General features: G+C 68.6%; 50 protein-coding genes (2 of these 50 running past the window's edge). 40 read left to right on the top strand and 10 right to left on the bottom strand.

The window, feature by feature from the left end; genetic code table 11:
* On the bottom strand, window positions 1-1,827 hold the 5' portion of the coding sequence (locus tag VPA02S_RS08920) for an acyltransferase family protein (RefSeq protein ID WP_081247507.1). 225 nt of this gene lie to the left of the window's left edge; the window shows 1,827 of its 2,052 coding nt (coding positions 1-1,827); it begins with the start codon at window positions 1,825-1,827; the stop codon falls past the left edge of the window.
* 86 nt (window positions 1,828-1,913) lie between these two features.
* Window positions 1,914-2,672 carry a glycosyltransferase family 2 protein gene (locus VPA02S_RS08915; protein WP_018903744.1) on the bottom strand — a complete coding sequence of 253 codons (759 nt, stop codon included), beginning with the start codon at window positions 2,670-2,672 and terminating at the stop codon, window positions 1,914-1,916.
* Window positions 2,673-2,717: 45 nt separating this feature from the next.
* Here VPA02S_RS08915 and VPA02S_RS08910 point away from each other — a divergent pair, with 45 nt between their 5' ends.
* Window positions 2,718-3,815, top strand: coding sequence for a glycosyltransferase family 4 protein (locus VPA02S_RS08910; protein WP_012745925.1), 1,098 nt, complete (start codon window positions 2,718-2,720; stop codon window positions 3,813-3,815).
* Window positions 3,816-3,879: 64 nt separating this feature from the next.
* Window positions 3,880-4,773, top strand: a complete 894-nt coding sequence (gene argB, locus VPA02S_RS08905) for an acetylglutamate kinase (RefSeq protein WP_012745926.1) — start codon at window positions 3,880-3,882, stop codon at window positions 4,771-4,773.
* A gap of 13 nt (window positions 4,774-4,786) precedes the next feature.
* Here argB and VPA02S_RS08900 read toward each other — a convergent pair whose 3' ends face one another.
* The 3 genes from VPA02S_RS08900 to galE all read right to left on the bottom strand — a co-directional run bounded on the left by VPA02S_RS08900 (window position 4,787) and on the right by galE (window position 12,326).
* Window positions 4,787-9,217: a class I SAM-dependent methyltransferase gene (locus tag VPA02S_RS08900; RefSeq protein ID WP_062363385.1), complete on the bottom strand. Its 4,431-nt coding sequence runs from the start codon at window positions 9,215-9,217 to the stop codon at window positions 4,787-4,789.
* Window positions 9,218-9,281: 64 nt separating this feature from the next.
* Complete coding sequence (locus tag VPA02S_RS08895) at window positions 9,282-10,916, bottom strand: glycosyltransferase family 2 protein (RefSeq protein ID WP_062363382.1); 1,635 nt, start codon at window positions 10,914-10,916, stop codon at window positions 9,282-9,284.
* Window positions 10,917-11,288: 372 nt separating this feature from the next.
* Window positions 11,289-12,326, bottom strand: coding sequence for a UDP-glucose 4-epimerase GalE (gene galE / locus VPA02S_RS08890; protein WP_062363379.1), 1,038 nt, complete (start codon window positions 12,324-12,326; stop codon window positions 11,289-11,291).
* Window positions 12,327-12,446: 120 nt separating this feature from the next.
* On the opposite strand from galE, the gene slmA reads away from it, so the two are divergent.
* The 5 genes from slmA (at window position 12,447) to VPA02S_RS08865 (ending at window position 17,188) form a co-directional block, all read left to right on the top strand.
* A complete protein-coding gene (slmA, locus tag VPA02S_RS08885) occupies window positions 12,447-13,100 on the top strand; it encodes a nucleoid occlusion factor SlmA (protein WP_012745930.1) in 654 nt (217 codons plus the stop codon).
* A gap of 117 nt (window positions 13,101-13,217) precedes the next feature.
* A complete protein-coding gene (locus VPA02S_RS08880) occupies window positions 13,218-14,741 on the top strand; it encodes a catalase (protein ID WP_012745931.1) in 1,524 nt (507 codons plus the stop codon).
* A gap of 152 nt (window positions 14,742-14,893) precedes the next feature.
* Window positions 14,894-15,496, top strand: coding sequence for a DUF1326 domain-containing protein (locus tag VPA02S_RS08875; protein ID WP_018903738.1), 603 nt, complete (start codon window positions 14,894-14,896; stop codon window positions 15,494-15,496).
* Window positions 15,493-16,308 carry a DUF2182 domain-containing protein gene (locus tag VPA02S_RS08870; RefSeq protein WP_062363375.1) on the top strand — a complete coding sequence of 272 codons (816 nt, stop codon included), beginning with the start codon at window positions 15,493-15,495 and terminating at the stop codon, window positions 16,306-16,308. The genes VPA02S_RS08875 and VPA02S_RS08870 overlap by 4 nt, the downstream gene beginning before the upstream one ends.
* A complete protein-coding gene (locus VPA02S_RS08865; protein ID WP_062363372.1) occupies window positions 16,301-17,188 on the top strand; it encodes a DMT family transporter in 888 nt (295 codons plus the stop codon). The genes VPA02S_RS08870 and VPA02S_RS08865 overlap by 8 nt, the downstream gene beginning before the upstream one ends.
* 15 nt (window positions 17,189-17,203) lie before the next feature.
* Here the strand turns inward: VPA02S_RS08865 and VPA02S_RS08860 are convergent, their stop codons facing one another.
* The 3 genes from VPA02S_RS08860 to VPA02S_RS08850 are packed head-to-tail and all read right to left on the bottom strand — an operon-like array spanning window position 17,204 to window position 20,545.
* Window positions 17,204-18,268 carry a malate/lactate/ureidoglycolate dehydrogenase gene (locus VPA02S_RS08860; protein WP_062363369.1) on the bottom strand — a complete coding sequence of 355 codons (1,065 nt, stop codon included), beginning with the start codon at window positions 18,266-18,268 and terminating at the stop codon, window positions 17,204-17,206.
* 7 nt (window positions 18,269-18,275) lie between these two features.
* Window positions 18,276-19,802 carry a UxaA family hydrolase gene (locus VPA02S_RS08855; RefSeq protein ID WP_062363366.1) on the bottom strand — a complete coding sequence of 509 codons (1,527 nt, stop codon included), beginning with the start codon at window positions 19,800-19,802 and terminating at the stop codon, window positions 18,276-18,278.
* Window positions 19,799-20,545, bottom strand: a complete 747-nt coding sequence (locus VPA02S_RS08850; protein WP_062363363.1) for a FadR/GntR family transcriptional regulator — start codon at window positions 20,543-20,545, stop codon at window positions 19,799-19,801. Before VPA02S_RS08850 ends, VPA02S_RS08855 begins: the two co-directional genes overlap by 4 nt.
* A gap of 136 nt (window positions 20,546-20,681) precedes the next feature.
* On the opposite strand from VPA02S_RS08850, the gene VPA02S_RS08845 reads away from it, so the two are divergent.
* The 19 genes from VPA02S_RS08845 (at window position 20,682) to VPA02S_RS08755 (ending at window position 40,580) form a co-directional block, all read left to right on the top strand.
* Window positions 20,682-21,416, top strand: coding sequence for an SDR family oxidoreductase (locus tag VPA02S_RS08845; RefSeq protein ID WP_062363360.1), 735 nt, complete (start codon window positions 20,682-20,684; stop codon window positions 21,414-21,416).
* Complete coding sequence (locus VPA02S_RS08840; protein ID WP_062363358.1) at window positions 21,413-22,159, top strand: SDR family NAD(P)-dependent oxidoreductase; 747 nt, start codon at window positions 21,413-21,415, stop codon at window positions 22,157-22,159. The genes VPA02S_RS08845 and VPA02S_RS08840 overlap by 4 nt, the downstream gene beginning before the upstream one ends.
* A gap of 29 nt (window positions 22,160-22,188) precedes the next feature.
* Entirely contained in the window at window positions 22,189-23,037 is an 849-nt protein-coding gene (locus tag VPA02S_RS08835; protein WP_012745943.1) for a fumarylacetoacetate hydrolase family protein, read from the top strand.
* Between the two features lie 137 nt (window positions 23,038-23,174).
* The gene (locus VPA02S_RS08830) at window positions 23,175-23,960 is read left to right on the top strand and encodes a GntR family transcriptional regulator (protein ID WP_062364442.1); all 786 of its coding nucleotides are present in this window, start codon (window positions 23,175-23,177) and stop codon (window positions 23,958-23,960) included.
* 21 nt (window positions 23,961-23,981) lie between these two features.
* On the top strand, window positions 23,982-25,184 hold the full coding sequence (locus VPA02S_RS08825; RefSeq protein ID WP_062363355.1) for an ABC transporter substrate-binding protein: 1,203 nt from the start codon (window positions 23,982-23,984) through the stop codon (window positions 25,182-25,184).
* Window positions 25,185-25,521: 337 nt separating this feature from the next.
* On the top strand, window positions 25,522-26,394 hold the full coding sequence (locus VPA02S_RS08820; protein ID WP_012745946.1) for a branched-chain amino acid ABC transporter permease: 873 nt from the start codon (window positions 25,522-25,524) through the stop codon (window positions 26,392-26,394).
* Window positions 26,391-27,374 carry a branched-chain amino acid ABC transporter permease gene (locus VPA02S_RS08815; protein ID WP_062363352.1) on the top strand — a complete coding sequence of 328 codons (984 nt, stop codon included), beginning with the start codon at window positions 26,391-26,393 and terminating at the stop codon, window positions 27,372-27,374. Before VPA02S_RS08820 ends, VPA02S_RS08815 begins: the two co-directional genes overlap by 4 nt.
* Window positions 27,367-28,128, top strand: coding sequence for an ABC transporter ATP-binding protein (locus tag VPA02S_RS08810; RefSeq protein WP_062363350.1), 762 nt, complete (start codon window positions 27,367-27,369; stop codon window positions 28,126-28,128). Before VPA02S_RS08815 ends, VPA02S_RS08810 begins: the two co-directional genes overlap by 8 nt.
* Window positions 28,125-28,835, top strand: coding sequence for an ABC transporter ATP-binding protein (locus VPA02S_RS08805; RefSeq protein WP_062363347.1), 711 nt, complete (start codon window positions 28,125-28,127; stop codon window positions 28,833-28,835). Before VPA02S_RS08810 ends, VPA02S_RS08805 begins: the two co-directional genes overlap by 4 nt.
* Before the next feature lie 50 nt (window positions 28,836-28,885).
* Window positions 28,886-29,842, top strand: a complete 957-nt coding sequence (locus VPA02S_RS08800) for a tripartite tricarboxylate transporter substrate binding protein (protein ID WP_062363345.1) — start codon at window positions 28,886-28,888, stop codon at window positions 29,840-29,842.
* A complete protein-coding gene (locus VPA02S_RS08795; protein ID WP_062363342.1) occupies window positions 29,839-31,128 on the top strand; it encodes a 3-isopropylmalate dehydratase large subunit in 1,290 nt (429 codons plus the stop codon). The genes VPA02S_RS08800 and VPA02S_RS08795 overlap by 4 nt, the downstream gene beginning before the upstream one ends.
* Complete coding sequence (locus VPA02S_RS08790) at window positions 31,125-31,640, top strand: LeuD/DmdB family oxidoreductase small subunit (protein ID WP_062363338.1); 516 nt, start codon at window positions 31,125-31,127, stop codon at window positions 31,638-31,640. The genes VPA02S_RS08795 and VPA02S_RS08790 overlap by 4 nt, the downstream gene beginning before the upstream one ends.
* Entirely contained in the window at window positions 31,627-32,961 is a 1,335-nt protein-coding gene (locus VPA02S_RS08785) for an MmgE/PrpD family protein (protein WP_062363336.1), read from the top strand. The genes VPA02S_RS08790 and VPA02S_RS08785 overlap by 14 nt, the downstream gene beginning before the upstream one ends.
* 28 nt (window positions 32,962-32,989) lie before the next feature.
* Window positions 32,990-33,961, top strand: a complete 972-nt coding sequence (locus VPA02S_RS08780) for a tripartite tricarboxylate transporter substrate binding protein (protein ID WP_062363333.1) — start codon at window positions 32,990-32,992, stop codon at window positions 33,959-33,961.
* 2 nt (window positions 33,962-33,963) lie between these two features.
* A complete protein-coding gene (locus VPA02S_RS08775; RefSeq protein ID WP_062363330.1) occupies window positions 33,964-35,646 on the top strand; it encodes a hydantoinase B/oxoprolinase family protein in 1,683 nt (560 codons plus the stop codon).
* Complete coding sequence (locus VPA02S_RS08770; RefSeq protein ID WP_062363327.1) at window positions 35,643-37,697, top strand: hydantoinase/oxoprolinase family protein; 2,055 nt, start codon at window positions 35,643-35,645, stop codon at window positions 37,695-37,697. The genes VPA02S_RS08775 and VPA02S_RS08770 overlap by 4 nt, the downstream gene beginning before the upstream one ends.
* Window positions 37,694-38,308: a cysteine hydrolase family protein gene (locus VPA02S_RS08765; protein WP_062363325.1), complete on the top strand. Its 615-nt coding sequence runs from the start codon at window positions 37,694-37,696 to the stop codon at window positions 38,306-38,308. The genes VPA02S_RS08770 and VPA02S_RS08765 overlap by 4 nt, the downstream gene beginning before the upstream one ends.
* Window positions 38,305-39,720, top strand: a complete 1,416-nt coding sequence (locus tag VPA02S_RS08760) for an FAD-dependent oxidoreductase (protein ID WP_062363322.1) — start codon at window positions 38,305-38,307, stop codon at window positions 39,718-39,720. The genes VPA02S_RS08765 and VPA02S_RS08760 overlap by 4 nt, the downstream gene beginning before the upstream one ends.
* Window positions 39,717-40,580 carry an isocitrate lyase/PEP mutase family protein gene (locus VPA02S_RS08755; protein WP_062363319.1) on the top strand — a complete coding sequence of 288 codons (864 nt, stop codon included), beginning with the start codon at window positions 39,717-39,719 and terminating at the stop codon, window positions 40,578-40,580. Before VPA02S_RS08760 ends, VPA02S_RS08755 begins: the two co-directional genes overlap by 4 nt.
* 12 nt (window positions 40,581-40,592) lie before the next feature.
* On the opposite strand, the gene VPA02S_RS08750 is transcribed toward VPA02S_RS08755, so the two are convergent.
* The gene (locus VPA02S_RS08750; RefSeq protein WP_062363317.1) at window positions 40,593-41,477 is read right to left on the bottom strand and encodes a LysR family transcriptional regulator; all 885 of its coding nucleotides are present in this window, start codon (window positions 41,475-41,477) and stop codon (window positions 40,593-40,595) included.
* A 130-nt stretch (window positions 41,478-41,607) separates the two neighbouring features.
* Between VPA02S_RS08750 and VPA02S_RS08745 the strand changes: the two genes are divergently transcribed.
* The 13 genes from VPA02S_RS08745 to VPA02S_RS08685 all read left to right on the top strand — a co-directional run bounded on the left by VPA02S_RS08745 (window position 41,608) and on the right by VPA02S_RS08685 (window position 55,513).
* The gene (locus VPA02S_RS08745) at window positions 41,608-42,366 is read left to right on the top strand and encodes an SDR family oxidoreductase (protein WP_062363314.1); all 759 of its coding nucleotides are present in this window, start codon (window positions 41,608-41,610) and stop codon (window positions 42,364-42,366) included.
* Between the two features lie 132 nt (window positions 42,367-42,498).
* On the top strand, window positions 42,499-43,200 hold the full coding sequence (locus tag VPA02S_RS08740; protein ID WP_062363311.1) for a TetR/AcrR family transcriptional regulator: 702 nt from the start codon (window positions 42,499-42,501) through the stop codon (window positions 43,198-43,200).
* Window positions 43,201-43,260: 60 nt separating this feature from the next.
* Window positions 43,261-45,057: an acyl-CoA dehydrogenase C-terminal domain-containing protein gene (locus VPA02S_RS08735; RefSeq protein WP_062363308.1), complete on the top strand. Its 1,797-nt coding sequence runs from the start codon at window positions 43,261-43,263 to the stop codon at window positions 45,055-45,057.
* Window positions 45,058-45,099: 42 nt separating this feature from the next.
* A complete protein-coding gene (locus VPA02S_RS08730; protein ID WP_062363305.1) occupies window positions 45,100-45,534 on the top strand; it encodes a DUF2147 domain-containing protein in 435 nt (144 codons plus the stop codon).
* Window positions 45,535-45,570: 36 nt separating this feature from the next.
* Window positions 45,571-47,994, top strand: a complete 2,424-nt coding sequence (locus VPA02S_RS08725) for a 3-hydroxyacyl-CoA dehydrogenase/enoyl-CoA hydratase family protein (RefSeq protein ID WP_062363301.1) — start codon at window positions 45,571-45,573, stop codon at window positions 47,992-47,994.
* Window positions 47,995-48,057: 63 nt separating this feature from the next.
* Complete coding sequence (locus tag VPA02S_RS08720) at window positions 48,058-48,477, top strand: endonuclease domain-containing protein (protein WP_062363298.1); 420 nt, start codon at window positions 48,058-48,060, stop codon at window positions 48,475-48,477.
* Window positions 48,474-49,676 (top strand): acetyl-CoA C-acyltransferase, encoded by a 1,203-nt coding sequence (locus tag VPA02S_RS08715; protein ID WP_062363295.1) that lies wholly within the window; start codon window positions 48,474-48,476, stop codon window positions 49,674-49,676. Before VPA02S_RS08720 ends, VPA02S_RS08715 begins: the two co-directional genes overlap by 4 nt.
* Before the next feature lie 167 nt (window positions 49,677-49,843).
* Window positions 49,844-50,740 carry an alpha/beta hydrolase family protein gene (locus VPA02S_RS08710; RefSeq protein ID WP_062363292.1) on the top strand — a complete coding sequence of 299 codons (897 nt, stop codon included), beginning with the start codon at window positions 49,844-49,846 and terminating at the stop codon, window positions 50,738-50,740.
* Between the two features lie 32 nt (window positions 50,741-50,772).
* On the top strand, window positions 50,773-51,606 hold the full coding sequence (locus tag VPA02S_RS08705; RefSeq protein ID WP_062363289.1) for an acyl-CoA thioesterase: 834 nt from the start codon (window positions 50,773-50,775) through the stop codon (window positions 51,604-51,606).
* 91 nt (window positions 51,607-51,697) lie between these two features.
* Window positions 51,698-52,444: an SDR family oxidoreductase gene (locus VPA02S_RS08700; RefSeq protein WP_174545055.1), complete on the top strand. Its 747-nt coding sequence runs from the start codon at window positions 51,698-51,700 to the stop codon at window positions 52,442-52,444.
* A 352-nt stretch (window positions 52,445-52,796) separates the two neighbouring features.
* The gene (locus tag VPA02S_RS08695; protein ID WP_062363286.1) at window positions 52,797-53,390 is read left to right on the top strand and encodes a 2-hydroxychromene-2-carboxylate isomerase; all 594 of its coding nucleotides are present in this window, start codon (window positions 52,797-52,799) and stop codon (window positions 53,388-53,390) included.
* 56 nt (window positions 53,391-53,446) lie between these two features.
* The gene (locus tag VPA02S_RS08690) at window positions 53,447-54,211 is read left to right on the top strand and encodes an enoyl-CoA hydratase (protein WP_012745973.1); all 765 of its coding nucleotides are present in this window, start codon (window positions 53,447-53,449) and stop codon (window positions 54,209-54,211) included.
* A 195-nt stretch (window positions 54,212-54,406) separates the two neighbouring features.
* Window positions 54,407-55,513, top strand: a complete 1,107-nt coding sequence (locus VPA02S_RS08685) for an ABC transporter substrate-binding protein (protein WP_062363283.1) — start codon at window positions 54,407-54,409, stop codon at window positions 55,511-55,513.
* 6 nt (window positions 55,514-55,519) lie between these two features.
* Here VPA02S_RS08685 and VPA02S_RS08680 read toward each other — a convergent pair whose 3' ends face one another.
* A complete protein-coding gene (locus tag VPA02S_RS08680; RefSeq protein WP_012745975.1) occupies window positions 55,520-55,945 on the bottom strand; it encodes an acyl-CoA thioesterase in 426 nt (141 codons plus the stop codon).
* 41 nt (window positions 55,946-55,986) lie between these two features.
* Between VPA02S_RS08680 and VPA02S_RS08675 the strand changes: the two genes are divergently transcribed.
* A protein-coding gene (locus VPA02S_RS08675) for an ABCB family ABC transporter ATP-binding protein/permease (RefSeq protein ID WP_062363281.1) crosses the window boundary here: on the top strand, window positions 55,987-56,010 show its 5' end (the start). The gene runs 1,854 nt beyond the window's last position; 24 of the gene's 1,878 nt are visible here — the first part of the coding sequence; the start codon lies at window positions 55,987-55,989; its stop codon lies off the right edge, out of view.

Here is a 56,010-nt window from a genome sequence, read left to right as displayed (position 1 = left end):
CATGCGCTCGTGGAGGGCCCTTTGCGCTGAAACCCATTCCGTCGTGGGCGACATCGGCGCCACGCTCATGTTGCCGAGCCGCCCTCCCTTCACGAACTCCTCGGGCCCATACCCCTCCCCCACCGGGTTGTCCAGCACCAGATAAACCTGCTTGTGTTTCGCAAGATTCGTCATCACCGCCTCCAGCATGTTGAGCGCCAGGTCCACGCCGCCGCCGCCCATGAAGCGGTGCTTGGTCTTGCCGTCGGAGTAGTAGTAGCGGTCGGCCTCGGCGTTGGCGGCGTTGGGCTTGCCGGTTTCCGAGAAGTAGCAGTTCCAGCAGCCGCCGAACACCACTGCGTCGAACTTGTCGCTGATGGCCAGGCGCATGGCGCCGTCGCGGCGTTCGCCGCAGAGGTTGTTCTTTTCGTCGACCACGTTGGGAATGGGCGGGCAGGCGCCCCAGGTGGCGAAGGAGAGCGAATCGAGGGTGTCGGGCGCGATCTTGTTCAGCTCCACGGCGCGCGGGCCGTATTGCTCGATGTGGCTGTCGCCGAACAGCAGCACGCGGCGCTTGCCGTGGCCGATCTGCTGGAGCACCTCGCCATCGACCTTGATCGGGCTGAGCCCGTCCGGGTAGCCCCAGTCCTTGGCAGCCGCGGCCGTCTTGTTGAAGTAGGGGTCGCTGTGCCGCCCGACGTAGTAGCGCGTGGCCGCCAGCGTGCCCAGCACCACGAAGCCCACCATCAGCGCCACCAGCACGGAGATCACGGTGTTGCTCTCGCTGCGGCGCGTGCCGCGCTCGACAAAGCGGTAGGTCAGCCAGGCCAGCACGACGGCCGCCAGCAGCATCAGCGCGCGCAGGCCGTTGGAGGGCAGTTCGCCCTCGACGATGCGCGCGTAGACCAGCAGCGGCCAGTGCCACAGGTACAGCGGATAGCTGATGAGGCCGACCCACACCATCGGCCTGGAGGCGAGCACGTAGCGGTTGAGCACGCCGGTCGGGCCGGCCGCAATGCAATAGAAGGCGCCCAGCGTGGGCAGGATGGCCCAGAACCCCGGAAACGCCTTGCCGCCGCGGATGAATGCAAGGCCCAGGCCGATCAGCACCAGACCGGCAATCGACTGCGCATGGCGGCCCCAGCCCGGCTTGGGCAGCGGACGGTGCAGCCGCATGTACGCCAGCATGCCGCCGATCATCAGCTCCCAGAAGCGCGACAACGGCGAATAGAACGCGGCCTCCCGGTGGCTGTGGATGGTCGCGACGTTGAGCAGGAACGACAGGGCCGCCACCGCGCCCACCACCGTGAGCACGCGCCACTTGCGCTTCCATGCCAGGCCCAGCAGCACGGGCCAGAAGATGTAGAACTGCTCCTCGATGGCCAGCGACCACAGATGCAGCAGCGGCTTGGTCTCGGCCGCGTTGTCGAAGTAGCCGGCCTCGCTCCAGAAGGCGAAGTTCGAGACGAAGCCGGCGCCCGCCGCCACGTGCTTGCCGAGCTGCTCCCACTCGTGCGGCAGCAGCGCCCACCAGCCGAAGGCGAAGGTCGCGGCCAGCACCAGCACCAGCGCCGGAAAGATGCGCTTCACGCGGCGCGCGTAGAACTCGCGGTAGCTGAACCCGTCGCCCTCGAAGCTGCCCAGGATGATCGTGGTGATCAGGAAGCCCGAGATGACGAAGAAGATGTCGACCCCGATGAAGCCGCCCTTGATCCACTGCGGGAACGCGTGGTAGCCGAGCACCGAAAGCACGGCGACGGCGCGCAGGCCGTCGATGTCGGGTCGGTACTTGGGATGAAGCAGGTGGGCGTGTTCCTGCGGGGCTGTCGGGCTGCTCGTGGTCGTCATCGTCGTGGTTGGGAGGGGACGGCGCCTGCGGTCTCTGCTGGCTTCCCGGCCCCGGATTGTCTGCGCAAACGCGGGAGCGGCTTTTTTCAGGTCCCGCGGGAGCGGGTCCGCAGGTAGCGCCAGAACGCGCCCGAGGTCCACACCTTGAGCAGGCTGGTCACGTGCCAGTAAAGGTGCTTCCTGCTGCTGCGGCTGGCGCGCTGGGCCTCGTGGCGCGCGAGCAGGTCTTCGCCCACCTGCAGCTTCCAGCCCGCCAGCTGGGTCCGGGCGCAGATGTCGAAGTCTTCGCCGTACATGAAGAAGCGCTCGTCGAAGCCCCCGATCTGGCGGTAGGCCTGGCTGCGGAACAGCATGAACAGGCCCGGAATCCAGTCCGGCACCGCCGGGCGCACATACCCCGGCTTGCGCCGCGTGAGGATCTCGAGCGGCGTGATGACGGCGCGGTGCTGCTCGGGCGCGCTGTGGCCGGGCTCGAGGATGCGCGGCGTCAGCAGGCCGGCGTCGGGCGCGGCCTGCGCGACCAGCGGCGCCAGCACGTCGCCGTCCAGGCGGATGTCGGGGTTGAGGACCAGGAACCAGGGCGTGCCGCAGTGCCCGAAGGCCTGGTTGTGGTTGGCGCCAAAGCCCTTGGGGCTCGTGTTTTCGATCCGCTCGACCGCAAAACCCCATTCCAGGCCGGCCAGCACGTCGGGTTCGGGGATGTTCAGCGTGAGCACCACCTTGGCGGTCGAGCTGCGGCAGAAACGGTCCAGCTGCTCGAGCAGCGGGCGCACCAGCGCGAGCTGGCCGTGGCTGACGATCGAAATGGTGATCGGGGGGGAAGAAGGGGAAGGGGGCGCTGGCATGGTCTAATTTCGCTCGGGAATTCTAGGGTTCCCCAACACCCACACATGATTGCTCTGATCGTCATCAGTTTCTTCGTCTCGGCCTTCGGGGTCCAGGTGTTCATGCGCCGCGCGCGCAGGCACGCCCGGCTCTATGGCGCCGACATGCCCCAGCGCTTCCACAAGGGCCACGTGCCGCGGCTCGGGGGAGCGGGCATCCTGCTGGGCATGGGCGCGGCCTGGCTGGCCTCCGGCATCACCGGCACCGACCCGTTCAACGTGTCCTGGCCGCTCAAGACCTCGATGCTTACGCTGCTGTGCATTGCGCCGGCAGTCCTCGGCGGCATCGTCGAAGACGTGACGCAGAACGTCAAGGTGCGCTACAGGCTCGCGCTCACCATCGGCTCCGCGCTGCTCGCGTGCTGGGTGCTGGGCCTGGGCCTGTCGCGCACCGGCATCGAGGCGGTCGACGGCTGGCTGGCCCTGGTGCCGTACGGCGCCGTGCTGTTCGCGGCCCTGGCCATCGGCGGGCTGCCGCATGCCTTCAACATCATCGACGGCTACAACGGGCTGGCCGGCACGGTGGCAGTGCTGGTGTGCCTGGCCGTTTCGCACGTGGCGCTGCAGGTGGGCGACCGCCAGCTCGCGGCCATGATGGTTTGCCTGGTCGGTGCCACCATCGGCTTCCTGATCTGGAACTATCCGCGCGGCAAGATCTTTGCCGGCGACGGCGGCGCCTACGTCTGGGGCATGGTGATTGCCCTGGCCTGCGTGACGCTGGTGCAGCGGCACCGCGTCGTCTCGCCGTGGTTTCCGATGCTGCTGCTGATCTACCCGGTGTGGGAGACGCTGTTCTCCATCTATCGCAAGCTCGCGCGCGGGCAGTCGCCCGGCACCGCCGATGCGCTGCACTTCCACCAGCTGATCTTCCGGCGCATCGTGCGCGTGGCCTTCGCGGACGACGAGGCGCGCCAACTGCTCGCCCGCAACAACCGGACCTCGCCCTACCTCTGGATGTTCGCCGCGCTGTCGGTGGTGCCGGCGGTGCTGTTCTGGAACAACACCATCGTGCTGATGCTGTTCTGCCTGCTGTTCGTCACGACCTACGTGGGCGCCTACCTGATGATCGTGCGATTCAAGGTGCCGCGCTGGCTGCGTCCGTGACGGCTTCCCTGCTGCAAGAATTCATTCTTTCCATCGTCCCCACCGTTTTGGAGCCTGCCCGCCCATGACCGATCCCGTCCTCAACATTCCCCCGCGCGACAAGGCCGAGATCCTGGCCCAGGCGCTGCCGTACATCCGCAAGTTCCACGGCAAGACCATCGTCATCAAGTACGGCGGCAATGCCATGACCGATCCGGCCCTGCAGGCCGACTTCGCGGAAGACGTGGTGCTGCTCAAGCTGGTCGGCATGAACCCGGTGGTGGTGCATGGCGGCGGCCCGCAGATCGAGGCGGCGCTCAACCGCCTGGGCAAGAAGGGCAGCTTCATCCAGGGCATGCGCGTGACCGACGCCGAGACCATGGAGGTGGTCGAATGGGTGCTGGCCGGCGAGGTGCAGCAGGACATCGTGGGCCTGATCAACCAGGCCGGCGGCAAGGCCGTGGGCCTGACCGGGCGCGACGGCGGGATGATCCGCGCGCAGAAGCTCAAGATGGCGGACCGCGCCGACCCCAACCTGCACCACGACGTGGGCCAGGTGGGCGACATCGTCTCCATCGACCCCAGCGTGGTCAAGGCGCTGCAGGACGACGCCTTCATTCCCGTGGTCAGCCCGATCGGCTTCGGCGAGGAGAACGAGAGCTACAACATCAACGCCGATGTAGTGGCCGGCAAGCTCGCCACCGTGCTCAAGGCCGAGAAGCTCATGCTCCTGACCAACACGCCCGGCGTGCTCGACAAGGACGGCAATCTGCTCACCAACCTGAGCGCGCGCGAGATCGACGACCTGTTTGCCGACGGCACCATCTCGGGCGGCATGCTGCCCAAGATCGAGGGCGCGCTCGATGCGGCCAAGAGCGGCGTGAACGCGGTGCACATCATCGACGGCCGCGTGCCGCACGCCATGCTGCTCGAGATCCTGACCGACCAGGCCTACGGCACGATGATCCGCGCACGCTGAGGCCCCAGCCGCCTCAGCAGCCGTTCGCGCTGACCCTGGCCCCCGCGGGTTTCCGGCCCAGGAACTCGAAGCCCGCGGCGCCAACCTCCTGCACCGACTGCGGCAGCTTCTCGAAATCGGTCCACAGCGGCGTGTCGCGCAGCGAGGGGTCGCGCCACAGGTCCACCAGATCGCCCGTGGAGGACTCCCGGAAGCGCTCCGCGGCTTCGTCGGACACGTTGGCGCGCAGCGCCTGCTCGCACTCCGACGCCAGCCAGCTGACGGAGTGGTTCGGCGCGAAATTCTCCGACACCCGCACGCGCTCGGCCTCGAACTCGCGGAACCACTGCTCCAGCCCGTAGCGGGTGCAGTTGAAGAAATGCCAGGGCCGCTCGTGCAGCGGCTGCATGAAGGCGGTGCGCACCAGGATGCGGCCACCGGGCTTGAGCACCCGCAGGAGCTCCGCCGCCACCTTCTGCGGTTCGCGGTAGTGCTCGAAGGCGTTCATGACGATCACGGCGTCGAAGACCGCATCGTCGAACGGCAGCACGTGGGCGTCGGCGACCACGTCGGTGTGCCTGAACAGACAGTATTCGACCTCGACCACGTTCTCGATCTTTTCCTGCGAGCCTCCGCCGCTGAGATTCAGCACCCAGCCCTTGGTGCTCTTGGCGAGCTTCAGGGCCTCGGGCGGCAGCGGGTTGCTGACGTGCTCGGCGGGCTTGACCTCGGGCTCGCCGATGTCCTCGCAAAGAACCGGCCGGCCCTGGACGACGGGCCAGCGCCGCCAGCCGTCCACGGTCGCCAGTGCGCCGCTTGCCGCGTCGGCCGTCAGCTTGAGCCCGGTCTTCGGGCAGCGAAGAATCGGCAGCAGTGCCTGGAGCCGCGACTTCGCGCCGCCGTCGCTCAGCGCCACCTGCAGCGCCGGCGGCTTGCGCGCGAGCCGCTCGTCAATGAGCGACACCCAGGGATGCTGAGCCTTGAAGTTCTCGATCAGCCGCTGGTAATTCTGCGGGACCGTGGTCTCGGCCCTGAGCATCGAGCTCGCATGCACGCGGTAGTCCGCGAGCGTTTGCGGCTCCCGCACGCCGCGCTGGCCCTGCTCCGCGAGCCGGCACCAGAAGTCGAAGTCCTCCCAGCCGTGGCGAACGTGGTTGTAGCCGCCGACGATCGCCCACGCCTCCTTCGAGACCAGCGCCATCGCGTCGATGTAGTTGCCGGCCACGAAGCGCTGCGGCTCGTAGGAGGCATCGCCGAGCAGCGCGCTGGAGGCGCCGAAGTGCTGGATGGTCGGGTAGGCGAAGGCCACGCGCTCGGCGCGGATGGCGCGGCGCAGCTCTTCGCAGCATTTCGGGCGCAGCCGGTTGTCGGCATCCAGCGGCAGCACGTAGGGACTGTCCGCGAGGTGGAAGCCCGCATTGCGCGTGAGGCCCAGGCCGCTGTTGGCCTCATGCCGCGCGACCACCACGCGGTTGAAGCGCCTGGCGTGCTGCCGGGCCCATGCCAGCACGGCGTCCAGCGAGCCGTCGGTCGAACAGTCGTCCACCACCACCAGGTCCAGCACCGCCAGCGTCTGGGCGCGCACGGATTCCAGCGCCTCGACGATGAACTGCTCGTAGTTGTAGAGCGGAATGGCGACCGTGACGTCCGCAAGCTCGGCCTCGTCGGCCCGGTGCTCGAACAGCACTTCCAGCGGCATCAGCTGGGGCCGCGGAATCGGCGCCGCGCGCACGCGCGCATCGAGCGCAAAGGCCCGCGCGGCCAGCGCATCGCCTTGCAGCTGGTCGAGCACGCGGCCGAACTGCGTGGCCCGCTGCAGCGGCCCGTACGAGGCCATCGCGCGCAGGAACGCGGCCGAGCCGACGCTGGCCCTCAGCGCCGGATCCGACGCCAGGGTCGACAGATGGTGGTACCAGTCGTCGGCGCTCGCGGCCAGGAAGCCCGACACGCCGTGCTCGATGGCCCGCGTGAACGGGCCGGTCGGCGATGCGATGGTCGGCACGTCGACCAGCGCGGCCTCGAAGAACTTCAGTTCGCTCTTGGCCTCGCAGAAGGGGTTGCCGAATTCCAGCGGCGCGATGTTGATGTCGAAGCGCGCAATTTCGCGCGGCAGCGTCTCCAGGGTCTGGAAGGGCCGCCATTCGATGCGGTGCGCCAGGCCGGCCATCACCGGGTATTCCTCCACGTCGACCAGGCGCATGCCCGATTCGGTCTGGAAGAGCACCAGCCGGCACAGCTCGTTCTCGCGCAGCACGCGCGCAATCGCCTCGATGGCCAGGCCCAGGTCGCGCTGGTGCGTCCGCGATCCGCCGGCATAGCCGATGCGCACCAGCTTGTCGGTCCGCGCGCTGCGCCACTGCCGGGCGCTGCGCCTGGAGAGCTCGAAGGTCTGGTCGTCGAAGCCGTTGAACAGCACATGGGTGGACTTGCCCGCCCAGCGCATGTGGTAGGCCAGCTCCTGGGTGCTGGCAATGCAGACGTCGGCCGCGAGCATGGCGCGGCGCACGCTCGCGAAGAGCTCGCGCACCGCGGCTTCCGGATGGGCGTTGGAGCGGATGCCGTCGATCACCTTGGTGTCGGCCAGGTCGGGTTCGATCATCAGGTCGTCGATGTCGAACACCACCTTCTTGCCTTGCGCATGCATCAGCCCGATGGCTTTTTCGAGCACCGGGCTCCACTGGGTGCGCCAGAGAATCATCACGTCGTGCCGTGAGGTCAGCTCGAGCCGCGCCTCCAGCTCTTCCTGCCGGACCCATTCCGCCGGCACGCCGTTCATCCGCGCCGCCTCGATATAGCGCGCGACACGGTACAGGTGGCCGGGCGTGTCCGCCTCGCCCGAAACGTAGAAGATCGAGAACACCCGGCTGGGCAAGGGAGGAATGGGGGGCGGCTCGGTGTCGTCGCTGCCGAGCAGGCCGGCGCGCCGGCCTTCTCGCGCACCCACCAGCGTGTAGTGAATCAGCGGATTGAAGCCCGCCGCGTCCCCGTAGCGCGCCGCGTATTCGGTGCCCGAGAACCATGGGCCGGGTTGGCGCCCTTCGGCCGCGCCGTGGGTGACGTAGTGCTCCGCGGGGTCCGTGCCGGCCGATGCCACGTCGGGGTAGGTCTTCAGGTACCACTCGCGATCGAAGTAGGGCGAGAACCGGACGATCTCCACCGCCCCCAGGTCCACCGGCTTGCCGGCAAGGCGCCGGGCAAGCAGCCGCAGGCGCCTGCGCAGCTTGGCCTTGACGCTCAGGGACGGATCGACCCGCAGGCGCGTGAAGCGCTCCATCAGCGATTCGACCCGGTCTTCCTTGCGGTCGGCAAGGTTCTTCCAGGCCAGCGCGGTGCGCTGCTGCAGGCTCTTGGCTTCGCTGGTCTCGTTCAGGTCGTCGCGGGTCTTGTTCAGGTCGGTGGCCAACTGCGCCACGACATTCCGCAGCTCCGCCACACGCCGGTTCGCCTGCTCGTGGGCGAAGCCGGTTGCGCGCGCGGCGGCTTCGGCCTGGGCGGCCTTCGCCTGCGCATCGCCGGCCTGCCTGTTCAGGTCTTCCAGCTGGGCGGCCTTCTCGGCCACCTCGTGGGACAGGGCGTCCAGCTGGCCTTCGGCGCGGGCGCGGGCCTCGGCCTCGGCCGCGCGGGCGGCCGCCACCTGGGCCAGCTCTGCTTCCACCGGCGCGCGCAGGGCATTGGCCTCGTGGATGCGCTGATGCAGTTCGGCCGAGCCGAGCTGTTCGCGCGTGGTCACGAACCAGCGCGTTCCCAGGTGCGCGAAGCGCGCCCTGGCGGCATCGGCGCGCTCGGGTTCGAGGTTGCACAGCGCCATGGCGGCGGCGGGCGCGCGGTCGCCCACGGCCAGCACGCCAAGCCCGTGGCCGTGCAGGAACTCGAACGAGGGATAGTGGCGCGCCTGCTCGGCAAAGAACCGGAAGACGCCGAAATTGCCGCTGCGCACGTTGGTGTCGTGGAACAGCACCACGGCCTTGTCCGACAGCTTGGGAAGCCAGGTCTCGAAGTCGTGCTTGACCGCCTCGTAGGTGTGGAAGCCGTCGATGTGCAGCAGGTCGATGGAGCCGTCGGCAAAGTACGGCAGCGCGTCGTCGAAGGTCGACTTGAGGAGCTCGGAGAAGGCGCTGAAGTGCTTGTCGTGGAAGTCGCGAAGCTCGTGGTAGACCTGCGCGTCGAAATGCCCCGCATGCTCGTCTCCGGCCCAGGTGTCCACCGCGTAGCAGCGCGTGGCCGACTTGAGCCGCGCCACGGCCTCGCAGAACGCCGCGTACGACACGCCGTTGTGCGTGCCCAGTTCCACCAGCAGGCCCGGTTTGCAGGCCGCCACGATCCAGAACGCGAACGGTGTGTGGGTCCACCAGGCGCTGGCCTTGCCGAGCAGGTGCGGCGTCCAGAACAGCGGGTCCAGCACCGGGTGCGTCAGCACGTCGAGCGACCTGTCGACCGTCGGAAGAATGAGGGTGGGTTCTTTCATTTGTATTCCTGCCCGGACGAGTCCGGGCCTCCGCTAGAAAGTCGATGAAACCGCCGCGCCCGCCTCAGCGCGCGAGCTGCCATTGCTGGCCGGCGCTGGGGGCCAGGTGCGCGCCGGTGAGCCAGTCCCACTGGACATTCGGGTTGTGATAGGGGTCGTGCTCGAAGCGATCGATCCACTTGGTGCTGGCGTGCGCCTGCTCGCGCGCTGCCCGCTGCTGCTTCTCTTCGGAAACATGGTCGTGCCCGCGCGAGGCGCTCTCCAGGTGCAGCAGCGAGGCGAACGGCGTGCAGACGTTGCGGTAGCCCGCATCGTTCACCTTCAGGCACAGGTCGATGTCGTTGTAGGCCACCGGCAGGTGCTCGCCGTCGAAGCCGCCCACCTGTTCGAACACCTGGCGCCGAACCGCCAGGCAGGCGCCCGTGACCGCCAGGTAGTCGCGCGTGCCCGCCAGCCGCCCGTCCAGGCCGGTGTCGGTGGCGCCGTCGGTGCGGCAGACATGCATCGCCAGCGGGCCGCTTTGCAGCATGACGCCGGCATGCTGGACCGTGCCGTCGCCGTACAGCAGCTTGGCGCCCACGCAGCCGATGTCCGGCCGCATGGCTTCGCCGACCATCTCCCTGAGCCATCCGCCATCGAGGATCTCGATGTCGTTGTTCAGGAAGAGCAGCACCTCGCCGGTCGAGGCCTGCACGCCGGCGTTGTTGATGGCCGAAAAATTGAAGGGCCCCGGCACCCGCAGCACGCTGACGCGAGGGTCCGCGGCCAACTCGGCGAAGAGGGACAGCGTGGCCGGTTCGACGCTGTCGTTGTCGAGGATGAGGACTTCGAAGTCCGGATAGTCGGTCTTGCGCAGCAGGCCGTCCAGGCAGGTCCTCACCAGGTTGGCGCGGTCGCGCGTCGGCACGAGCACGCTGACCCGTGGCGCGGGGCTGGGCAGTGGGCGGCGGACATGGTTGACGAACTCGGCGATCGGCGAGGGCAGCACCTCGGCCGCCACGCCCGCCTGCCGGAACGCCGCCTCGGCCGCCACCCGCCGGGCCGCCGCCGCATAGGCCTGGACGGCCTGCCGCGTGTCGCCCGCATCGATGATGGGCGGAACCTGCCGGTGGTACAGCACCGAGGGAACATGGCGCACCTGGCTGCAGGGCAGCGGGATTGCCACCCTGCAGTGCAGGTCGTAGCCGGCGGCCGGTTCGAATTCGGCGCGAAAGCCTCCGGCCGCCAGGACGTTGGCGCGCCTCATCACGCACAGGCCGTCCAGCAGGTCGAAGCCGAGCTGCGCCTCCGGATCCCATGCCGACTTGAAGCGCGGCTTGCATCGCAGCTGGCCCTCTGCGATCCAGTCCTCGTCCGCATAGACGACGGCCGCATCGGGCCATTTGGCGAGCGTGAGCTGGATTGACGAAACGGCCTGCGCAGCGAGCCGGTCGCCCGCGAGGATCACGCCGAACCAGGGCTCGGCCGTGTGCTCGAGCGCGAGCTGCTGCAGTTCGAGCCGGCTGGCCGGCGCACTCGCGGGCACCAGCCGCACATTGATCGAATCGCGAACGAACAGGAGCGCATGGCCGACCGCTTCGGCGCGCGAAGGGTCGCAGGCCACCACCACGTCGAAGCGATGGCACAGCTGTGCCGAGAGCGAAGCCAGCGTGCTGTGCAATGCCTCGTCGCTGCCGCTGTCGGCAATGGCGAAGGTCAAGCCCTCGCGGTACGGAAGATTCTCCAGCTCAGAGCGAAGCGCCGGCTGTTCTGCCTTGTGGCGGGACGCTTCGTCGCGTGTCCACGCGCTGTAGGCGGTGTCGGTGAAGGCAGAGAACCGGCACGCCGCGGCCCATTGGGCGTATCGCGCTTGATCGATAGGCAAATCTTTCCCCCTACTCTGCAAAGAGATGGCACAACCCCTGGGGCTTGCCGGCATGCAGAGCCCCCCATCAATTCAGAATAGCGACGCGAAAGATCGGTTGGGTAACAACCCACTTAACATTTGTTGCGGCCGGGTTCCGCGGTGAGCATTCGTTACATGCCCGGAAACCCTTGCGGGGCTTGTTTCCGGGGAGGCCGGCCGTCCCGGTCAGCAAGCGGTCAGTGACCTTTCGTAGCCGTTCGGATTGCCCTGCTGCCAGCGCCAGCTGTCGGCGCACATCTGGTCGAGCCCGCGGCGCGCGCGCCAGCCCAGCGTGGCTTCCGCCAGCGAGGGATCGCCCCAGTACGCGGGCACGTCGCCGGGCCGGCGGGGGCCAATCTCATAAGGCAGCGGCCGTCCGCTCGCGCGCTCGAAGGCCTGCACCACCTCCAGCACGGAGGCGCCGCGGCCGGTGCCGAGATTCAGCGTGACCAGCCCGGCATGGCCTTGCGCATGCCGAAGCGCCGCCACATGCCCTTCGGCGAGGTCCATCACATGCACGTAGTCGCGCACGCCGGTGCCGTCGGGCGTGGGGTAGTCGTTGCCGTGGATCAGCAGCTTGTCGCGCTGCCCCACGGCCACCTGGCAGACGAAAGGCATCAGGTTGTTCGGCTTGCCCTGCGGATGCTCGCCGATGAGCCCGCTTTTATGCGCGCCGACGGGGTTGAAGTAGCGCAGCAGCGCAATGCGCCAGCCGGGTTGTGCGCGGTGCAGGTCGGCCAGCGCCTCTTCCACCATGCGCTTGGAGCGCCCGTAGGGATTGGCCGGCCTGCAGGGCGCGTCTTCCGGAATGGGCGAGTGGTCGGGTTCGCCGTACACCGTGGCCGACGACGAGAAGATCAGCGTCCGCACGCCCGCCTGCTGCATGGCCGAGGCGAGCACGAGGCTGCCGTGCACGTTGTTGTCGTAGTAGGTGAGCGGGTCGGCCACCGAGTCGCCCACGGCCTTCAGGCCCGCGAAGTGGATCACGGCCGCAAAGCTTTCTTCGCCCAGCACGCGGTCGAGCAGCGCCCGGTCGCGCACATCGCCCTCGATCAGCCGCGGCGCGCTGCCGGTGATCTGCCGCAACCGCTCCAATACCCGGATGTCGCTGTTGCCCAGATTGTCGAGAATGACCGGCGTGTATCCGGCGGCGGCCAGCGCAACGCAGGTGTGGCTGCCAATGAAACCTGCACCACCTGTCACCAGAACGCTTTTTGGGGCCATGAGAACTTTTGCTTGGTTGAATGGGCCGATTCTGTACGAGCTTTCCCGGGGCCGGTTTGCGCGCGCTCACTGCGCGGCCCTGTGCGAGAATCAATTGATTACATCTTTGCACGCGCTTCCATGCAGAACGAAGAGACAAGCTATCCCGGCATAGAAACCCAGACCGAAACGCTGACGCCCGTCGCGCCGGTCCGAAAACGCCCCAAGCCCGGGGAGCGGCGCGTGCAGATCCTGCAGGCGCTGGCCGCCATGCTCGAGCAGCCCGGCGCCGAGCGCGTGACCACCGCGGCGCTGGCTGCGCGGCTCGACGTCAGCGAGGCCGCGCTCTACCGCCACTTTGCGAGCAAGGCCCAGATGTTCGAGGGCCTCATCGACTTCATCGAGCAGAGCGTCTTCACGCTGGTGAACCAGATCCTCGAGCGCGAAGGCGCAACGGGCGCCCAGCAGGCCGCAAAAATCCTCACGCTGCTCGTGCAGTTTGCCGAGCGCAACCCCGGCATGACGCGCGTCATGGTGGGCGATGCGCTGGTGTTCGAGAACGAGCGCCTCCAGCAGCGCATGAACCAGTTCTTCGACAAGATCGAGGCCACGCTGCGCCAGGTGCTGCGCGGGGCGGCCGCCGCGGACGGCTCGGCCACCCCGAGCGTGGACGCGCAGGTGCGCGCCGCCGCGCTCACGGCCTTCGTGGTCGGACAGCTGCAGCGCTTCACGCGCTCGGGCTTCCGCCGGGCGCCGTCGGAGCACCTCGAAGCCACGATCGCGCTGATCGTCTGAAACCTCGGGCGGCCTTCGGCGGGCCGCCTATCGAGGCGATAGCTCAATGTGATGCAGCAAGGCTGTATTCATTGACAAAATGCATGGGCCCCTACAACTCCAGAGGAAAGCCCACCCATGACCGACTCCCGCAAGCTCACCACCGAAAACGGCGCGCCCGTCGAGAATAACCAGCAGTCGCAGACCGCCGGCCCCGGCGGCCCCGTGCTGATGCAGGACCACCACCTGATCGAGAAGCTTGCGCGCTTCGACCGCGAGCGCATTCCGGAGCGCGTGGTGCATGCGCGCGGCTCGGGCGCCTTCGGCACCTTCGAGGTGACGGCCGACGTGTCCAAATGGACCAAGGCCAGGTTTTTGAGCCAGGTCGGCAGGAAGACCGAGGTGCTCGCACGCTTCTCGACCGTGGCGCTCGAACTCGGTTCGGCCGACACCGTGCGCGACCCGCGCGGCTTCGCGCTCAAGTTCTATACCGAAGACGGCAACTACGACCTCGTCGGCAACAACACGCCGGTCTTCTTCATCCGCGATCCGCTCAAATTTCCCGACTTCATCCACTCGCAGAAGCGCGACCCCTACAGCCACGTGCAGGAGCCCAACAACGCCTGGGACTTCTTCTCGCATTCGCCCGAAGCGACGCACCAGTTCACCTGGCTGTTCGGCGACCGCGGCATTCCGAAGAGCTACCGCCACATGGACGGCTTCGGCTCGCACACCTTCCAGTGGGTGAACGCCAAGGGCGAGGCCTTCTGGGTCAAGTACCACTTCAAGACCCACCAGGGCATCGAGACCTTCGTGGCCGAAGAGGCGCAGCGCGTGGGCGGCGAAAACCCGAACCACCACCACCTGGACCTGCTGCATTCCATCGAGCGCGGCGAATTCCCGAGCTGGAAGGTGCAGGTGCAGATCATGCCGGTGGCCGAGGCGCAGACCTACCGCTTCAACCCCTTCGACCTGACCAAGGTCTGGTCGCACAAGGACTATCCGAAGATCGACATCGGCATCCTCACGCTCAACCGCAATCCCGACAACTACTTTGCCGAGATCGAGCAGGCCGCGTTCAACCCGGCCAACTTCGTGCCCGGCATCGGCCCTTCGCCCGACAAGATGCTGCAGGGCCGCCTGTTCAGCTACGGCGACACGCAGCGCTACCGCCTGGGCATCAACCACACGCAGCTGCCGGTGAACCGCCCGCATGCCACCACGGCGCAGAACTACGGCCGCGACGGCGCGATGCGCGGCGACGGCAACGGCGGCCGCGGCCCCAACTACGAGCCCAACAGCTTCAGCGATGCGCCCAAGCAGAGCAACGAGCCGGTCTACGCGCCGCTCGAGATTCATGGCTGGACCGGCAGCCACCAGTGGCAGCAGCACCCCGAGGACAACGACTTCGTGCAGGCCGGCGACCTCTACCGGCTGATGGACGAAGCCGCCAAGGAGCGCCTGGTGAACAACATCGCGGGCGGCCTGGGTGCGGTGACGCGGCAGGAGATCATCGACCGTTCGGTGAGCTACTTCCGCCAGGCCGATGCCGACTACGGCGCGCGGCTCGACAAGGCCATCAAGGCCGTGCAGGCCAGGCTCAAGGGCGAGGAGGTGAGCGTGCAGGTCGGCAAGCCGGCGCACGACGCAAGCCGCAGCTGATCCACTGGCGGCAATGGGGTACCCAGGGTAGTGCGCGCGGCCGGGCATCGTGCTCGACTTGCCCGGTTGCGAAGCGTAGGATCAACGCCCCCCTTGCCGCTGAGTCGCGGCGACAAGTTCCGTGTTCGTGTGGCTTCTGAACGGAGGTTCGTATGAGCTATCACCTGGAAGGTCGCCTGCTCGAGGTATGCAACTGCAACGTCCTGTGTCCCTGCTGGATCGGCGAGGACCCTGACAACGGCACCTGCGACACCATCGTCGCGTGGCGCATCGACAAGGGAACCATCGACGGCGTCGACGTCGGCGGCAACACCATCGCGGCCGTGGCGCATGTGCCCGGGAACATCCTCGAAGGCAACTGGACGGCGGCGATCTTCGTCGACGACAAAGCCTCCAAGGAACAGGAAGAGGCGCTGCTCAAGGTCTACACCGGCAAGGCCGGCGGCCCGATCGCCGACCTGGCCGCCCTCATCGGCCAGGTGGTGTCGGTCGAGCGGGCGCCCATTCGCTTCACGGTGAACGAAGGCAAGGGCGAGCTGGAGATCGGCAAGGACTACTACGCGGAGCTCGAACCCTACCGCGGCGCGACCGGCGGGCAGACCACGCTGTCGGACACTGTGTTCTCCACGGTGCCGGGCGCGCCGGTGTTCGTCGGCAAGGCGCCCACCTACCGCTCGAAGAACCCCGCCCTCGGCATCGACCTCGACATCAAGAACCACAACGCCCTGCAGAGCACCTTCGTCTTTGATTCATGAACCCCGCGGCCGGCTTGCCGCCGCGCAACGTCATCCGCCACCGCCGCGTGTTCCTGCCGGTTCTCGCTGCGCTGGCCGCGCTTGCGTGGATGGCGTTGTGGGCCTGGGCGCGCAGCCCCTACGGGCGCTATCTCGAACACGGCGACTGGACCGCCTCGGGGCCGGCCGCGTTCCTGTGCCAGGCCATTCCTGCCGGCGGCGTGGTCGTGCCCGCAGTGCTCTATGCGGTGGCGTGGATCCTCATGACCATGGCCATGATGCTGCCGACCACGCTGCCGCTGTTCAACGCCTTCGACCGCCTGACCGCGGGGCGTGCGGACCATGCGCGCCTGCTCGTGCTGCTGGGGCTCGGCTACATCGCCGTGTGGGGTGCCTTCGGGCTGCTGGCGCACGGGCTCCACAGCGCGGTGCTGGCGCTGCTCGCGAGCGCGCCCACGCTGGCCTGGCACGGCTGGGTGATCGGCGCCGCGACCATCGCGCTGGCCGGCGCCTTCCAGTTCAGCCGCCTCAAGCACAAGTGCCTCGAGAAGTGCCGCACGCCGCTCAGCTTTGTCATCGAGCACTGGCGCGGCCACGCGCAGGCGCGCCAGGCGTTTGCGCTGGGCACGCACCATGGCCTCTTCTGCGTCGGCTGCTGCTGGGCGCTGATGCTGCTGATGTTCGCACTCGGCACCGGCAGCCTCGGCTGGATGCTGCTGCTGGCCGCCGTCATGGCGCTGGAAAAGAACGTTCCCTGGGGCCATCGCCTGAGCGCGCCGCTCGGGTTTGCGCTCTTGGGCTGGGCCGTCTTCATGGTGGGGGCGCATGTCTGAAGCCATCTCCGAGGTGCGCCGCGCGCCGTCCACCCTGCAGACCGTCGCGCTGACCGCGGTGGCCATGCTCGCATTCGCGGCCAACTCGCTGCTGTGCCGGCTCGCGTTGCAGCAGCGGGGCATCGATCCGGCCAGCTTCGGCAGCATCCGGCTGGTTTCCGGTGCGCTCACGCTCGCGCTGGTCGTGCAGTTCCGCGCCCGGCCTGCCGTGCCCGGCCGTGCCGACTGGCTCGCGGCCGCCATGCTGTTCGCCTACGTCGCGTTCTTTTCCTTCGCCTACCTGAGCCTCTCCGCGGGCACGGGCGCGCTGATCCTGTTCGGTGCGGTGCAGCTCACGATGCTGGGCGCGGGCCTGGGCTCGGGCGAGCGCTTCGGGCCCGCGGCATGGATCGGCTTCGTGCTGGCGGCCGGCGGGCTGGTCTACCTGGTGCTGCCGGGCGTTGCGGCGCCGCCGCTGCTCGGCGCCGTGCTGATGGCCATCGCCGGGGTGGCGTGGGGCGTGTATTCGCTGCGCGGCCGCGGCGTGCCCGATCCGCTGGCCGCCACGGGCCGCAACTTCTTGCGGGCCGTACCGCTGGCCCTGGCGCTGAGCCTTGCCTTCATGATGCGCGCCCATGCGGATGCCACCGGCATCGCGCTGGCCGTGGCTTCCGGCGCCTTGACCTCGGGGCTCGGCTATGTCGTCTGGTATGCGGCGCTCGCGCGCCTGTCGGCCATGCAAGCGGCCACCGTGCAGCTGTCGGTGCCGCTCCTGGCTGCGTTCGGCGGCGTGCTGCTGCTGTCGGAGGCGATCACGCCGCGGCTGGCGGCCGCCTCGGTGGCCATCCTGGGCGGCATTGCGATCGTGCTGAGCCAGAAGTCGCGCAAGGCGCGGCGCTAGAAGGAAACGCGGGCTTTACGCGGCGGCGACCGCCACGCCCACCTTGGTTCCGGCCGCGACGATCTCGCCCCAGGTCGCATCGTCCAGCCAGATGCCGTCGCGCTCGCGCGCCACGCGTGCAGCGCGCTCCGGCTCGCCCGCGATCTGTACCTGGTCGAAGCCGGCGCCCGGCGGGCTCTGGCGCAGCCACTCGACGAAGGCCGTCGCCTCCTGCGCGAAGCTCTCCTGAGTTCCCAATTTGGCGGGGTCGATCAGGATCGTCAGCATGCCGTTGAGCACCGTGCGCGCCGTGTCGGCCGGGCGGTGCCAGGTGCCGCCGCCGGTGAGCGCGCCGCCCAGCAGCTCGCAGGCCATCGCCATGCCGTAGCCCTTGTGTTCGCCGAAGGTCATGAGCGCGCCGAACAGGCCGTTGGCCTGCGGCACCACCACCACGCCCGGGTCGTTGGTGGGCGCGCCGCGCTCGTCGATCAGGTAGCCGTCGGGCACGCGTTCGCCCTTGTTGTGGGCGACGCGCATCTTGCCCTGCGCCACGCGGCTGGTCGCAAAGTCGAGCAGGAAGGGCTCGGCGCCTGCGAGTGGAATGCCGATGCAGCACGGGTTGGTGCCGAAGCGCCCGTCGCCGCCGCCCCACGGCGCTACCACGGGCCGCGACAGCACGTTGACGAAGTGCATCGAGACCAGGCCCTTGGCCGTTGCCATTTCGGCAAAGTGCCCGATGCGGCCCAGGTGGTGTGCATTGGCGAGCGTGAAGATGCAGCTGCCGTGCTGCTTCGCCCGTGCAATGCCGAGTTCCATCGCCTGCACGCCGACGATCTGGCCATAGCCATGCTGGCCGTCGAGCGCGAGCAGCGTGCCGATGTCGGTGTTGATCTTGACCGCGGCATTGGGCACGAGGCCGCCTTCGGCCACCGCATCGACATAGCGCGGCAGCATGCCCACGCCATGCGAATCATGGCCGCTCAGGTTGGCCAGCACCAGGTTGTCGGCCACCTGCGCGGCTTCGGCCGGCGTGCTGCCGGCGGCTTCGAGGATGCGGGCGCATTGCGATCGCAGAACAGAGGAGGAAAGGGTTTGGGGCATAGGTTCCTTACATCACGGCGCCGACTTGCCACGGCACGAATTCATTCTGGCCGTAGCCATGTTTCTCGCTCTTCGAAGGCTCGCCGGACGCGGTGGCCAGCACCAGTTCGAAGATGCGCTGGCCCATCTCCTGGATCGAGCTGGTGCCATCCACGATCTCGCCGCAGTTGATGTCCATGTCTTCTTCCTGCCGCTGCCACAGCGCCGAGTTGGTCGCAAGCTTGAGCGAAGGAGAGGGCGCGCAGCCGTAGGCCGAGCCGCGTCCGGTGGTGAAGCAGATGATGTTCGCGCCGCCCGCGACCTGCCCAGTGGCGCTCACCGGGTCGTAGCCCGGCGTGTCCATGTAGACGAAGCCGTGCGCCGTGACCGGCTCGGCGTATTCGTACACCGCCTCGAGGTTGCTGGTGCCGCCCTTGGCCACCGCGCCGAGCGATTTTTCAAGGATGGTCGTCAGGCCGCCGGCCTTGTTGCCCGGCGAGGGGTTGTTGTTCATCTCGCCTTCGTTGATTGCGGTGTAGTGCTCCCACCACTTGATGCGGTCCACCAGCTTCTGGCCGACCTCGCGCCGGACGGCGCGGCGCGTGAGCAGATGCTCGGCGCCGTAGACCTCGGGCGTTTCGCTGAGGATAGCCGTGCCGCCGTGCGCCACCAGCAGGTCGACCGCCGCACCGAGGGCCGGATTGGCGCTGATGCCGGAGTACCCGTCCGAGCCGCCGCACTGCAGCCCGATCGTGATGTGCGCTGCGCTGCAGGGCTCGCGCTTGACCGCATTGGCGCGCGGCAGCATCTCGTTGATCAGTGCAATGCCTTTCTCCACCGTCTTGCGCGTGCCGCCGGTGTCCTGGATGTTGAAGGTGCGGAAGTTCTCGCCTTCGGCCAGGTGGCCGGTCGCGAGCCAGGCATTGATCTGGTTCGCCTCGCAGCCCAGGCCCACCACCAGCACGCCCGCGAAGTTGGGGTGCGTGGCATAGCCCGTGAGCGTGCGCTCCAGGATCTGCATGCCCATGCCCTGCGTGTCCATGCCGCAGCCCGTGCCGTGGGTGAGGGCCACGATGCCGTCGACGTTCGGGTAGCCGGCCAGCGCCGATGGATTGGTCTTGCGCGAAAAGTGGTCCGCAATGGCGCGCGCTGCAGTGGCCGAGCAGTTCACGCTCGTGAGCACGCCGATGTAGTTGCGCGTGGCCACGCGGCCGTCGGCCCGCCTGATGCCCATGAAGGTGGCCTCGCGCTTCGCGGGCGCGGGCTTCACGTCGGCGCCGAAGGCGTAGTCGCGTTCGAAGTCGCCCTTGTCGGGGCCCATGTCGAGGTTGTGCGTGTGCACATGCTCGCCGGCCGCAATCGGCTTGCTCGCGAAGCCGATGATCTGGTTGTAGCGGCGCACCGGTTCGCCGGCGGCAATGGCGTGCGTCGCCACCTTGTGCCCGGCGGGAATCAGGCCGCGCACGGCAAAGTCTTCGACCTTGGCGCCGCCGACCAGCTGGCTGCGCGCGATCACGACATCGTCGGCCGGATGCAGGCGAATGAAGGGATTCATCGTGGAACTCGTGTTGTGTGGGAATCGGAAGGAGGAGCGGTTTTTTTCGCGCGGCGCCAGCTCGCGCTGAACCGCTGGTGCGAGTTGTCCATGTGGGCGTGCATGGCGGCGCGCGCGGCCTCGGGGTCGCGCGCGGCCACGGCGTCGCGGATGGCCTCGTGCTCGGCAATGGCCGAGCGCCAGGAGGCCACCGTCTCGAAGTAGCCGCCCAGCCGCGTGAAGATCGGGCCGTTGCGCGAATCCCAGAAGCTCTGCACCGTTTCCACCAGCACGGCGTTGCCGCTGGCATTGACGATGGCCACGTGGAATTCGCGGTCGCCCTCGAGCGGCAGTATTTCGCGGTCGGCGAGCCCGCGCATCGTTTCGATGGCGCGGCTCATGGCGTCGATGTCCTTGCGCTTGCCCATGGCAGCCGCAATGGCGGCGGTCTCGCCCTCGATCACGCGGCGCGCGCGGATCAGCTCCAGCGGGCCCCATTCGGTGGGCGCCACCGGCTTGCTCGCGCGGTGCGAGCGGTCCAGCACATACACGCCCGAACCCGTGCGAACCTCGACCCAGCCCTCGACCTCGAGCGCGATCAGCGCCTCGCGCACCGAGGGCCGGCTCACGCCGAGCTGCTGGGCCAGGTCGCGCTCCGCCGGCAGCCGCGCGCCGACGGCGAACTCGCCCTTGCCGATCAGCCCGCGGAGCTGGTCGGCAATCTGGCGATAGAGGCGCTGGGGTTCGACGGTCTGGAGCGGCACGGTGGTGGGGTTAAGGGTTGTCCTGAATTGGACAAGTGGTAAGGCCAATTCAGAATACGATCCGTACCGCGCCGCTGCCATCGGGCCAAACCCTGAACGCTGAACGGCCGGTGCGCCACTTTCCAAGGAGACATGCATGAGACTCAAGGGCAAGACCGTGCTCGTGACGGCGGCCGGACAAGGCATCGGCCACGCGAGCGTGCTCGCCATGGCCGCCGAAGGCGCGCAGGTGTGGGCGACCGACGTGAATGAGAAGCTGCTCGAGCGCTACGCGGGCGTTGCCAACGTGCGCACGGCCAGGCTCGACGTGCTCGACAAGGACGCGATCGGCGCCTTCTTCAAGAGTCTTCCCGCGCTCGACGTGCTGTTCAACTGCGCCGGCGTGGTGCACAACGGCACCGCGCTCGAGGCCACCGACAAGGACCTCGAATTCGCGTTCACCCTCAACGTGCGCGCGCAGTTCTGGACCATCCAGGCCGCGCTGCCCGGCATGCTGGCTGCGGGGCGCGGCAGCATCATCAACATGGCGAGCGTCTGCTCCAGCATGAAGGGCCTGCCCAACCGCTTCGTCTACGGCACCACCAAGGCCGCGGTGCTGGGCCTGACCAAGAGCGTGGCGGCGGACTTCGTGGCGCGCGGCATCCGCTGCAATGCGGTGTGTCCCGGCACGGTCGACACGCCCTCGCTCGGCGAGCGCATCAATGCCAACGAAGACCCCGAAGCGGCGCGCAAGGCCTTCATCGCGCGCCAGCCCATGGGGCGGCTTGCGCAAGCCGAGGAGATCGCACCCGTGGTGGTGTTCCTGGCGAGCGACGAATCGGTGTTCGCCACCGGCCAGGCCTTCACGGTGGACGGCGGCATCACCATATGAACCAGCTCGACTTCGCGGGCCGCCACGCGGTGGTGACCGGCGGCGCGGCGGGGTTGGGCTACGGCATTGCCGAGCGGCTGATCGCATCGGGCGGCAGCGTCACGCTCTGGGACCGCGACGAGGCTGCCGCCGGCAAGGCCGCGGCGGCGCTCGGCCCCAAGGCCTTTGCCGTGAAGGCCGACGTGGCGCAGCAGGCTTCCGTCGCTGCGGCCGTGGCGGCCACGCTCGCGCATTCGCCGCGCATCGATGCGCTGGTCAACAGCGCCGGCATCACCGGTCCCAACACCAGGCTGTGGGACTACCCGGTGGACGATTGGCGGCAGGTGATGGAGGTCAACATCAACGGCGTCTTCCTGTGCTGCCGCGAAGTGGTGGCGCAGATGCGCGCGCAGGGTTACGGCCGCATCGTCAACATCGCTTCGGTCGCGGGCAAGGAGGGCAACCCGAACGCCAGCGCGTACAGTGCAAGCAAGGCCGCCGTCATTGCGCTCACCAAGTCGCTGGGCAAGGAGCTGGCCGACACCGGCATCCGCGTCAACTGCGTGACGCCCGCGGCGGTGAAGACCGCCATCTTCGACCAGATGACACCGGAGCACATCGCATTCATGCTCTCGAAGATTCCCATGGGCCGCTTCGGCACGGTGGAGGAGGTGGCCGCGATGGTCGGCTGGCTCTGCACCGAAGATTGCTCGTTCTCCACCGGCGCCGTGTTCGACCTGTCCGGCGGCCGCTCCACTTACTAAGTCAGTCAGTCTCCCCAAGAAAGGACCACATGAAACTCGTTCGCTATGGCAACCCCGGCAAGGAAAAGCCCGGCCTCATCGATGACAACGGCCAGCTGCGCGACCTGAGCGCGCTGGTCAAGGACATCGGGCCCGAGCAGCTCGGCGATGCCGCGCTGGCCAAGCTGCGCAAGCAGAAGGTCGACAAGCTGCCGCTGGTCAAGGGCAAGCCGCGCTTCGGCAGCCCGGTGGCCAACGTCGGCAAGTTCATTGCCATCGGCCTGAACTACGCCGACCACGCGGCCGAGTCCGGCCTGCCGATTCCGAAGGAGCCGGTGGTCTTCATGAAGGCCACCAGCTGCATCCAGGGCCCGAACGATCCGGTCATGCTGCCCAAGAACTCGGTCAAGAGCGACTGGGAAGTCGAGCTCGGCGTGGTCATCGGCACGCGCGCGCGCTATGTCTCGCAGAAGGACGCGCTCAACTTCGTGGCCGGCTACTGCACCATCAACGACGTGAGCGAGCGCGAGTTCCAGATCGAGCGCGGCGGCACCTGGGACAAGGGCAAGGGCTGCGACACCTTCGGCCCGATCGGCCCCTGGCTCGTGACGCGCGACGAAGTGCCCAACCCGCAGAAGCTGTCGATGTGGCTCGACCTCAACGGCAAGCGCATGCAGACCGGCAGCACCAAGACGATGATCTTCAGCATCGCCAAGATCGTGAGCTACCTGAGCCAGTTCATGACGCTCCTGCCCGGCGACGTCATCACCACCGGCACGCCGCCCGGCGTGGGCCTGGGCATGAAGCCGCCGCTCTACCTGAAGAAGGGCGACGTGATGACGCTGGGCATCGAAGGCCTGGGCGACCAGCGCCAGGAAGTGGTTCCGTTCAAGCTGTAAGCCAACAACCAGCGAGCAGCCAGGAAGCGGCGCGGCGGGCATTGGCCCGGCGCGCCGTTCTTGTTTGTGCGGCGTCGGTTTTAAATGTCCCATTGACAGAACATTGAAACTGCAAAAACATCAAAGGCATGTCGCAGATGCCTTTGCCGAAGTACCACCAGATCTACCTGGTCCTGCGTGAGCAGCTGCACGAAGGCCGTTTCGCCGAGGGGCTGCCCGGCGAGCTTGCGCTCATGGCGCAGTTCAACGTGGCGCGTGTCACGGTGCGGCGCGCTCTCGAGCAGCTGTCTTCCGAAGGCCTGATCGCGCGCAACCCGGGGCGCCGCACGCGCGCGCTGCCGCCCGTGCTCGCAGGCGAAGCGAACGGTAGCGGCAACGGCATGGAGCGCGCCAATCTGCGCGGCCTGCTCGAGAACCTGGTGACGATGGGCCTGCACACCTCGGTGAAGGTGATCGAGGTGGCCACCATCACGGCCTCCACCCAGGTGGCCGAGGCGCTGCAGCTGCAGCTGGGCGACCCGGTGCAGAAGGCGGTGCGCGTGCGCTCCACCAAGGAAGGCCCGCTCTCGCACATCACCACCTACGTGCCCGACACGATCGCGCGCCGCTTCGGCCGCCGCGAGCTGTCGAAGAAGCCCATTCTCGTGCTGCTCGAGGAGTCGGGCGTCAAGGTAGGGCGCGCGCACCAGACCATCTCCGCGCGGCTGGCCGACAGCCTGATCGCGCAGCACCTCGACGTGTCGGTCGGCTCCGCGCTGCTTGCGGTGCGCCGCCTGATCTACGACGAGGATGAGCGGCCCGTGCAGTGGCTGCACGGCCTCTACCGCCCCGACCGCTACACCTACGAAATGCAGCTCTCCCGCGTGGGCGGCATCGACGCGAAGGTGTGGGTCAGCAAAGACGTGTCAGCCAAGTTCAACTGAAGAGAAGAAAAGGAAAGCCCCATGCAGAACCGCCGCAGTTTCGTGTCGCAGTCCGCCGCCCTGGCGACCGCCGTCGCCTTTCCGCTCGTGGCCGGCGCGCAGCCCAAGGCCGTCAAGGTCGGCGTGCTGCATCCGGTCACCGGGGCGCTTGCCTATTCGGGCCAGCAGTGCCGCCTTGGCGCGCTGATGGCCATCGAGGACATCAACGCTGCCGGCGGCATCAAGGCGCTCGGCGGTGCGAAGCTCGAGGCCCTGCTGGGCGACGCGCAGTCGCAGCCGCAAGCCGGCGCGGCCGAGGTCGAGAAGATGAACGAAGCCGGCGTCTCTGCCATCGTGGGCGCCTACGCCTCGGCCATCTGCCTGGCGACCACGCAGGCAGCAGCCAAGTACAACCTGCCGCACGTGGTCGACGTGGGCGTGGCCGACCAGATCGTCGAACGCGGCCTGAAGAACACCTTCCGCTTCGGCCCCGGCTACAGGAAGTCGACCGAGGTGGCCATGGCCAACCTGCTGGTGCTCAACAAGGCCGCGGGCAACCCGGCCAAGACCGTGATGATCATCCACGAGGAGTCGCTGTTCGGCGCCGGCACCGCGCAGCTGCTCTCGCGCGAGCTGCCGGGCTACGGCCTCGAGGTGAAGGAGGTGGTGAAGCACGCCAACCCCACGCGCGACTTCAACAACATCGTGCTGCGCATGAAGTCGGTCAACCCCGACATCGTGATCCCGGCCAACTACTACAACGAGTACGCGCTGCTGGTGCGCACCATGCAGCAGCAGAAGGTGGTGCCCAAGGCGATCTTCTCGGTGCTGGGCGGCGCCGCATCGAGCTACAAGTTCGTGAAGGAGTTTCCGGACGCGGCCAACGGCATCATCGACTGCAACCACTGGTTCAACCCGAAGGACAAGCGCTCGCAGGAGCTGCGCAAGCGCGTGGAGGCCAAGGGCCAGTTCTTCAGCTACGAGGTCTTCATGACCTACACCGCGATGTGGCTGCTGGCCGATGCGCTGGAGCGCGCGAAGTCGGCCGAACGCGCGGCCATCGTCGACGCGCTGGAGAAGAGCACCTTCTCGAACCACATCATGCCGTACGGCCCGACGAAGTTCGTCAACGGACAGAACGAGGGCGCGCAGCCGTTGATGACGCAGGTGGTGAAGAACGATATCAAAGTGATCATTCCGCGCGACTACCGCGAGGTGGAGCCTGTGTTTCCGCTCCGGGCATGAACTTCTTGTGTTTGAGCGTCGGAGGCGGTGACGGGCGGTCTGGCTCTGGGCGTCCGACGTCACCGGTCCTTCGGACTTCGCTGCCGGCAAGCCCCCCGTATTCCGCCGATCGTCGATCAAGCATGGAGCCCGGTATGCGGTGCGGGTCGGGCGAACCCCTCTGCGCCGCCGAGGAGCGCAGCGTTTCGCGGATCAGGGCTCGCAGCTGTTTGAGCGTAGCGAGTTCTGCGAGACCCCGCGAAACGCGAGCACCGCAGGGCAGCCCGAAGGGCCGGCGCAGTGGGGTCGCACGGCCCGCACCGCATACCGGGCGGATCCCACAAGGCGCACAAAGCAAATGTTCGATCTAAGCATCCTCTTCCCCTCGATCCTGAACGGCCTCACCACAGGCGCCGTGTACGCATTGATCGCGCTGGGACTCACGCTGATCTACGGCGTGCTTCACATCATCAACTTCGCCCACGGCGCCTGCCTGATGCTCGCGCTGTACGCCGTCTACTTTCTCAAGGAGCGCTGGGGCATCGACCCGTACATGGCGCTGCCCATCGCGGTGGCCGGCATGTTCGCGCTCGGCTACGCGCTGCAGCGCATCGTCATCAACCGCGCGGGCCACGGCAAGGACGAGAACATCCTGCTCGCCACGCTCGGCATCGCCATCGTCATGGAGAACCTCGCGCTGCTGTTCTTCAAGTCGGACACGCGCAGCATCGACACCGCCTATTCGCTCAGCACCGTCGCCATCGGCCCCGCGATGATCGCCGTGCCCAAGCTCGTGGCCTTCGCGGGGGCGCTCGTGGTGTCGGGCATCCTGTTCTGGATCATGGGCCGCACCGACCTCGGCCGTGCCATCCGCGCCGTCGCCAAGGAGAAGGAAGGCGCCAAGCTCATGGGCATCGACGTCGACCATGTCTACGCCATGAGCTTCGGCATCGGCCTGGCCTGCCTCGGCGCGGCGGCCTGCTTTCTGCTGCCGGCCTACTACGTCAACCCGCAGGTGGGCGGCGGCTTCGTGCTCGTGGCCTTCACCATCGTGGTGCTCGGCGGCATGGGCAGCTTCGTCGGCGCGCTCATCGGCGGCCTCCTGGTCGGCGTGGTCGAGTCGCTCGGCGGGCTGTACCTGGGCGAATCGCTCGGGCAGATCGGCATCTTCGCGATCTTCATCGGCGTGGTGCTGTTCCGTCCCCAGGGCATGTTCGGAGCCAGGGCATGAGCAGCGCACGCGCACAACTCGCGGGCATCGCGCTCTTCGCGGTGCTGGTCGGCTGCGTGCCGCTCGCCACCAAGTCGGGCGTCGCGCTGAACTTCGTGATGATGGCGCTCTACGCCACGCTCATTGCGCAGGCCTGGAACATCCTCGGCGGCTTCGGCGGGCAGTTCTCGTTCGGGCATGCGCTGTTCTTCGGCACCGGCGCCTACATCCAGGCCATCGCGCAGCTGCAAGGCGGCATCAACGCCTGGGCCGCGCTGCCGCTGGCGGTGGCCGGCGCCGCGGGGGTCGGGCTCTTCGTCGGCGCGCTGAGCTTCCGCTATGGCCTCAAGGGCTCCTACTTCGCGCTCGTCACGCTGGCCTTCGCGGAGGTGTTCCGCATCCTCGCGCTGTCGGTGAATTTCACGGGCGGCGGCGTGGGCCTGATGGTGCCGCTGCGCGAGTCGGCGGCCAACCTGCAGTTCGCCTCGCGCGCCGGCTACCTGTGGCTGGTGCTGGCCATGGTGGTGCTGGCGCTGCTCGTCACCTGCTGGCTGCGCAACGGCCGCTTCGGCGCCTACCTGCAGGCCGTGCGCGACAACGAGGATGCGGCGCGCGCCGTGGGCGTGAACCCGTTTCGCGTCAAGCTCGCGGCCATCGGCCTCTCGGCCGCCTTCATGGGTGCGGCCGGCGCGTTCTATGTGCAGGTGTTCCAGTACATCGACGCCGGCATCGCCTACGGCCCGGCCGTCTCGGTCGAAGCGCTGGTGGCCGCCATCGTGGGCGGCATGGGCACGCTGTGGGGCCCGGTGCTGGGCGCGGTCGTGCTGCACCTGCTGTCGGATTTCACGCGCAACCTGTTCGGCGAGCTGCCGGGCATCAACATGGTGATCTACGGCACGGTGCTGGTCGTGATCGTGATCTTCCTGCCGCGCGGCGTCGCGGGGCTGGGGCTGTCGGTGCGGCAGCTGTGGAATGCAAAGCAGGGAGGCCGCCATGACTGAGACGCTGCTGGCCGTGGGCGGACTCTCGCGTTCCTTCGGCGGACTGAAGGCCGTGCAGGACGTCAGCCTGTCGGTGAAGGAGGGCAGCCTGAGCGCGCTGATCGGCCCCAACGGCGCCGGCAAGACCACGCTCTTCGCGCTGATGTCGGGCTTCCTCAAGCCCGACGCCGGCACTGTGCGCTTCGCGGGCCAGGACATCACGGGCCGCGAGCCGCACCGCAATGCGCTGCTCGGCATGACGCGCACCTTCCAGATCGTCAAGCCTTTTGCGGCGCAGACGGTGCGCGAGAACATCGCGGTCGGTGCGCACCTGCACCTGCGCGGCCGCCGCGAGGCGCTGGCGCATGCCGAGGCCATCGCGCTGCGCGTGGGCCTTGCGCCGCAGCTCGACAAACCCGCGTCGGACCTCACGGTGGCCGGCCGCAAGCGGCTCGAACTGGCGCGCGCGCTGGCCACGCGCCCGCGCCTGCTGCTGCTCGACGAAGTGCTGGCCGGCCTCAACCCGCAGGAGATCGCCGAGATGATGCCGGTGGTGCGCGGCATTGCCGACAGCGGCGTCACGGTGCTGATGATCGAGCACGTGATGCAGGCCGTGATGCACCTGGCCGAACATGTGTGGGTGCTGGCGCAGGGCCAGCTGATTGCCGAAGGCAGCCCGGCGCAAGTGACCTCCGACGACAAGGTCGTCGAGGCCTACCTGGGCCATGGCACCGCGGCGCGGCTGCGCAAGGCCGCTTCGGGAGCTGCCGAATGACCGCATTGCTGGATATCCAGGGCCTGCGCGGCGGCTACGGCCGCGTCGAGGTGCTGCGCGGCGTCGACCTGCAGGTGAACGCCGGCGAAATGGTCGCGCTGCTCGGCAGCAACGGCGCGGGCAAGTCCACCCTCAACAAGATGGTCTGCGGCCTGTGCCCCGCCTGGGGCGGCAATGTGCGCTTCGACGGCAAGGACCTGAGCGGCGCGCACTACCGCGACGTGGTCAAGGCGGGCCTCATCCAGGTGCCCGAGGGCCGCAAGGTGTTTCCCAACCTCAGCGTGCTGGAGAACCTGGAGCTCGGCTCCTTCACTCGCGCCCGCGAGCGCCGCGCGGCCAACGTCGAGAAGATGTTCCACATCTTCCCGCGGCTGCGCGAACGCATGGCGCAGCACGCCGGCACCATGAGCGGCGGCGAGCAGCAGATGCTGGCCATCGCGCGCGGGCTCATGGCCGAGCCCGTGCTGCTGATCCTCGACGAGCCCTCGCTCGGCCTCTCGCCGCGGCTGGTGGAGGAGATGTTCACGCTGATCCGCGAGCTGCGGGACGGCGGCCTCGCGGTACTGCTGGTGGAGCAGAACGTGGGCCAGTCGCTCGAGATCGCGGACCGCGCCTACGTGCTGGAGAACGGCAGTGTTCGCTTTTCGGGCCTGCCCGGCGAGCTGCTCGGCAGCGACGAACTGCGGCGCGCCTACCTGGGGCTCTGAAGCCCGCACATCACATTGAGATACCCCCGATTTCCTCGGAGACAAGACACATGAAGAGACGCGACACCCTTCTTCTTCCACTGGCTGCCGCATTTGCCGGCAGCGCGTTCGCGCAGATCGGCAATGCGCCGGTGCGCATCCTCGTCGGTGCGCCCGCGGGCGGCTCGACCGACACGCTGGCCCGTTCGCTGGCCGTGAGCATGGGCCCGGCGCTCGGGCGCACCGTGATCGTCGAGAACCGGCCCGGCGCGGGCGGCAATATCGCGGCCGATGCCGTGGCCAAGGCCGCGCCCGACGGCAACACGCTGCTGATGAGCTTCACCAGCCATGCGATCAATGCCACGCTCTATCCGGCGCTGCCCTTCGACCCGGTGAAGGACTTCACCGCGCTCACCTGCGTGGCGACCTCGCCCTCGATCCTCGTCGCGCATCCGTCGGTGCCCGCGAAGGACGTGCGCGAACTCATTGCGCTCGCCAAGGCGAAGCCGGGCCAGCTCAACTTCGCGATCGGCGCGGTGGGCTCGTCGCTGCACATGGCGGGCGAGGCCTTCAAGATGCAGTCGGGCGTCGACATCGTGAACATCCCCTACAAGGGCACCTCGCCCGCCGTGCAGGACGTGCTCGCCGGCCAGGTGCAGCTGATGTTCGCGGCCGTGGGCAACGTCAAGGCGCACATCCAGGCCGGCAAGCTCAGGGCGCTGGGCGTGACCACGGCCAGGCGGTTGCCGGCCTTTCCCGACGTGCCCGCCATTGCCGAGGCGCTGCCGGGCTACGAGTCGAGCGCATGGTTCGGCCTCTTCGGCCCGGCCCGCATGCCGGCGGAGCGCGTGAAGCAGGTCGGCGATGCCGCACGCCATGCACTGCAGCAGGCCGACATGCGCCAGCGGCTCGAAACCGAGGGCGCGATACCGGTGGGCAACTCGTCCGAACAGTTCTCCGCCTTCGTGCAGAGCGAGATCACGCGCTGGGCCAAGGTCGTCAAGTTCTCGGGAGCCAAGCCGGAATGACCTCCAACGCTCCAGACCGCGCGCCGGCCCAACAGACGCTGGCGCAGAAGCTCATCGCGCGCGCCAGCGGCCGCGCGCAGGTGGCGGTGGGCGAGATCGTGACCTGCGGCGTCGACATGGCCATGTTCCACGACTCCTCCGGTCCGCGCCGGCTGCAGCCGATGCTCGAGGAGCTCGGCGCGCAGATCTGGGACCGCTCGCGCGTGGTGCTCGTGATGGACCACTACGTGCCCGAGCGCGACGACGATTCGCGCCGCATCGTGCGCATTGCGCGCGACTGGGCGCGCGACCAGCAGCTGCCGCACGTGTACGACAGCCAGGGCATCTGCCACGTGGTGGTGCCGCAGCACGGCCACATCCGCCCCGGCATGCTGTGCGTGGGCGGCGATTCTCATTCGCCCACGGGCGGCGCATTCGGCGCCTACATGTTCGGCATCGGCAGCACCGAGATGCTGGGCGTGATGGTCACCGGCGAGATCTGGCTGCGCGTGCCGGAGACCATCCGCATGTGGTGGGACGGCGCGCTGCCCGCCGGCGTGACCGCCAAGGACATGATGCTGCACATGATCGGCCGCTTCGGCATGAACGGCGGGCGCTACCAGGCGGTGGAGTTCGCGGGCCCGGCCGTCGCCGCGCTGTCGATGCAGGAGCGCATGACGCTCTCCAACATGAGCGCCGAGCTGGGCGCGCAGGCCGGCCTGATCGCGCCCGATGCCACCACCGCCGCATTCCTCGCACAAGCCGGTGCCCCGCCGGTCGACATGGCGCCGTGGTTCACCGACGAAGGCGCCGCGCTCACGCACCACCGCTTCGATGCCGCCGCGCTCGAGCCCTACGTCGCCGCGCCGCACAGCCCGGCCAACGCGCACGGCGTGAGCCGCTACCTGGGCACGCATGTCGACGTGGCCTACATCGGCGCCTGCACCGGCGCCAAGCTCGACGACCTGCGCGCCGCGGCCCAGGTGCTGCGCGGCCACAAGGTGGCGGCGGGCATCCGCCTGATCGTGGCGCCGGCCAGCCTGCACGACCAGGAGCAGGCGCGCGAAGAGGGCGTGCTGCAGGTGCTGATGGACGCCGGCGCCGAACTCTTCCCGACCGCCTGCGGCGCCTGCTCGGGCTACGGCGATCCGATGGGCGACGGCATCACGGTGATCTCGACCACGGCACGCAACTTCAAGGGCCGCATGGGCTCGCCGACCGCGCAGGTGTACCTGGGCTCGCCCTACACGGTGGCGGCGGCCGCACTGCGCGGCTGCGTGACCGACCCGCGCGAGGTGCTCGCATGACTGCGGAAACCCTGCACCGGGTGTGGCGCCTGGGCGCCGACATCGACACCGATGCGCTCGCGCCCGGCCATGCGATGAAGCACGGCATCGACGTGATCGCAAAGCATTGCCTCGAAGCCGTCCGCCCCGATTTCGCGCGCGGCGTGCGCCCCGGCGACGTGATCGTGGCCGGGCCGAACTTCGGCATCGGCTCGTCGCGTGAGCAGGCCGCGGCCGTGCTCGTGCAGCTGGGCGTGGCCGCGGTGATCGCGCCTTCGTACAGCGGCCTGTATTTCCGCAATGCCTTCAACGTGGGCCTGCTGCTCCTGACCTGCGCCGAAGCCGAGTCGCTGCAGGACGGCGAACGCATCGTGCTCGACACCCGCACGCCCGCCGTGCGCACCGCTGATGCGCGCACGCTTGCCTGCGAGCCCGTGCCAGGCTTCCTGATGGACATGGTCGATGCCGGCGGCCTGCTGCAGCTGCTGCGCCGGCGCATCGCCGCCAAGAAAGAAGCCGATGCAGGGCGCTGAACACGATCCGCAACGCGCCGTGCTGCAAGCCACGGTGGCGCTGCACGCGGCGCAGCCGGCCACCGCCGAGGCCGCATCGCAGGCGCGGCGCCTGCTGGCCGATACCGTCTGCTGCGCGCTCGCGGGCCGGCATGCGAGCGAGGTGCAGCGCCTCGAAGCCGCGCTCGCAGCCTGCGAACCCGGCGACTTTTCTTTTCCCGGCGGCCCGCCGATGGCGGTGCAGGCCGCCGCGCAGGTGCTGGCCATGGCCGCGACCTGGGACGAGGCCTGCGAAGGCCATGCTCTCGCGCACGGCCGGCCCGGCGTGCCGCTGGTGGCGGCGCTGCTGCCGCTCGCACTGCGGCGCGGCGCCAGCCTTGGCGAGTTCATCGATGCCTTCGTGCTCGGCTATGAGGTCGGCGCGCGCTGCGGCGCCTGGCTGCGCATCCGGCCGGGCATGCATGTCGATGCGAACTGGCCCGCGCTGGGCGTGGCGGCCGGCGTGGCGCGCCTGCTCGCGCTGCCGCTGGCGGGCATCGTGCAGGCCATCGACATCGCGGCCTGCCAGCTCGCGACCAGCCTCTACCTGCCGGTGCAGCAGGGCCGCACCGCGCGCAATACCTACCTCGGCCACAGCGCATCGCTGGGGCTGCAGGCGGCCTTTGCCAGCGCGGCGGGCATCGATGCGCCGGACGGTGCGCTGGCTCACTACGCGCACGCGCATTCGGCCGCCACCGCGCAGCCGCTGCCCGATGCGGCGACCCTGCTGCTGCGCGATGCCTACCTCAAGCCCTTCGCGGCCGTGCGCCACGTGCACTACGGCGCGACCGCCGCGTGCCGCATCCGCGAGCAGCTGGCCCAGGACACCACCGGCATCCAGGGCATCGTGCTCAAGATATACGAAGAGGCCATCGTCTACTGCGGCAACCGCGCGCCGCGCACGCCGATCCAGGCGCAGTTCAGCCTCTCCTTCGGCGTCGCGGCGATGCTGCGCTTCGGCGATGTCGATCCCTCGGCCTATGCCGCGCCGCGCTTCGACGATGCCGAGCTGCGGCGGCTCGAAGCCCTGGTCGTGCTCGAAACCGATGCCGGCCTCACGGCGCGCAAGCAGCGCGGCGCCACGCTCCAGGTGTCGCACGCGGGCGGCACGCTCGCGCAGACCGTCGGCACCATCGCGGGCGATGCCGCCCATCCGCTCGACCGCGCGGCGCTCGCCGCCAAGTTCGCGCACTACGCCGCGCACAGCGTGCCGGCCCCGCAGGCCGCGCGCTTCTGCGACGGCGTGCTGGATGCGCCCGCCGGTACCCGTCTTCGTGCGCTGTGGCAGCAGCTTGCCGCCTGAATCCTTCATTCCTCACAGGCCCACCACCATGAAACTCCTGCGCCATCTTGCGAGCACATTGCTCCTTGCCTGCCTGCCGCTCGCCGCCGCCGCACAGGCGAACGGCTTTCCGGACAAGCCGATCCGCATCGTCGTGCCGTTCCCGCCGGGCGGCGCCACCGATGCGGCGGCGCGGCTGGTCGCCGTGAAGATGGGCGAGCACTGGGGCCAGCCGGTGGTGGTCGACAACCGCGCGGGCGCGGGCGGCAACGTCGGCTCCGACCTCGTCGCCAAGGCGCCGGCCGACGGCTACACGCTGGTGATGGGCGTGACCGGCTCGCATGCGATCAACACCTCGCTCTACAGCAGGATGCCCTACGACCCGGTGGCCGACTTCGTCGCCATCAGCCAGGTGGCGGTGGTGCCCAACGTGCTGGTGGTGCACCCCTCGGTGCCGGCGAAGAACCTGGCCGAGCTCGTGGCGCTCGCGAAGAAGGAGCCCGGCAAGCTCAACTACGCCTCGCTCGGCAACGGCACGGCCGCGCACCTGGGCATGGAAATGCTCAAGTCCGAGGCCGGCGTCGACATCACGCACGTGCCCTACAAGGGCAGCGCGCCGGCGGTGTCCGACCTGCTCGCGGGGCAGGTGCAGATGATGGTCGACGGCCTGCCCTCGGCACTGCCGCACGTCAAGGCCGGCAAGCTGCGCGCCATCGCGCTCACCAGCCTGCACCGCGCGCCCTCGCTGCCCGGCTTGCCGACCATCGCCGAGACCTACCCGGGCTTCTACGCCGATGCATGGTCGGGGCTGTTCGCGCCCAGGGGCACGCCGCAGCCCGTGGTGGACAAGCTCTCGGCCGAGGTGCAGCGCATCCTGAAGCTGCCCGACGTGCGCGAGAAGCTGACGGCGCTGGGCGCCGAGCCCGTGGGCTCCACCCAGGCCGAATTCACCGCGCACGTGAAGCGCGAGATCGACAAATGGGCCAAGGTCGTCAGGACCAGTGGCGCGAAAGTGGACTGAACATGAACGACACCCTCGACCCCGTCACGCTCGCCGTGCTGCGCGGCCGCCTCGAACAGGTGGCCGACGAGATGGACGCCACGCTCTACCGCAGCGCGTTCAATCCCATCATTGCCGAGGCGCACGACGCCTGCCACGGCCTCTACGACGCCACCACCGGCGACACGCTGGTGCAGGGCAAGTCGGGCCTGCCTGTGTTCGTGGGCGCCATGGCCTTCGCGGTGCGCGCCACGGCGAAGGCGGCCGCGCCGCGCGGCGGCATGAAGGACGGCGACATCTGGATCAGCAACGACGCCTACGACGGCGGCACGCACGCCAACGACTTCAAGCTGGTCAAGCCCTTCTTCCGCAACGGCAAGCTGTATTGCTACATGGCCTCGGCCGCGCACTGGCACGACGTGGGCGGCGCGGTGCCCGGCAACTACAACCCGGCCGCCACCGAATGCTGGCAGGAGGCGGTGCAGATTCCGCCGGTGCGCATCGTGCAGGGCGGCGTGCTCGATGCCGACGTGCTCGCCATCCTGCAGGCCAACACGCGCCTGCCCGACAGTCTCTGGGGCGACCTCAACGGCCAGCTCGCCGCGCTGGAGCTCGGCGCCAAGCGCCTGCACGGCCTGCTCGACGAATACGGCGACGGCCTGGTGCTGAATGCACTCGGCGAGCTGCGCAGCCGTGCGCTGCGCCTCATGCGCGCGCACATCGCCTCGCTGCCCGACGGCCGCTACAGCTTCGAGGACGTGCTCGACAACGACGGCATCGTCAACCAGCCGCTCACCATCGCGCTCGACATGACGGTGGCCGGCGACCGGCTCTCGCTCGACTTCTCGCGCACCTCGCCGCAATGCGCCGGCCCGGTGAACATCTCGCGCGCCACGGCGGTCGCGGCCTGCTACGTCGCGCTCAAGCACCTGTTCCCCGACGTGCCCGCGAACGCCGGCGTGCTCGACGCGGTCGACTTCGTGATTCCCGACAAGCTGGTGATCAGCGCCGAGCGCCCGCGCCCGGTGGGCGGCTACACCGAGACCATCCTGCGCATGATCGACGTGATCTTCAGCGCCGCCGCGCAGGCCGACCCCACGCGCGCCGTGGCGCAGGCCTACGGCACCATCAACGCGCTGTCGATTGCGGGCCACCGCAGCGACAAGGGCCGCGAAGGCCAGCGCTGGGTGATGTTCAGCTTCTTCGGCGGCGGGCATGGCGGCCATTCGGGCGGCGACGGCCTGTCGCACGGCAACGCGCCGATCTCGACCGCGACGATCCCACCACTCGAAATCCTCGAGGCCGCATACCCCGTGCGCTTCACCGAGTGGTCGCTGCGCGCCGATTCGGGCGGCGACGGCCGGCACCGCGGTGGCCTCGGCGCCGTCTACGAGATCGAACTGCTCGAGAAGGACGCCGAGGTGTTCGTCTTCGGCGAGCGCGGCACCTCGCCGCCCAAGGGCATTGCGGGCGGCGGCCCGGGCGCCCTCAACGTGTTCCGCTACGAGAACGCGGGCGAGTGGCACACGCCGCCCATGGTGTCGAAGATGCGCGGCATCCAGCTTGCGCGCGGTGAGCGCGTGCGGCTCGAAACGCCCGGCGGCGGCGGCTGGGGCCGTGCCGCCGAGCGCCCCGCTTCGCAGCGCGAAGCCGATGCCGCGATGGGCTACGTCACCGCCGCTAGCGGCAAGAAAGCATCCGAATGAGCTCCACAAGCAAATCCCTTGTCGTCGGTGTCGATGTCGGCGGCACCTTCACCGACCTGTTCGTGCTCGACGAGGCCAACGGCAGCGCGCGCATCGTCAAGGTGCCCTCCACGCGCGGCGAGGAAGCGCGCGGCTTCATGAACGGCGTGGCGCGCGTGGCCGATTCGGCCGCGGCCATTGCCACCATCGTGCACGGCACCACGGTCGGCACCAATGCGCTGCTCGAACGCAAGGTGGCGCGCACCGGCATCATCACCACGCGCGGTTTCCGTGACGTGCTCGAGATGCGCCGCCGCGACCGGCCCGAGACCTGGGGCCTGCGCGGCAGTTTCGTGCCCGTGGTGCCGCGTCACCTGCGCCGCGAAGTCGACGAGCGCGTGCTGGCCGACGGCACGCTGCACACGCCGGTCGACCTCGACCAGGTGCGCGCCGAGGCGCACTCGCTGCTCGAAGCGGGCTGCGAAGCGGTGTGCGTGTTCTTCATCAACACCTACGCCAACCCCGAGAACGAACGGCTTGCTGTGGCGGCCGTGCGCGAACTCTGGCCCAACCCGCACGTCACCTCGGCCAGCGAGGTGCTGCCCGAGATCCGCGAGTTCGAACGCTGCTCGACCGCCACGCTCAATGCGGCGCTGCAGCCGGTGGTCGGCAGCTACCTCGGCCGCCTCGAAGCCGACCTGCGCGCGCAGGGCTTCGCGGGCGAACTGCTGGTGGTGCAGAGCAACGGCGGCGTGATGTCGCGCCAGACCGCGAGCGACCTGCCCGTGCGCACCGCGCTCTCGGGCCCGGCGGCCGGCGTGATCGCCTGCGCGGCCATCGCGCGCGCGGCGGGTTTCCCGAACGTGATCACCGGCGACATGGGCGGCACCTCGTTCGACGTGTCGCTGGTGGCCAACGGCGAGGCCGCGCTGGCGGCGCAGACCGCCATCGAGTTCGGCATGGTGATCCGCTCGCCGATGATCCAGATCGAGACCATCGGCGCCGGCGGCGGCTCCATCGCTTCCGTGGATGCGAGCGGCATGCTGCAGGTCGGCCCGGAGTCGGCCGGCAGTGTGCCGGGACCGGCGTGCTACGGGCGCGGCAACATGAGGCCGACCGTGACCGATGCGAACGTGCTGCTGGGCCGCATCGCCGCCGACCGGCCGCTGGGCGGCGGGCTGCTTGCGGCGTTGGACGCAGAGAAGTCGCAGCAGGCCATCGAAGAGCACGTTGCACGCCCGCTCGGGCTCGACGTGCATGCGGCTGCGGAAGCCATTCTCACGGTAGCCAATGCACGCATGGCGGGCGCCATTCGCCTCGTGTCGATCGAGCGCGGGCACGATCCGCGCCGCTTTGCCTACATGCCCTTCGGCGGCGGCGGTGCGCTGCATGTGTGCGCGATGATGCGCGAGGTGGGCGTGGCCACCGGCATCGTGCCGCGCTATCCCGGCGTGACCTCCGCCCTTGGCTGCGTGATCGCCGACATGCGGCACGACGCGGTGCAGACCCTCAACAGGCCGCTCGCCGAACTCGACGTGGCCGACCTGCAGCGCCGCATCGACGAACTCTCGGCGGCCTGCCAGCAGCGCCTCGACTCCTCGGGCGTGCGCTTCGACGAAGTGCGCGAGGTGGTCGCGCTCGACATGCTCTATGCGGGCCAGACGCACACGCTGCCCGTGGTGCTGGCCGATGCGGGCCAGGCGCCGGTCACGGCCGCGTCGATCCGCACCGCGTTCGAGGCCGCCTACACGGCCGCCTTCGGCCGCGTGCTCGACGGCATCCCCATCCGCGTGATGAACCTGCGCTATGCGCGCATCGGCGTGCGGCCCAAGTTCGACCTGAAGGTGCTCGCGCCCGAAGGGCAGGGCAGCACCGCGCCGCTGGGCACGCAGCGCGTGTTCCACCACGGCCGGTGGCACGAGGCCGCGCGCCATGCACGGCTCGAACTGCCGGTGGCCGCGCGCATCGAAGGGCCTGCGATCCTCGAGCAGGCCGACACCACCGTGTGGCTCGAACCCGGCTTCCACGCCGAGGTCGACGCGCACGGCAACCTGCTGGTGAGGCTGTCATGAGCGCGGAAACGAAACCTGTTGCGGCGAAGACGGCGCTGCTCATCGTCGACCTGCAGAACGACTTTCTCGACGCCAAGGGCGCCTATGCGCGCGGCGGCGACACCAACCCGCCCGCGCTGCTGCTGCCGGCGCGCGTGGCCGCGGTGGCGCGCGCGCTCAAGGCCGCGGGCGGCCTCGTGGTCGCCAGCCAGTTCACGCTGTGGCCCGACGCGGCCGGCGAGCCGATGGTGTCGCCGCACCTGAAGGCGCTGCGCCCCTACCTGAAGAAGGGCGACTTCGCGCCCGGCAGCTGGGGCCAGGCCAACGTCGATGCGCTGGCCGGGCTGGTCGACGTGGCGGTCAGCAAGGTTGCCTATTCGGCCTTCTTCAACACCCAGCTCGACTGGGTGCTGCGCCGCGCGGGCATCGACACCGTGGCCGTGTGCGGCATCGTGACCAACGGCGGCGTGGCCAGCACGGTGCGCGATGCCCACATGCGCGACTACCGCACGCTGGTGCTGGCCGACGGCTGCGCGGCCTTCGGCGAGGAGCGCCACCAGACCTCGCTGGCCGACATGCGCAACGTGGCCGAGGTGACCGACTGCGCGGCCTTCACCGCTTCGCTCGCATGACGGCAGGCCCTTCGCGCCACATCCGCCGCGCGGCGCAGGTCGAGGCCGATGTGCACGTGCCGGTGGCCATCGTCGGCGGCGGCGCCTGCGGGCTCACGGCCGCGCTGATGCTGGCCGATGCGGGCGTGGACTGCGTGGTGCTCGAGCGCGACGCGCTGCCGAGCGGCTCGACTGCGCTGTCCTCGGGCTTCATCCCCGCGCCCGGCACGCGCACGCAGCGGGCGCATGGCGTCCTGGGCGACAGTGCCGAGCGCTTTGCCGCCGACATCCAGGCCAAGGCGCACGGCCAAGCGGCGCCTGCGCTGGTCGATGCCTATGCAGCTTCCATCGGACCGGCGCTCGATGCGCTGCAGGAGCGGCATGGGCTGCGGTGGATGCTGCTCGACGGCTTTCTCTATCCGGGCCACAGCGTGCATCGCATGCATTCGCTGCCGCAGAAGACCGGCGCGTCGCTGATGGCGGCGCTGCAGGCGGCCGCAGCGGCAGCGGGCATTCCGGTGCTGACACAGGCGCTGGTCGACACGCTGGTGCTCGACGCCGAAGACCGCGTGATCGGCGTCGACTACTCGCGCCCCGATGGCAGCCGCGAAACGCTGGCCTGCGACGCGCTGCTGCTCGCCTGCAACGGTTTCGGCGGCAATCCGGAGATGGTGCGCACGCTGCTGCCCGAGATGGCCGAAGCCAGCTTCGGCGGCCACGCCGGCAACGACGGCAGCGCGATCCTCTGGGGCGAAGCGCTGGGCGCACGCCTGCGCGACCTGGGCGGCTACCAGGGCCATGGCTCGTGGGTCACGCCGCAGGGCGCGCTGATGTCGTGGGCCGTGATGATGGAAGGCGGCGTGCAGCTCAACCGCGAAGGCCGGCGCTTCCACGACGAGACTGAGGGCTACTCGGAAGCCGCCGTGCATGTGCTCGCGCAGCCGGGCGGCATTGCGTGGAACGTGTTCGATGCGCCGCTGCTTGCACTGGCGCGGGGCTTTCCCGACTTCTGCGAGGCCGAAGCGGCAGGTGCGCTGCGCCGCTGCGAATCGGTGGCTGCGCTGGCGGATTGCATCGGCTGCGAGCCTTCGGTGCTGCAAGCCACGCTCGACGCCATGCGCGCCCGCACGCCACCGCCCGATGGCCGCGTGTTCGCACGCGCACTCCAGGCGCCGTACTTCGCAGTCAAGGTCACGGGCGCCTTGTTCCACACCCAGGGTGGCCTCGACACCGCGCCCGACATGCGCGTGCTGCGGCAGGACGGCACGCCCTTCGCCAACCTGTTTGCCGCCGGTGGCGCGGCGGGCGGCGTCTCGGGCGATGCGGTGTGGGGCTATCTTTCCGGCAACGGCCTGCTGAGCGCGGTGGCCGGCGGCTACATCGCGGCGCGCACGGCGGCCGCACTGATCCCATCGACGAAAGCGTCCCAATGACGAACCCCTCCTTCAAGACCCGGCTCGCGCGCAAGGACATCGTGCTCGCGCCCGGCGTGTACGACGCGCTCAGCGCGCTGGTGGCCGAGCAGGCCGGCTTCGAGGCGCTGTACCTCTCGGGCGCCTCCATCGCCTACACGCGCCTGGGCCGCTCCGACATCGGCCTCACCACCTTCACCGAGGTGGAGGACACGCTCGCGCGCATCACCGAACGCGTGCGCCTGCCCGTGATCGTCGATGCCGACACCGGCTTCGGCAACGCGCTCAACACCCAGCGCACCGTGCGCGGCTTCGAGCGTGCGGGCGCGGCGATGGTGCAGATCGAGGACCAGACCTTTCCCAAGCGCTGCGGCCACCTCGACGGCAAGGCCGTGGTGCCCGAGCGCGAGATGGTCGGCAAGCTCAAGGCCGCGCTCGACGCGCGCACCTCGAGCAACACGCTGATCCTCGCGCGCACCGATGCGGTGGCGGTCGAAGGGCTGGAAGCCGCGCTCGATCGCGCCGAGGCGTACCTGGCCTGCGGCGTCGATGCGCTCTTCATCGAGGCGCTGCGCTCGCCCGAGCAGATGGACGCCGCCTGCCGGCGCTTCGGCGACCGCGTGCCGCTGCTGGCCAACATGGTCGAAGGCGGCAAGACGCCGATCCAGGACGCCGATGCGCTGCAGGCCCATGGCTTTCGCATCGCGATCTTTCCGGGCGGCACGGCGCGCGCCGTGGTGCACACGCTGCAGGGCTACTACGCGAGCCTGCACCGGCACCGCACCACGCAGCCGTGGCGGCCACAGATGCTGGACTTCGATGCGCTCAACGAGGTGATCGGCACGCCGGAGCTGATGCGCACCGGCCAGAAGTACGACTGACCCGCTGCGTCTTCAACGCAGCACGCGGATCAGTTCGTCGTACACCAGCCGCACGCGCGCGGGCACCGGCGCACGCTGCGGGCGGTAGACGTGGATCGGCCAGGGCTCGGGCGCCTCGGCCTCCAGCACGGGCAGCATCGCGCCGGTGCGCAGCCACGGCTCGGCCAGCGGCCCGATCAGTTGCCCGAAGCCCACGCCCGCGAGCACAGCGGCGCATTCGGCATCGATGCTGTCGGTCACGAAGGCGGGCGAGGACACCGTCACCACCCGCCGCCTGCTGAAGGTCCACGGCCAGGGGCGGCCCGAGCTGCGGTCGATCAGCGCGGTGAGCGGCAGCGCCGCAAGCGCATCGAGGCCCTGCGGGCGGCCCACTCTTTCGATGAGCGCCGGCGCCGCCACCACATGCAGCGCCATCTTGCCGACGGCGCGTGCCACGAAGCGCGCGTCGCGCATCGGCCCCACGCGCACGCCGATGTCGATCTGCTCGTCGACCACGTCGGCATGCTGCTCCGACAGGCGCAGGTCGAGCACCAGCCCGGGGTGCGCCGCCAGCAGCGGCGCCAGCGCCTGCGGGATGAGCCGGGCGTACACGTGCGGCGCCGTGACCCGCACCGTGCCCGCATGCTGCGACAGCGTGCGCCGGTCGATCTGGTGGAACAGCTCGTCGACGCTGCCCACCGCCACGCGGGCACGCTCGGCCAGCTGCCGGCCGAAGTCGGTGAGCTGCACGCCGCGCGTGCTGCGGTGGAACAGCGGCTCGCCCAGTTCTTCTTCCAGCTCGCGAACCGCGCGCGTCACGACCTGCGGCGAGACGGACAGGCGCGCGGCGGCCTCGCGGAAGTTGGCGGCAGCGGCGGCGGTGCAGAACACGCGCAGGGCTTCAAGACGGTTGGCCATGGTGGTGCTTTCAAGAGGCGGTGTGTTCCAGATTGAGGAATTGTGAACTCGCAAGAGTTTCATTTACGGGAACGCATGGATTTTCCACACTGCATGCACTTCTTCTTCCACACACCCGAAAGGAATTCCCATGGCATCCGTTCAAGACAACATCCAAGGCAAGGTCGCCATCGTCACCGGCGCGAGCAGCGGGCTCGGCGAATCGACCGCGCGCCACCTGGCCGCGCGCGGCGCCAAGGTGGTGCTCGCGGCGCGCCGCACCGACCGGCTCGACAAGGTGGTCGCCGAGATCCGCGAGGCCGGCGGCGAGGCCATCGCCGTGGCCACCGACGTGGCGAAGCGCGCCGATCTCGACAAGCTCGCGGCCGCCACCGTCGAGGCCTTCGGCCGCATCGACGTGCTGGTCAACAACGCGGGCGTGATGCCGTTGTCGCCACTCGAGAAGCTCAAGGTCGACGAGTGGGACCGCACCATCGACGTCAACATCAAGGGCGTGCTCTACGGCATTGCCGCGGTGCTGCCGCGCATGCAGGCTCAAGGCAGCGGCCACATCGTCAACGTGGCGTCGATCGCGGGGCTCAAGGTGTTCACGCCGATCGGCACGGTCTACAGCGCAACCAAGCATGCGGTGCGCGCGATCTCCGAAGGGCTGCGCGTCGAAATGGGCAACAGCGGCGTGCGCGTGACCATCGTCTCGCCCGGCGCGGTGGAGTCGGAGCTGAAGTTCGGCAGCACCGACGCCGAGAGCGCGGCCGGCGTGAAGGCGTTCTACGAGGCCAACCAGATTCCCGCCGATTCGGTGGCGCGCGCGGTGGTCTATGCCGTGGAGCAGCCGGCGGACGTGGACATCAACGAGGTGGTGCTTCGGCCGGTCTCGCAGGAGTTCTGATCCGGGGAGGGCGGGGCATGGCGGCCCCGCTTCCCGCCCATTAACCTTCAACCACGGAAGGTCATTGACAGCCAAAAGTGCAAAGCCCCTGCAAAATAGAACGACCGTTCGTTTTATTCCGGAGCTTCCACGATGCCTGTCAATGCCGTTCCCGCCAAACCGGCCCGCGCTGCCCAGAAGGGCCAGCAGACCAAGGCCGTGATCGTCGACGCGGCGCTGGCGCTGGCGGCGCAGATCGGGCTCGAGGGCCTGTCGATCGGCGCGGTGGCCGAGCTCACCAAGATGAGCAAGTCGGGCGTGTTCGCCCATTTCGGCTCGCGCGAGGAACTGCAGATTTCCGTGGTGCGCGAGTATCACGCACGTTTCGAGCAGGAAGTGTTTTTTCCCGCGCTCGAGGCGCCGCGCGGCCTGCCGCGCCTGCGCGCCATGTTCGCCAACTGGATGAAGCGCACCTCGGCCGAGATCGACTCGGGCTGCATCTACATCAGCGGCGCTTCCGAATTCGACGACCGTCCCGGCCCGGTGCGCGATGCGCTGGTGGAGTCGGTCAGCATCTGGCAGGCGGCCGTGCTGCGCGCCATCGTGCAGGCCAAGAGCGAAGGCCATCTGCGCGCCGATGCCGACGAGCGGCAGCTGGCCTTCGAGATCCACGGCCTGATCCTCGCGCTGCACTACGAAGCGCGCTTCCTGCAGGTGCCGGGCTCCATCGGCCGCGCGAACGTCGGCTTCGACAACATCCTTGCGCGCAGCGCCACGCCCGATGCGCCGCCCGCCGAAGCCGCGGCATCGGCGGCCAAGCCCGCGGCCTCCCGCCGGCTCAAGCCGGTGCGCTGAGCGGCCCCTTTTTCGCTTTCTTTCTTTTTCCCTTTCAGTTTTCGACCAGGAGAGTCCCGGATGCCCAGCTACAACCCACCCGTACGCGACATGCAGTTCGTGCTGCACGAAGTGCTCAACGTCGCCGAGGAACTCAAGGCGCTTCCGGCCCATGCCGAGACCGATGCCGACACCATCAACGCGGTGATCGAGGAGGCCGGCAAGTTTGCCGCCGAAGTCACGTTCCCGCTCAACATCAGCGGCGACGAAGAGGGCTGCACGCTCGACAAGGCCACGCATGAAGTGAAGACGCCCAAGGGCTTCAAGGACGCCTACGCCAAGTACGTCGAAGGCGGCTGGCCCGCGCTGTCGTGCGACCCGGCCTTCGGCGGCCAGGGCCTGCCCTTCGTGGTGAACCAGTGCCTGTTCGAGATGCTCAACAGCGCCAACCAGGCCTGGACCATGTACCCGGGCCTCTCGCACGGCGCCTACGAAGCGCTGGTGGCCCACGGCACCGAAGAGCAGAAGAAGACCTACCTGCCCAAGCTCACGAGCGGCGAATGGACCGGCACCATGTGCCTGACCGAGCCGCACTGCGGCACCGACCTGGGCCTCTTGCGCACCAAGGCCGAGCCGCAGGCCGACGGCAGCTACCGCATCACCGGCAGCAAGATCTTCATCTCGGCCGGCGAGCACGACATGGCCGACAACATCATCCACCTGGTGCTGGCCCGCCTGCCCGATGCGCCCAAGGGCAGCAAGGGCATCAGCCTGTTCGTGGTGCCCAAGTACAAGGTCAAGGCCGACGGCTCGCTCGGCGAGCGCAACCCGATCTTCTGCGCGGGCCTCGAGCACAAGATGGGCATCCACGGCAACGCCACCGCGCAGATCGTGATCGAAGGCGCCACCGGTTCGCTGGTGGGCGAGCCCAACAAGGGCCTGCAGGCCATGTTCGTGATGATGAACGCCGCGCGCCTGGGCGTGGGCAACCAGTCGCTCGGCCTGACCGAGGTGGCCTACCAGAATGCGCTGGCCTACGCCAAGGACCGCATCCAGATGCGCTCGCTCTCGGGCGTGAAGGCCAAGGACAAGGAAGCCGACCCCATCATCGTGCACCCCGACGTGCGCAAGATGCTGCTCACCGCCAAGGCCTACGCCGAAGGCGGCCGCGCACTGCAGATCTTCTGCACGATGCTGCTAGACAAGGAGCACCACCACCCGGACGAGAAGGTGCGCAAGGACTCGGGCGAACTGGTGGCGCTGCTCACGCCCATCGTCAAGGCCTTCATCACCGACAACGGCCACATCGCGACCAACGCCTGCATGCAGGTGTTCGGCGGCCACGGCTTCATCAAGGAATGGGGCATGGAGCAGTTCGTGCGGGACAACCGCATCAACATGATCTACGAAGGCACCAACACCATCCAGTCGCTGGACCTCTTGGGCCGCAAGGTGCTGGGCAACAACGGCGCCTCGCTCAAGAAGTTCGGCAAGCTGGTTGCGAAGCTGGTGGAGGAAGAGGGCGTGAACGAGAAGATGGCCGAGTTCATCAACCCGATCGCGGGCCTGGGCGACCAGCTCACCAAGTTCACCACCGAGATCGGCTTCAAGGGTTTCCAGAACCCCGACGAAGTGGGCGCCGCCGCGGTCGACTACCTGCGCGTGGCCGGCCACTTCGTGTTCGGCTACCTGTTCGCGCGCATGGCGCAGGTCGCGCTGCGCCAGATCGCGTCGGGCAACACCGATCCGTTCTACGTTGCCAAGCTGCAGACCGCGCGCTTCTACTTCGCCAAGCTGTTCCCCGAAACCGCGACGCTGATGCGCACTGCACGCGCCGGCAGCAAGGTGCTGATGGACACCGACGCGGCGCTGGCCTGAGGCCGTCGTCCCTTCTTCTCATCGTCCGACCCGGAGCCGTTCATGAAATCGACGCTTGCAGCCATCGTTCTTGCCGCCACATCCTTCACGGCCATGGCCCAGAACACGCCCGTGGGCCTGTGGCGCAACGTCGACGACAAGACCGGCGAAGCCAAGGCCGAGATCCGCATCGGCGAAGCGAACGGCGCGCTCATCGGCCGCATCGAGAAGTCGCTCAAGAAGGACAGCAAGCCCGATGCGATCTGCGATGAATGCAGCGACGACCGCAAGGGCAAGCCCATCACCGGGCTCGACATCATCCGCGGTGGCAAGAAGGCCGAAGGCAAGGACGTCTGGGAAGGCGGAAAGATCCTCGACCCCGAGAACGGCAAGGAATACCGCGCGAGCTTCACGCCGATCGACGGTGGAAAAAAGCTCGAGGTCCGTGGCTACCTCGGCCCTTTCTGGCGCACCCAGACCTGGAACCGTGTCCAGTAGACCGCCGCGTTTTCAATCCAAGAAATACCAATCAACATGTCCCGATTCCAAGTGAAGAAAGTCGCCGTGCTCGGCGCCGGCGTGATGGGTGCGCAGATTGCGGCCCACCTCGTCAATGTGCGCGTGCCTGTGGTGCTGTTCGATCTGGCCGCGAAGGACGCGACCGGAGCTGTCGCTCAAGGTGCAGCAAAGAACGGCATCGTCTCGCGCGCCATCGACAACCTCAAGAAGCTCAAGCCCGCGCCGCTCGGCGACGTGGCCGATGCGGTGCTCATCGAGCAGGCCAACTATGAGGACGACCTCGCCAAGCTCGGCGAGTGCGACCTCGTTATCGAAGCCATTGCCGAGCGCATGGACTGGAAGCTCGACCTGTACAAGAAGATCGCGCCGCACGTCGCCAAGCATTCGATCCTGGCCTCGAACACCTCGGGCCTGTCGATCACCAAGCTCAGCGAGGCGCTGCCTGAAGCGCTGAAGCCGCGCTTCTGCGGCATTCACTTCTTCAACCCGCCGCGCTACATGTTCCTGGTGGAGCTGATCAACACGCCCACCACCGAGCCGCAGGTGCTCGACGACCTCGAGGCCTTCGTCACCAGCACGCTCGGCAAGGGCGTGGTGCGCGCGCACGACACGCCCAACTTCATTGCCAACCGCGTCGGCATCGCCGGCATGCTGGCCACGCTGAAGGAGGTCGAGAAGTTCGGCCTCACGCCCGACGTGGTGGACGATCTCACGGGCAAGAAGCTGGGCCGCGCGAGCTCGGGTACCTTCCGCACGGCCGACGTGGTGGGCCTGGACACCATGGCCCATGTCGTGAAGACGCTGCAGGACAACCTGAACGCCGAGACCGATCCGTTCTATGCCAACTTTTCGACGCCGGCGGTGCTCGCCAAGCTGCTCGAACTCGGCAACCTGGGCCAGAAGACCAAGGCCGGCTTCTTCAAGAAGGTGGGCCGCGACATCCTGCGCTTCGACCTGCAGAGCGGCGAGTACGTGCCCGCCGGCGCGAAGGCCGACGAGGTGTACGGCCGCATGCTCAAGAAGCCTGCGGGCGAACGCCTGAAGCTCTTGCGCGAGAGCGAAGGGCCGCAGGGGCAGTTCCTCTGGGCCATCCTGCGCGACGGCTTCCACTACGCCGCGGTGCACCTGGCCGACATTGCCGAGAGCGCGCGCGACATCGACCTTGCGATGCGCTGGGGCTTCGGCATGAAGCAGGGGCCGTTCGAGCTGTGGCAGGAGGCAGGATGGGCGCAGGTCGCCAAGTGGGTGCAGGAAGACATCGATGCCGGCAAGGCGCTGAGCACGGCGCCGCTGCCCCAGTGGGTGTTCGAAGGCGCCGTGGCCAAGGCCGGCGGCGTGCACACGCCTGAAGGCTCGTGGAGCGCATCGCAGGGCCAGTTCGTGCCGCAGCGCAAGCTGCCGGTGCACGACCGCCAGCTGTTCCCGGAGAGCGTGCTCGGCGCGAACGCAGCCGATGCCAACACCGCCGGCACGACGATCACCGACGAAGGCGATGTGCGCGTGTGGACGCTCGACGGCGAAGTGCTGATTGCCAGCATCCATTCGAAGATGCACGCCATCAGCCCCGACGTGGCCGAGGCGCTGGGCGCCGCGGTCGAGCTCGCAGAGGCTGAATACAAGGGCCTGGTGATCTGGTCGCCCGACGAGATGTTCTCGGTCGGCGCCGACCTGCAGGCGATGCTGCCGGCCTTCGTGGTCGCGGGCATCGGCGCGGTCGAAGGCGCGGAAGAAGAGCTGCAGAACGTGATGCTCAAGATCCGCTACGCGAGCGTGCCGGTGGTCTCCGCCGTGCGCGGCATGGCGCTGGGCGGCGGCTGCGAGCTGGCTGTGTACTCGGCCAGGCGCGTGGCCGCGATGGAAAGCTACATCGGCCTGGTCGAAGTGGGCGTGGGCCTGATCCCCGGCGCGGGCGGCCTGACCTACATTGCGCGCCGCGCGGCCGAGAACGCATCGGCCTCCACAGGCACCGACCTGCTGCCCTTCCTGACCGAAGGCTTCACGGCCGCCGCGATGGCCAAGGTCGGCACCGGCGCGCTCGATTCGAAGAAGCTTGGCTACCTGCTGGACAGCGACATCATCGTGCCGAACAAGGACGAGCTGCTCTACGTGGCGCTGCAGCAGGCCAGGGCCATGGCCGACGCCGGCTACCGCGCGCCGCTGCGCCGCAGCTTCCGCGTGGCGGGCCGAAGCGGCGCCGCGACGATCAAGGGCCAGCTCGTGAACATGCGCGACGGCGGCTTCATCAGCGCGCACGATTTCCACATCGCGAGCCTGATCGCGAACGTGGTGACCGGCGGCGACGTGGACGCAGGCTCGCTCGTGACCGAGGAATACCTGATGGCGCTGGAACGCAAGGCGTTCTGCTCGCTGATCGTGCACCCGAAGACGCAGGAGCGGATCATGGGGATGCTGAGCACGGGGAAGCCGGTGCGCAACTGACCTGCATTTCTCCTTCCCCCTCCGGGGGAAGGCAGGGATGGGGGCCACCTCCAACCAAGCACGATGCGAAATCAGTCCACGCCCAACGCTCGCGCAAACGCGCAGGTGCTTCGCCGCGAGATGACCGATTCGGAGCGAAAGCTCTGGGGTGGACTGCGCGCTGAGCAACTGGGCGTGAAATTTCGGCGCCAGCATCCGCTGGGCAATTACATCGCTGATTTCGCGTGCCTTGCGCCCAAGCTGATCGTCGAACTCGACGGATCGCAGCACCAGCTGCAGCAGGGCTACGACGCGCGACGTGAGGCATTCTTCCGCGCGCAGGGTTTCGATGTGCTGCGCTTTGCATCGAACGATCCGTTCACCAATCTTGATGGGGTTCGCCAGGCGATTGCCAGCCGGCTTGCCGAATTGACGCCGCCGGCCCCCATCCCAACCTTCCCCCGGCGGGGGAAGGAGCAAGAAAATCCAGGAGCTTCTTCATGAGCAGCAAACAAGTCCAAGACGCCTACATCGTCTCCGCCACCCGCACCCCCATCGGCAAGTCGCACCGCGGCTACTTCCGCAACTACCGGCCCGACGACCTGCTCGCGACCACGCTCAAGGCGGCGCTTGCCGCAGTGCCGGGCCTGGACCCCAAGGCCATCGAGGACATCATCTGCGGCTGCGCGATTCCCGAATCGCAGCAGGGCCTGAACGTCGCGCGCATCGGCGCGGTGCTTGCGGGCCTGCCGACCAGCATCGGCGGCATCACCGTGAACCGCTTCTGCGCATCGGGCCTGTCGGCGGTGCAGATGGCTGCGGACCGCATCCGCGTGGGCGAGGCCGACGTGATGATCGCGGCGGGCGTCGAGAGCATGAGCATGGTGCCGATGATGGGCAACTCGCCGTCGCTGTCGCCTTCCATCTTCGAGCGCGAGGGCGATGTCGGCATTGCCTACGGCATGGGCCTCACGGCCGAGAAGGTGGCGCAGCAGTGGAAAGTGAGCCGCGAGGCGCAGGACGAATTCGCGCTCGCCTCGCACCAGAAGGCGCTGGCCGCGCAGAAGGCCGGCAAATTCGCCGACGAGATCACGCCGATCGAGGTGACCGACCGCACGCCGGACCTTGAAGCCGGCGAATCGATCGCGAAGACCCGCACCGTGAACCTCGACGAAGGCGCGCGCCCCGACACCAGCCTCGCAGGCCTGGCCAAGCTGCGCACTGTGTTCGCCGCGCGCGGCACCGTCACGGCGGGCAACAGCTCGCAGACTTCCGACGGCGCAGGCGCGCTGATCCTCGCGAGCGAGAAGGCCGTGAAGCAGTACGGCCTCACGCCGCTCGCGCGCTTCGTGAGCTTTGCGAGCAAGGGCGTGCCGCCGCACATCATGGGCATCGGCCCGATCGAGGCCATTCCGGCCGCGCTGCGCTATGCCGGCCTCAAGCACGAGGACATCGACTGGTTCGAGCTCAACGAAGCCTTCGCGGCGCAATCGCTCGCGGTGATCAACACGCTGGGGCTCGACCCGAGCAAGGTCAACCCGATGGGCGGCGCCATTGCGCTCGGCCATCCGCTCGGCGCGACCGGCGCGATCCGCGCGGCCACGGTGGTGCATGCGCTGCGGCGCGAGAACCTGAAGTACGGCATGGTCACGATGTGCGTAGGCATGGGGCAGGGCGCCGCAGGCATCTTCGAACGCGTCTAGCGGCGGCTACTGCGCGGGCGATCTGCGGCGTTGCGGGGCCCGTCGGGAAATCCTCACGACCCTGAAGGTCGCTCCGGTTTCCCGCCACCCGCGCCTTGCATCTCATCCCGCTCGCTACGCCGGCAAGGTTGCGGTCGATGGTTCAAGAAAACGAAGGAGACAACTTCATGCAGACGCAGCAGATCCCGGTCGACAACGGCGTGCAAGTGGCCGTCCGCCGCTACGAGCCCGCGGGCGCACCGCGCGCCAGCATCGTGATCGGCGGCGCGATGGGCGTGCGCCAGTCGTTCTACGAACCCTTCGCGCAGTGGCTCGCGCAGCAGGGCTTGCGCGTCTGGACCTTCGACTACCGCGGCTCGGGCGATTCGCGCAACGGCGCCTCGCTGCGTGGCTTCGAGGCCGACCTGTTCGACTGGGCGCGCGACTACGAAGCGGTGATCGACGCCGCCAAGGCCGCGCTGCCCGAACAGCCGCTCTATCTTCTCGGCCACAGCCTCGGCGCACAGCTGCCGGGTTTCCTGCAGCGGCCCGGGCAGGTCGACGGCCTCGTCAGCATTGCGGCCGGCAGCGGCTACTGGCGTGAGAACGCGCCGAAGCTCAAGCGCAGCATCCTCTATTTCTGGTTCGTGCTCGTGCCGCTGGCCACGCGGCTGTGCGGCTACTTTCCGGGCCGCCGGCTGAAGAAGGTGGGCGACCTGCCGCGCGGCGTGATCCTGCAGTGGCGGCGCTGGTGCCTCCACCCGCGCTACAGCGTGGGCGCCGAAGGCGACCTGGCGCGGCAGAGCTACGGGCGCGTGCGCTTCCCGGTGCTTGCGCTGTCGATCACCGACGACGAGCTCATGACGCTCGCCGGCACCGAAAGCCTGCTGAGCTTCTATGCCGGCGCGCCGCGCGCCATGGAGCGCATTGCACCGGCCGACGTGCAGGCACGGCGCATCGGGCACTTCGGCTTCTTCCGCGAACAGTTCAGCCAGAGCCTGTGGCCGAGCACGGTCGACAAGCTGCACCGGCTGGCCGCGCTTACCGCAGTGCAGCAAGCCGGCGTCCCGCACACGACTGCGTGACGCCACCCACCGGAGGCACACTGCAAATCATCATGAGCATGCAACACCCCTTCGACAAGGCCCTGGCCCTGCAGCACAGCGACATCCGCGTGGGCCACTTCACCGGCGCCACGAGTCCGGACTACTGGAACATGGTCGGCCCCTTCGGCGGCGCCACCGCGGCCATTGCGCTGCAGTCGGTGATGCAGCATCCGGATGTGCTGGGCACGCCGATCGCGCTGACCGTCAACTTTGCGGCCGCGCTGGAGGCCCGCGCATTCGACGTGCAGGCCACGGCGGTGCGCACCAACCGCTCGACCCAGCACTGGACCGTGCAGATCACGCAGCCTGGCGCCAGCGGTGCGCCGAACATGACCACCACCGCCACCGTCGTGACGGCCGCGCGCCGCGAGACCTGGGGCCAGAGCGACCTGCCGATGCCCGAGGCGCCCAGGCCCGAGACGGTCGAGCGCCTGAGCGTCGGCCCGTCCGGCGTGGCCTGGCTCGACCAGTACGAGATGCGCCTGTTCAGCGGCAGCATTCCTTCGAAGTGGGACGAGAGCCTGCATCACAGCGAAAGCCGGCTCTGGCTGCGCGACGCGCGGGCGCGGCCGCTGGACTTTGCCTCGCTGGCCGCGATGAGCGACGTGTTCTATCCGCGCGTCTGGCTGCGCCGCGCCAGGCATGTGCCGGCCGGCACGGTGTCGATCACCACGTATTTCCATGCCGGCCCGGCGCAGCTGGCCGAGGTCGGCACGGGCTACCTGCTGGGCCGCGCGGTGGGGCAGCAGTTCTTCAACGGCTTCTTCGACCAGAAGGCGCATCTGTGGAGCGAGCAGGGCGTGCTGCTCGCCACCTCGAACCAGATCGTCTACTACAAGGAGTGAATATGACCCCCACGTTCGGCACTTCGTGTCCTCTCTGCCTCCCGAGGGGGCGCTCGCTTGCTTGGGGCGGCCCGGCGCGGCGCTCGTGACCATGGCACTCACCAAAGCCGCGCTCATCGTCGGCGCCGGCGACGCCACCGGCGGCGCCATCGCGCGCCGTTTCGCGCGCGAAGGCTATGCCGCCTGCGTCACGCGCCGCAGCCTCGACAAGCTGCAGCCGCTGGTCGCGCAGATCGAGGCCGCGGGCGGCCGTGCCCACGCCTTTGCGTGCGACGCTCGCAAGGAAGAGGAAGTGGTGGCGCTCGTCGAGCAGATCGAATCGACGATCGGGCCGATCGAGGTGATGGTGTTCAACATCGGTGCCAACGTGCCCGAGAGCATCCTGGCCGAGACCGCGCGCAAGTATTTCAAGGTGTGGGAGATGGCCTGCTTCTCGGGCTTTCTGAACGGACGCGAGGTGGCCAGGCGCATGGTGGCGCGCGAGATGCCGAAGAGCGGGCACCGCGGCACGATCATCTTCACGGGCGCCACGGCGTCGCTGCGCGGCGCGGCCAACTTCGGCGCCTTCTCGGGCGCGAAGATGGCGCTGCGCGCGCTGGCCCAGTCGATGGCGCGCGAACTCGGGCCAGAAGGCATTCACGTCGCGCACGTGGTGGTCGATGGCGCCATCGACACCGAGTTCATCCGCAGCAATTTTCCCGAGCGCTATGCGCTGAAGCAGAGCGACGGCATCCTGAACCCCGAGCACATCGCCGACAGCTACTGGATGCTGCACTCGCAGCCGCGCGACGCCTGGACGCACGAGCTCGATCTGCGGCCTTGGTCGGAGAAGTTCTGAGATGATTTCGGGCGCTTCGATTCATCGAGTTGGATGTCGTTCAGGGCGCGCTCCCGCCGACGGGGTACGCGGCGAAGCGAATGTCCCCCGGCCTGCGGCCTCCTCCTTGATTTCGCTGCGCAAGGCACCCCATCAGCGGGAGCGTTATGCGGAGCGGTCGTTGATCAGTGGTACACCACGAGCGTGCCCAGTGCACAGGGCATCGGGTGCTCCCCGCAGCGAAATCAAGGGGGAGGCCGTAGGCCGGAGGACATTCGCGGAGGGGAGTACCCGGTGGCCTGTGCACACGCCCTGAACAACGGCGTCCCGAACAACAGCGCCAAAAACGAGCGCACCCCATAAGGAGATCCCAATGACAAAGACCGTCGAGTTCTATTTCGACTTCGGCAGCCCCGCCGCCTACCTCGCCGCCACGCAGCTGCCGCACGTCTGCGCCGACACCGGCGCCGAGTTGGTGTGGAAGCCCATGCTGCTGGGCGGCGTGTTCCAGGCCACCGGCAACCGGTCGCCGGCCGAGGTCGTGCCCAAGGCGCCGTACATGACCATCGACCTGCAGCGCTTTGCCAGACGCTACGGCGTGCCCTTCGTGCACAACCCGCACTTTCCCATCAACACGCTGCTGCTGATGCGCGGCGCGACAGGCCTCCAGATGAAGGAGCCGGCACGCTTCGGCGCGTATGTCGATGCCGTCTTCCACGCGATGTGGGTCGAGCCGAAGAACATGAACGACCCCGCCACCGTCGGCGCCGTGCTTCAGAATGCGGGCTTCGACGCCACCGCCTTGCTCGCGCTGGCCGGCACGCAGGAAGTGAAGGACCGCCTGAAGGCCGTCACGCAGGAAGCGGTGGCGCGCGGCGTGTTCGGCGCGCCCACCATGTTCGTCGGCGACCAGATGTTCTGGGGCCAGGACCGCCTGGATTTTGTGCGCGAAGCCCTCGACGCCTGACCACTGCGCCACCCTCCAGACAAACAGACAAACCGTTTTATCCAAGGACCATTCCCATGAGCGACATCCTCGTCCACACCGAAGCCGGTGTGATGACCCTCACCTTCAACCGCGTCGACAAGAAGAACTCCATCACCGGCAGCATGTACGGCGAGCTCGCCGATGCACTGGCCGCGGCCGAGGGTGATGCGGCCGTGCGCTGCGTGCTGATCCAGGGCGACCCCACCATCTTCAGCGCGGGCAACGACATCGGCGACTTCCTCAACGCGCCGCCCGCCGGCAAGGATTCGCCGGTGTTCCGCTTTTTGCGCGGCATCGCGGCCTTTCCCAAGCCCATCGTGGCGGCGGTCTGCGGCCCGGCCGTGGGCATCGGCACCACGATGCTGTTCCACTGCGACCTGGTCTACGCGGGCGACAACGCGGCGTTCTCGATGCCCTTCGTGAACCTGGGCCTGTGCCCCGAGGCGGCGTCGAGCCTGCTGGTGCCGCAGATGCTGGGCTACCACCGCGCGGCCGAGGCGCTGCTGCTGGGCGAGCCCTTCATGGCCGAGGCCGCGCTCGAAGTCGGCCTGGTCAACCGCATCGTGCCGCCGACCGAAGCCAATGCCATCGCGCAGGTGCAGGCCCGCAAGCTCGCGGCCAAGCCGCTGAGCGCGCTGGTCGAGACCAAGCGCCTGCTGAAGAAGGCGCAGATGCCGGCCGTGCTCGAACGCATGGACGAAGAAGGCGCGAGCTTCGGCCGCATGCTGCGCGAACCCGCCGCGCGCGAGGCTTTCGGCGCCTTCATGGAGAAGCGCAAGCCCGATTTCTCCAAAGTCTGAGCGCGTTTCCACGCTTGCCGGCCCGCGGCGCATGCGTACACTGCTGCCGTGCAAGTTTTCGAGACACGATCGTCGGCAACGCCCACCCAGCGTGCGAATGATGCTACTGAAAAAGTAGCAATCGGCACCACGCGCAGGCGTACTTTAGGCCTGCTCGCGGGCACCCTGGCCGCGCCTTCGCTGGCCCTGGCCCGCGTGCGGCCGCTGCGCATCGGCATCATCGGTTCCTGGTCGGGCCCTTATGCGGCGGGCGGGCGCCAGTTCGATGCCGGCATGTCGGTCTGGCTCGCGGCCCACAACCAGCGCATCGCGGGACGCCCGGTCGAACTGCTGCGCCGCGACGTGCCCGGCAGCGCGCCCGAGCAGGCGCGGCGCCATGCGCAGGACCTGGTGGAGAGCGAGCGTGTCGACCTGCTCGCGGGGCTGGACTTCAGCTCCAACGCCTACGCCGTCGGCGCCGTGGCCACGCAGGCCAAGGTGCCGCTGCTGGTGATGAATGCGGCTTCCTCGGGCATCACGGCGCGCTGCCCGTTCGCGGTGCGCGTGTCCTTCACCATCGCGCAGGTCACGATGCCGCTGGCGCGCTGGGCGATCCAGCAAGGGCTGCGCGATGTCTGCACCGTGGTGGCCGACTATGCCTCGGGCGTCGATGCCGAAAGCGCCTTCGTCTCGGCCGTCACCGCCGGCGGCGGCCGCATCGGCGCGATGCTGCGCGTGCCGCTCAACACGCTGGACTATTCGGCCTACATGCTGCGGCTGCGCGAGCTCAGGCCGCAGGCGGTGTTCTTCTTCCTGCCTTCGGGCCAGATGCCCGCCACCTTCCTCAAGTTCTGGCGCGACCGCGGCATGGCCGACACCGGCATCCGCCTGCTCGCGACCGGCGACGCCACCGACGACCACTACCTCGAAGGCATCGGCGAGCTGGCCGAGGGCCTCGTGACCAGCCACCACTATTCGTTTGCCCACGAATCGGCGGCCAACCGCCGCTTCACGGCCGCCTTCGAGACCGAGTACGGCAGCCACCTGCGGCCCGGCTATTTCGCGGTGGCGGCGCACGATGCGCTCGCGGCGGCCGATGCCGCGATGAGCTCGCCGGCCGCGCGCGGCGGCCTGAATGGCGAACGGCTGGTGGACGCTTTCCGGGGCCTCCAGCTCGAGAGCCCGCGCGGCCCGATCGAGATCGATGCCCACACGCGCGACATCGTGCAGGCCGTCTACATCCGCCGCACCGAGCGGCTCGACGGGCGCTGGGTCAACCGCGAGTTCGAACGCTTCGAGCGGGTGCGCGAGCCGGCGCTGTGAGCGCGCTCAGGGTTGCTGCTCGATCGGCCGGGGCCGGCCGTTGTCGTCGATGGCCACGTAGGTGAAGGTGGCCTGCGTCACCTTGATGTATTCGCCCTGGGCGCGGAAGCGCTCGGCAAAGACCTCGACCGTGACCGTGACCGAGGTGCGGCCGATGCGCACCAGCTTCGAATAGAACGAGAGGATGTCGCCCAGCCGCACCGGCTGCTTGAAGATGAATTCGTTGACCGCCACCGTGGCTTGGCGGCCCTTGGCGTAGCGCGCCGGAATGACCGAGCCGGCCAGGTCGCACTGCGCCATGACCCAGCCGCCGAAGATGTCGCCGTTGGCGTTGCAGTCCGCCGGCATCGGAATGACCTTGAGCACCAGCTCCATGTCGGTGGGCAGGCTCTTGAGGGTCGCGGCGGCGGCGGTGCTGGAAATATCGGACATGGGCACAATCTGGACAAACTAAGCAACCACGATTGTCCCTCATGCGCCGCAGCGGCGAAGCCCTA

It is taken from the genome of Variovorax paradoxus NBRC 15149, assembly GCF_001591365.1.
In the GTDB taxonomy this organism is placed as follows: Bacteria; Pseudomonadota; Gammaproteobacteria; order Burkholderiales; family Burkholderiaceae_C; genus Variovorax; species Variovorax paradoxus.
Note: the sequence above shows the minus strand (reverse complement) of the source record. Positions and strands in the feature narration are given on the sequence as shown.

Excerpts from the sequence above, each read along its gene's own strand:
- VPA02S_RS08785 (WP_062363336.1), top strand. The coding sequence starts at position 31,627 with ATGCAGGGCGCTGAACACGATCCGCAACGCGCCGTGCTGCAAGCCACG.
- VPA02S_RS08810 (WP_062363350.1), top strand. The coding sequence starts at position 27,367 with ATGACTGAGACGCTGCTGGCCGTGGGCGGACTCTCGCGTTCCTTCGGC.
- VPA02S_RS08750 (WP_062363317.1), bottom strand. The coding sequence starts at position 41,477 with ATGGCCAACCGTCTTGAAGCCCTGCGCGTGTTCTGCACCGCCGCCGCT.
- VPA02S_RS08870 (WP_062363375.1), top strand. The coding sequence starts at position 15,493 with ATGAACCCCGCGGCCGGCTTGCCGCCGCGCAACGTCATCCGCCACCGC.
- VPA02S_RS08855 (WP_062363366.1), bottom strand. The coding sequence starts at position 19,802 with ATGAATCCCTTCATTCGCCTGCATCCGGCCGACGATGTCGTGATCGCG.
- VPA02S_RS08695 (WP_062363286.1), top strand. The coding sequence starts at position 52,797 with ATGACAAAGACCGTCGAGTTCTATTTCGACTTCGGCAGCCCCGCCGCC.
- VPA02S_RS08840 (WP_062363358.1), top strand. The coding sequence starts at position 21,413 with ATGAACCAGCTCGACTTCGCGGGCCGCCACGCGGTGGTGACCGGCGGC.
- VPA02S_RS08910 (WP_012745925.1), top strand. The coding sequence starts at position 2,718 with ATGATTGCTCTGATCGTCATCAGTTTCTTCGTCTCGGCCTTCGGGGTC.
- galE (WP_062363379.1), bottom strand. The coding sequence starts at position 12,326 with ATGGCCCCAAAAAGCGTTCTGGTGACAGGTGGTGCAGGTTTCATTGGC.
- VPA02S_RS08835 (WP_012745943.1), top strand. The coding sequence starts at position 22,189 with ATGAAACTCGTTCGCTATGGCAACCCCGGCAAGGAAAAGCCCGGCCTC.
- VPA02S_RS08915 (WP_018903744.1), bottom strand. The coding sequence starts at position 2,672 with ATGCCAGCGCCCCCTTCCCCTTCTTCCCCCCCGATCACCATTTCGATC.
- VPA02S_RS08680 (WP_012745975.1), bottom strand. The coding sequence starts at position 55,945 with ATGTCCGATATTTCCAGCACCGCCGCCGCCGCGACCCTCAAGAGCCTG.
- VPA02S_RS08795 (WP_062363342.1), top strand. The coding sequence starts at position 29,839 with ATGACCTCCAACGCTCCAGACCGCGCGCCGGCCCAACAGACGCTGGCG.
- VPA02S_RS08825 (WP_062363355.1), top strand. The coding sequence starts at position 23,982 with ATGCAGAACCGCCGCAGTTTCGTGTCGCAGTCCGCCGCCCTGGCGACC.
- VPA02S_RS08805 (WP_062363347.1), top strand. The coding sequence starts at position 28,125 with ATGACCGCATTGCTGGATATCCAGGGCCTGCGCGGCGGCTACGGCCGC.
- VPA02S_RS08830 (WP_062364442.1), top strand. The coding sequence starts at position 23,175 with ATGCCTTTGCCGAAGTACCACCAGATCTACCTGGTCCTGCGTGAGCAG.
- VPA02S_RS08800 (WP_062363345.1), top strand. The coding sequence starts at position 28,886 with ATGAAGAGACGCGACACCCTTCTTCTTCCACTGGCTGCCGCATTTGCC.
- VPA02S_RS08820 (WP_012745946.1), top strand. The coding sequence starts at position 25,522 with ATGTTCGATCTAAGCATCCTCTTCCCCTCGATCCTGAACGGCCTCACC.
- VPA02S_RS08875 (WP_018903738.1), top strand. The coding sequence starts at position 14,894 with ATGAGCTATCACCTGGAAGGTCGCCTGCTCGAGGTATGCAACTGCAAC.
- VPA02S_RS08760 (WP_062363322.1), top strand. The coding sequence starts at position 38,305 with ATGACGGCAGGCCCTTCGCGCCACATCCGCCGCGCGGCGCAGGTCGAG.
- VPA02S_RS08860 (WP_062363369.1), bottom strand. The coding sequence starts at position 18,268 with ATGCCCCAAACCCTTTCCTCCTCTGTTCTGCGATCGCAATGCGCCCGC.
- VPA02S_RS08755 (WP_062363319.1), top strand. The coding sequence starts at position 39,717 with ATGACGAACCCCTCCTTCAAGACCCGGCTCGCGCGCAAGGACATCGTG.
- VPA02S_RS08730 (WP_062363305.1), top strand. The coding sequence starts at position 45,100 with ATGAAATCGACGCTTGCAGCCATCGTTCTTGCCGCCACATCCTTCACG.
- VPA02S_RS08900 (WP_062363385.1), bottom strand. The coding sequence starts at position 9,217 with ATGAAAGAACCCACCCTCATTCTTCCGACGGTCGACAGGTCGCTCGAC.
- VPA02S_RS08880 (WP_012745931.1), top strand. The coding sequence starts at position 13,218 with ATGACCGACTCCCGCAAGCTCACCACCGAAAACGGCGCGCCCGTCGAG.
- VPA02S_RS08740 (WP_062363311.1), top strand. The coding sequence starts at position 42,499 with ATGCCTGTCAATGCCGTTCCCGCCAAACCGGCCCGCGCTGCCCAGAAG.
- slmA (WP_012745930.1), top strand. The coding sequence starts at position 12,447 with ATGCAGAACGAAGAGACAAGCTATCCCGGCATAGAAACCCAGACCGAA.
- VPA02S_RS08720 (WP_062363298.1), top strand. The coding sequence starts at position 48,058 with ATGCGAAATCAGTCCACGCCCAACGCTCGCGCAAACGCGCAGGTGCTT.
- VPA02S_RS08725 (WP_062363301.1), top strand. The coding sequence starts at position 45,571 with ATGTCCCGATTCCAAGTGAAGAAAGTCGCCGTGCTCGGCGCCGGCGTG.
- argB (WP_012745926.1), top strand. The coding sequence starts at position 3,880 with ATGACCGATCCCGTCCTCAACATTCCCCCGCGCGACAAGGCCGAGATC.
- VPA02S_RS08775 (WP_062363330.1), top strand. The coding sequence starts at position 33,964 with ATGAACGACACCCTCGACCCCGTCACGCTCGCCGTGCTGCGCGGCCGC.
- VPA02S_RS08735 (WP_062363308.1), top strand. The coding sequence starts at position 43,261 with ATGCCCAGCTACAACCCACCCGTACGCGACATGCAGTTCGTGCTGCAC.
- VPA02S_RS08765 (WP_062363325.1), top strand. The coding sequence starts at position 37,694 with ATGAGCGCGGAAACGAAACCTGTTGCGGCGAAGACGGCGCTGCTCATC.
- VPA02S_RS08845 (WP_062363360.1), top strand. The coding sequence starts at position 20,682 with ATGAGACTCAAGGGCAAGACCGTGCTCGTGACGGCGGCCGGACAAGGC.
- VPA02S_RS08780 (WP_062363333.1), top strand. The coding sequence starts at position 32,990 with ATGAAACTCCTGCGCCATCTTGCGAGCACATTGCTCCTTGCCTGCCTG.
- VPA02S_RS08790 (WP_062363338.1), top strand. The coding sequence starts at position 31,125 with ATGACTGCGGAAACCCTGCACCGGGTGTGGCGCCTGGGCGCCGACATC.
- VPA02S_RS08700 (WP_174545055.1), top strand. The coding sequence starts at position 51,698 with ATGGCACTCACCAAAGCCGCGCTCATCGTCGGCGCCGGCGACGCCACC.
- VPA02S_RS08690 (WP_012745973.1), top strand. The coding sequence starts at position 53,447 with ATGAGCGACATCCTCGTCCACACCGAAGCCGGTGTGATGACCCTCACC.
- VPA02S_RS08815 (WP_062363352.1), top strand. The coding sequence starts at position 26,391 with ATGAGCAGCGCACGCGCACAACTCGCGGGCATCGCGCTCTTCGCGGTG.
- VPA02S_RS08745 (WP_062363314.1), top strand. The coding sequence starts at position 41,608 with ATGGCATCCGTTCAAGACAACATCCAAGGCAAGGTCGCCATCGTCACC.
- VPA02S_RS08710 (WP_062363292.1), top strand. The coding sequence starts at position 49,844 with ATGCAGACGCAGCAGATCCCGGTCGACAACGGCGTGCAAGTGGCCGTC.
- VPA02S_RS08715 (WP_062363295.1), top strand. The coding sequence starts at position 48,474 with ATGAGCAGCAAACAAGTCCAAGACGCCTACATCGTCTCCGCCACCCGC.
- VPA02S_RS08865 (WP_062363372.1), top strand. The coding sequence starts at position 16,301 with ATGTCTGAAGCCATCTCCGAGGTGCGCCGCGCGCCGTCCACCCTGCAG.
- VPA02S_RS08705 (WP_062363289.1), top strand. The coding sequence starts at position 50,773 with ATGAGCATGCAACACCCCTTCGACAAGGCCCTGGCCCTGCAGCACAGC.
- VPA02S_RS08770 (WP_062363327.1), top strand. The coding sequence starts at position 35,643 with ATGAGCTCCACAAGCAAATCCCTTGTCGTCGGTGTCGATGTCGGCGGC.